The organism is Dactylosporangium sp. NPDC000244 (genome assembly GCF_040300725.1).
GTDB lineage: Bacteria > Actinomycetota > Actinomycetes > Mycobacteriales > Micromonosporaceae > Dactylosporangium.
This window is the reverse complement of sequence record NZ_JBEPEH010000005.1, coordinates 115,343-173,013: the sequence shown is the minus strand read 5'-3', so window position 1 is coordinate 173,013 and position 57,671 is coordinate 115,343. Positions and strand designations below refer to the sequence as shown.

Here is a 57,671-nt window from a genome sequence, read left to right as displayed (position 1 = left end):
CAGCTCGCGGATGACCGAATCACTGAAACCGGCGCCGCTCAGCTGCTGCACCCGTTGCCAGAACAGCCCGGCGGCGCCAGCGGGGTCCGGCGCGGCCGACGTCCCGCGAGCGGAAGGCGTGCCCGGACCCGGCACCGGCGCGGCCGACGTCCCGCGAGCGGGCGGCGTGCCCGGGCCCGGGGGCGGCTCGGGCACTCGCAGCTGCCAGCCGGGCTCGCGCAGGCTCAGGTAGAGGCGGCGCTGGGCCGGCGGCAGCCGATCGGCCCGCACCTCGGCATCGACGATCCGCCACAGCGCGGCCTGATGCGGCGAGATGGTTCCCAGCCCGAGATGGTCCAGGTGCGCGGCCAGATCCCGGACCAGCCCCGAGCGCTCCGCCGCATCGTCCGCGGCCACGACCCGGGCGACCAAGGCCTGCACGTCGCCGACGCCCCCTCGATCGTGGTCGGACAGCCGCGCCCCGCGACCCGGCGCCGAGCCGGACCGGGTCAGCACAGCCGGCCGCGGCCGGCCGCCGCCGAGCCACCACCGGCTACGACCCAGCCGTCCGGGGGCCTCCCACAGCTCGTGCACGAGCGTGCCGATCAGGTCATCGCTGTCCGCATGCCGATCGGAGAGCACGACCGTCACACCGGGGCCACCCGGCGTCGTCTCGGCCGGGAACAGCGTGCGCGCCCGCAGCCCCGCACCGACCGAGCCGACGGCCACGCGCACCAGCAGCGGCGGCCGGCCGCTCCACCAGTCCACCTCGACCGCGCCCGCCACGACACCCCGCAGCGCCACCGGCGGGCCGCCGTCCGGCCGGAACTGCTCGAGCACGTCGCCGCCCAGACTGACCTGCTCGGCCACCCGCACCCCGCGCACGACCGAATCGCGATAGCCCGCCTCGCCCAGCCGCTGCAGCCGCAGTTGAACCGACCCGGCCAGCGCGGTGGTGTTCGGGTCGGCGAACATGGCCGCGGCGGCGCGCGTGCCGGGCACCACGGTCGCGGTGACCGGCGTTCCGTCCCCTGTTCGCGTGGCAACCGGGTCGGGCGCTGCTTCCGCCCGCGGTGCCGGCTGTGCGGTGCCCGGTGGATGGGCGGTGGCGACCAGCGCCGGCCTCGCGGGTGCGGTGTCGATGGCCGGCTCGGGTAGGGCGTGAGGCGTCCGGTGCTCGGAGGTCCGCGCCTGGGCCGGGCCGAGACCGCCGGGGTCGCCGGTGACGCCCGAGTTGCCGGAACCGCCGGTGACGCCCGTTTGGCCGGCGGAGTTGCCGGGGTCGCCGGTGACGTCCGGGTTGCCAGCGAGAGTTTCGCCGTTCGCCGCGGACGCGGTGGGGCGGCCGGTGAACGTGGCCGGCGGGCGCGGCGGATGGTCCTGCGACACGGCCGGAGTGTCGGTACCGACGGGGATTGCCGCGCCGGCCAGGCCCAGGATTCGGTGCTGGTTGAGGGCCGCGGCGGCGTGCTGCAGCTCGGGCACGAGAGCGAGGAGCCGCTGACCGGCCGCGTCGAGGCGTCCGTTGGCGGTGTCGAGCTCGGCAAGGCGACCCGCGGACGGCTCGGCCTCGTAGCGCTCGGCCGCCGCGCGCTGGTCCGCGACCGCCCGGTCGAACTCCATGACGGTCACCGGGGCCTCGGGGTGGTACGACCTGGTGAACACCGCGTCGGTCGACGAGACGACGAACGTGACGCGGCCCGCCGCACCGTTGCGTCCGGCGCGGTTCGCCGCCTGGACGTCGATGTCGGCGGACACGTGGGAATGGCCGGTGATCACCACCTCCAGGCCGTGCGCGCCCTGCGCGGGGTCGACGCCCCGGCCGGTCATCATGTTGGACACGAGCACGTTGCCCGGATCGCCGGCCCGCTTGATGCGCTCGGCGAACTCGGTCTCCCAGTTCCGGCCCTTCGCGTGCTCGGCCAGCTGCCAGTCGGCGTCGATGAAGTCGGCCTTGACCCCGCGCTGCTCCAGCCGCTCCACGAGCGCGCGGACCTGATAGTTCTCGACGCACTGCACGAGTACGCCACGGGGCCCGTTGAGCAGTTCTTCGACCATCGCGGCCACCCGGTCGAGCTTGGCGCCCTCGCCGCCCGGCACCACCTCGCTGCGGATGTCCAACCGCGGCTCGTAGTAGCGGGGGACCTCCCGGATGTCCGCCGAGAGTCCCCGGGCGGCGAACACCTCGCCGTGACCGCGGGCGGTGCCGGACGCGCCGACCACCGTCTTGTAGTTCTTCTCGAAGAGCTCCCCGGCCGTGATGCGTCTGGGCGACTCCGTGTCGCCACGGATGTCGAGGCCGTGCTTGGCCTCGATCGCCTGGGCCAAGCCCTCGTTCCAGCGGCTCTCCCGGGCCCCGTTCTGCTCGACCGTCGTCGAAAGGTCGGTCATCGGCTCGTGTGAGCCCTCTTTGATGATCACGATGTGCGGGTCGTCGCCGGGGCTCAGGGTGTAGTCCCGGCCCAGCTTGTAGTCCCACTTGGCCCGGGCCGCATTCTCCAGCCGGCGCACGTCGTCCGGCGTGAGGTCCCGGTTCAGGGCCTGTTCCAACCTGTCCCGGCCCGCGTCCGTCAGCCGCAGGCGGTTCGGTGGCCACTCGCCGGCCCGCAGTCCGCGCCCGAAGTCACGCTCGGTCAGCCACGGTGCCCGGCCGCCCACGCCCTCGACGAGGTCGTGGGCCCAGTGCACGAGCGCCCAGACCTCCGGGGTGGCCAGTCCCAAGGCGCCATCACTGATGACGAACTCGTTGTTGCCGTGCACCAGCACGTCGTCGATCTCGTCGAGGATCGCCACGTCCCCGGGGATCGTCTTGTCTCGCAGGTCGGCGAACGCCGCATCGTCCACCTCGCCGACGTAGACCGTCGGGTGGCCGCCGCGGGGCGCCGGGACGTTGCCCTCGGGATTCATCCGGTGTACGTCGAAGCCGAGACCGGACAGCAGATCCAGATACGCGTGGAACTCCCGGGTCGCCAGGGTCTTGCGAGTGGTGAGGACGTGGACGGCCTCCGCCCCGTCCGCCGCCTTGATCGTGGCGTACAGCCGGTAGACCAGCGACTTGCCCTCGCCGGCGGCCATGTTGACGACGTGGCCGTCCCGGAGCGCCTCGACCGCGTCCAGCTGTGTCCACCGCAGATACCGGTCCTCGGCCCGGGCGATCAACGCGTACGCGGCCGCCATGGCGTCGTCCGGACTGCCCCGCCGCACCAGCTTGCCCAGCGTTGCATCGCCCAGGCGGTTCAGCCACGGCAACCGCGCGTCGATCCGGTATCCCAGCCGCGCCCCGTCGTACAGGCGGTGCCGGCCGCTCAGCCACGCGTCGACCTCGCCGGGCCGGGCCCCGGATTCGACCCACCGGCCGTTGTCATCCGGCACGTACGCCCGCGGGTTCTTCGGATCACTGAAGTCGCGATAGACCACCACGGGCCCGTCACCCGCGCCGCCGGCCGTGCCCGCACGGATCGCGTCGGCGTGCTTCTCCCCCACGACGATCTCGGTGCCGTCGGCGAGGCGCAGGCGCACGGGTTCCTCGACGGGCCGCGCGATCGGCCGGCCGGCCTCGCCGTGCGCCAACCACTCCGCGGACAGCTCGCCGTTCTTGGGCAGCCCACGGTCGAAGGCGCGCCCGTCCTCGAAGACCACCAACCGCAGCCGGCCCCGGCCGTCGACCAGCCCGCGCGCCTCCGCCGGCACCGCAACCGGCGGGCCGTCGCCGGATGCCGTCCTCAGCGCGGTCTCGGCCTCGGGCCGATACCAGCCGTCGGGCTCACGGTGCCACTTCGTGTTCTCCACATCCCGGACGAACTTCGGCTCGCGCGGACCATGCGACAAGGGCGGCCGCCAGGCCTTCCGGTCCGCCGCATCTGCGGACCTCGGCTCGTCGCCCCGCACCGCGCGGTCCGCCGCCGGCTCCGGCCGCGCGCCGTTGGCCTCCGCGGACGAGTCCTCACCCACGGCACCGTCACGGTCACCGTCCTCGAGGCGTCGACCGGGCCGCTCCGCGCCGCTCGCCGCCGCGTCCTGCCTTGCGTCCGGACCGGCGTCATGTCGCTCGGGACCTGGTCGCCGTTGTTCGCGGGCAACGTGGCCGCTCGTGCCGTCCGCCGCACGCCCGTCCCGCGGGGACCGCCCCGACGCCGAATCGGCGGCCCGATCACGGACGGGCACCTCGTCCGGCCGCGCCGAACCAGCGGGCCGATCGCCGATGGGCGCCTCGTCCGGCCGCGCCGAGCCGGCGGGCCGGCCGGTCTCGGCTGGCGCCCCCGGCAACAGGTCCGGCCGTTCCGCGCTCGATGCACCCTCCGCCCGCCCGGCCGCTGGTCGCCGCAGCTCGGCCCCGGGCGTCACCGCGGGGCCCGGCCCGCGCCCCGCCGGTCCGCCCCCGGCGTGCGGCCGAACGTCCGCCGGCGCATGGATCGCCGCCACCCCGGACGGCCCGGGAGACCTCGTGTCGTGGCCCGGCATCGCCTCCGTGATCGTGCTGCCCGTCGACGGGCCGCCGTCCATCGCCGCCCTGGGCGGCAACCCGTCCAGGCCGCCACCGATCGGCTCCCTGACCGGCTGGGCCGTATGCCCACCGGACGACCGCACCGCAACCGTCGAAGCCGGCCCGCCGCCATGGCCGACGATGGACTCCCCAACCGGCTGAGCCGTATGGCCGCCGGACGACCGCACCGCAACCGGGGAGGCCGGCCCGCCACCGTGCCCGACATGGCCGGCCTGGGTGACCGGCGTCGCCGCCGGGCCCGAAGAGCCGGTCGGCACCGGCGAATCGGAGTGCGACACCGGCGTTCGAGGCGGCGGTTCCCCCGACTGGCTCGGGTGAACGACGGTCCGTTCGGGGTGCGAGGACGCGGCCGGATGGGCGGCAGACCCCGGAGCGCCGGTGCCGGCGCCGGACGGACCGCCCCCGGATTCGCGCCCACCCAAGGGCCCGCCCGGCGCGTTGCCACCCGTGTCGGGCCTGGCCGGAGAAGTGCCTGGCGGCGAGGCGTCGGGCCGCTGGGGGCGCACCGGGTCGCCGATCGGCGGGTCCACGGAGCCGCCCCGCCGTGAGGCGTCGGCGATGGTGCGGTCCGGGTCGACGCCGACGGGGCGGTCGGGCCGGATGCTGCCCGCACCGCCGAAGCGTTCGGGAAGCGCCTTCCTGGCCACGGACGAGAGAGCCTGCGTCACGGTCGGCACGTTGTGCAGCCCGGCCCCCAGCGCGTCCAGCGCCTCCCCCGCCGCCGTCATGCGTCCGGCCTTGGCCAGGGCCCCGCCGACCCGCGCGACGGTTCCGGTGCCCTTGATGCCCAGGGCGGCGGCGATGCTGACACCGGCGAAGCCCAGGTGGTACCCGATGTCGGCGCCCGGCGTGTCCCAGGCGACCATCGCCTTGCCCGTGTCGGCAAGCGTCCGGCCCAGCTCGCCCCGGTCGAAGGTCGGGATGGCGCCCGACTGGTCCCACATCACACCGGTCGGCATCGGGCCGTACGCGCCCAGGGCGAGCGCGAGCTTCCCGAACCCGTCCCAGGCCATCAGGGCGTTGTAGACGCTGAAACCGCCCTCGCCGTAGCCGGCCAGGCCGGCCAGCGACAGGGCGAACTGGCCGAGCGCGTCCAGGCCGCCGTCGATCATTCCCTCGTGCTTCTCGGGCGGCTCGGCGGTCGGTTCGACCGGGTTGCGGATCTGGTCCGCCGCGTCCGTCACCAGCTTCGCGATCTTGTCGGCGACGCTGTCGGCGAACCGGTCCAGCAGCCAGCCCTTCACCCAGGGCTGGGCGAGCAGCCTGATCCGTTCGAACGTGTGGTTCTGCTCCAGGACGAAGTTGTGGATGTGCTCCTGGATCCGTACGACGAACGTCGCGTACTCCTGGTACGCCGCCGCGATCCCGTCCATGGCCGGGGCGAGCGGCTTGATCCAGTCGTTGAGCACGTTGAGGTTGTGGTGCATGGCCCGGCCGGCGCCGTCGGGCCAGCCCTCGAGCAGCCCGTTCGCGGCGGCCTCGCCGTGGCCGGACGACTGGCGGGCGGCGCCGGCGAGGGTGGTCCACGCGTTGCCCGCGGCCCGGAGGGCGGCCAGATCGGGCGACGGCCAGAGGACGTCCATCTGGCCGCCCCGGCGTGCGCGTATCCGGTCCCACAGGCGGCACGCCGGTTCGGTCGGGTCGGTCATGCGCCGGGGGTCAGCCGACCCGCGGCGGCGGCGTCCCCGTCCCGGTAGATCTGCACCGCGTCGCGGAGGCCGTCCGCATAGCCGGAATAGAGCGGGGGAACCTGCCTCGCGGCGGCCTCGAGCTCACCGGCCGCCTTCACAACCGTGTCGCCGAAGGCCGCGCCCAGCGGGCCGCGACCTCCGATCCCGGGGCCGCCGAGCGTGCCGCTCACCCCACGCAACGCGCCCGCGAGGTCTTCGCCCGCCGCGGCCAGCAGATCGTGCATGGCCGTGGTCACGTCGAGGTCCATGTCGATGAGGCCGTCACCGTTGCGGTCGACCCCGTTCACCGCCGCTCACCGCCCGCGGCCGCCCGGTCGAGCTCGTACAGCAGGGGGTCGAACTGCAGGTCGGTGGACTCGGGGCCGGCCTCGGCGGGCAGCAGCTCGCGCACGATGAGGAACGCCTCCTCGTGCGCGAGCCCGACGGCCCGGTGGATGGTGTCGGTGATCGCCTTGGCCAGCCCGGCCGAGTCGGGCGCGCGGTAGATGCGCGGGTCCAGCCACAGCTCGAGCAGTTCCCGGCCGGCGCCGACCGTCGCGCTGACCATCCCGTCTTCGGACTCGGCGGTGGCCCGCACCTCGGCCATCCGCCGCTGCACGGTCCGGACGTCCTCCGCCAGCCGCGCGTGTTCCTCCGAAATGTCGAAGGAAGAACGTGTGTCCACAGCGCCTCCCGAGATCACGGCGACGGTGCGCCCGGCCAGAAGTGTCGCCCGGTCCGCGGCGTGGCAGCGCCGGCTGGCCTGTTGCGGCCACCACCCGCCCCGGCCCGGCACGGCCGGAGACGATCCGACGGTGGGAGATCGGCGGGCGCTCCTCGCCGGCTTCACCGTCGGCGTCGTCAGCCATCGCCGCCGGCACCCCCTCGCCGACTTGCTGGAGCGGCACGGCGCGCGAGTCGTTTCGGTGCAGGGGGTCCGCGCGGTGCCGCAACCGGACCCGGACGCCGTCCGCCGGGCCACGGCCACGATCGGCGGGCCGTTGGACGAGGCCGCGCTCGGCGGACCGCTGGACGACGTCGTCGCCGCGACCGCCGGGGGCGTGCGGGCCTGGCTGCACGCCGCGCCCGATCCGGATCGGCTCCTGGCCCTGTTCCGCTCGGCCCGGCTGCTGGCCGCCGACGCCCGCACCGCCGACGCCCTGCGGGCAAGCGGCCTGCGCGACATCCAGTCGACGGCGGCCGGCGGCGTCGACGACCTGCTGCGGTACCTGCTGACGCACCAACCCGCCGGCCGGCGCATCGCCGTGCAGCTCGACGAGCCGGGCCGGGCCGAGGCCGGCCAGGCGCTGCGCATCCACGGCGCCGACGTGGTCGAGGTGCCCACGTACGTCACCAGCCCGCCGAACGACGTGGTCGGGGTGCGGCGGATCGTGGAGCTGATGAGCCGCCGCCAGCTCGACGCGGTCGCCTGGCTCGACCCGGACGCGGCCGGTCACGTGCTGCGCTTCGCCGCCGAACACAGACGGCTGCCGGCGGTGCTGGCCCAGCTCGGCCCGCACGTCCCGGCGGTCTGCCGCGGTCCGCTCGCCGCGGCAGTGCTGAGCCGGTACGGCGTCACGGCGAGCATCGCGCCGATGCCCTTCGACGAGGAGACCGCCGCGCTGCTGGGCCGCTCGGTGCTCGAGCGGACCGTCAACGCCACCGTCGACGGCCACGCCCTGGAGGTGCGCGGCTTCGCGGCGCTGTTCGACGGCCGGCTGTACCCCATCCAGCAGGGCCCGATCGACGTGCTGCGCGCCCTGGCCAGGGAGCCGGGCCAGGTGCTCTCCCCGGCGGAGCTGCGCCGGCTCGTGCCCGGCCTGGCCGAGGTCGACGACCACGCGATCGAGATGGCGGTGTCCCGCCTACGCCGCGCACTACCCGGCCTCGACCTGGTGCAGACGGTGATCAAACGCGGCTATCGCCTTGCCGTCTGAGGCAGCCGCACCGTCGACAGCAACGTCAGTAGCAGGCTCGCCTCGAACAGATCCGGGGCGCCCGCCTCAGACACGGTCGCCGTCCGGCGGCTGCACCCGGAACCAGTAGGACCCGTAGCCGGGCAGGGTCAGCAGGTAGGGCGCGACCGTGACGCCGGGGAAGTGCGTGTTGCCGGTCAGCTCGACCGGCACGTGGCCGTGGAACCGGTCGGCCAGCTGCAACTGGACGGGCTGCGGGTGCCGCGACAGGTTGTGCACGCACAGCAGGACCTCGTCGTGGTACTCGCGCAGGAAGGCCAGCACCGCGCCGTTGGAGCCGCTCAGCTCGGTGAAGTCGCCGACCGCGAAGGCCGCGTGCCGCTTGCGGATCGCCAGCATCTTGCGCGTCCAGTGCAGCAGCGACGCCGGCTCCTGCCGTTGCCGCTCGACGTTGACCGACTGGTAGCCGTACACCCAGCCGTTGTTCATCGGCAGGTACAGCTGGCTCGGGTCGCAGCGGGAGAAGCCGCCGTTGCGGTCGACGTTCCACTGCATCGGCGTGCGGACGCCGTCACGGTCGCCCAGGTACACGTTGTCGCCCATGCCGATCTCGTCGCCGTAGTAGATGACCGGCGAGCCGGGCAGCGACAGCAGCAGCGAGGTGAACAGCTCGATCTGGCTCCGGTCGTTGCCGAGCATCGGGGCCAGGCGGCGGCGGATCCCGAGGTTGAGGCGCATGCGCGGGTCGGCGGCGTACTCGGCGTACAGATAGTCGCGCTCTTCGTCGGTGACCATCTCCAGCGTCAGCTCGTCGTGGTTGCGCAGGAAGGTGCCCCACTGGCAGTGTTCGGGGATCTTCGGGGTGTGCGCGAGGATCTCGGAGATCGGCACGCGCGACTCCCGCCGCACCGCCATGAAGATGCGGGGCATGAGGGGGAAGTGGAAGGCCATGTGGCACTCGTTGCCGCCCAGGTCGGCATCGCCGAAGTACTGCACCAGGTCGGTCGGCCACAGGTTCGCCTCGGCCAGCAGCACGGCGCCTGGGTACTCGTCGTCGACGATCTTGCGGATGCGTTTGAGGTACTCGTGCGTCTCGGGCAGGCCGGCGCAGTCGGTGCCCTCACGCTCGAACAGGTACGGCACCGCGTCCAGCCGGAAGCCGTCGATGCCCAGGTCGAGCCAGAAGCGCACGACGTCGAGCATCGCGTCGGCCACGGCCGGGTTGTCGTAGTTGAGGTCGGGCTGGTGGGCGAAGAACCGGTGCCAGAAGAACTGCTGCCGGACCGGGTCGAACGTCCAGTTGGACGGTTCCGTGTCGGCGAAGATGATTCGCGCGTCGGGGTAGCCGGTGTCACTGTCGCGCCACACGTAATAGTCGCCGTACGGCCCGTCCGGGTCCCGCCGCGACTCCTGGAACCACTCGTGGGCGTCCGAGGTGTGGTTGAGCACCAGGTCGGTGATGACCCGGATGCCGCGGGCGTGCGCCTCGTCCAGCAGCGTCACGAAGTCCTCGAGCGTGCCGTACTCCGGGCAGATCGCGTAGTAGTCGCTGATGTCGTACCCGCCGTCGCGGCGCGGGGAGTCATAGAACGGTGGTAACCAGATGCAGTCGACGCCCAGCCACTGCAGATAGTCCAGTTTGGACACCAGCCCGAGCAGATCGCCGACGCCGTCGTTGTTCGCGTCGAAGCAGGCCTGGGTGAGCACTTCGTAGAAGACGGCGCGGCGGTACCAGTCCGGCTCGACCGGTAACCGACGGGCCGATGCCGGCGAGGTGGGGTGTGTCATGTGGGGTTCCGTTTCAGGTGGCGGTTATCGGACGGATCCGGCGAGCACGCTCTGCCGGAAGTACCGCTGGAACGCGAAGAACACGAGCAGCGGCACCGACATCGACGATCGCCCCCGGTGCGACGACGTCGACGTCGGAGGGGAACGAGCGCATCTGCTGCTGCAGCGCCCCGGGCCGGGCGCCGTGGTACCGCGACGGCGGCCGGAAGGTGTCGTGGACGCCGACCACGACCGCGTTGAGCACCCCGCGCTCGGGGCTCTGGTCGTAGAACAGCCGGAACGTGATGCCGGCGGCGACCAGCGCGATCGCCGTCGGCATGAACAGCACGACCCGCACCGCCGTGGCCCGGCGTACCCGCTGGGCGAGCACCGCCACGACCAGCCCGACCGCCGTCACGAGATTCGGGGCGGCCACGATCCAGACCGCGTTGTTGAGCACAGCCCGGCGGATCTGCGGCGTGCCGACGAGGTCGGCGTAGTTGGCCGTGCCGGCCCACCGCTCGCCGGTCGCGTCGTGCAGGCTCAGCCACGCCGTCCAGCCGATCGGGTACACGACCAGCAGGCCGATGATGAGCACGGCCGGCGCGAGGAACCACGCCGCGGTCCAGCGGCGGGCGGATCGGGTCATCATGCCACCCGGTACGCCTGCTCGGCGGCGTCCTCGAGGCGCGCCGCGACCACCGCCGGGTCGGTGTCCGGCGCGGCGAGGTACTCCTGCAGCAGCCGCCACATGCTCGCGCCGTTGCCGCCGCCGAAACTGCGCGGCGCCAGGTCCGACAGGTCGAACCGCAGCGTGCGGGCCCGCGCCAGGGCGCCGGCGATGTCCCGCCTGGCCGCGTCGGGATACGCGGCCGGGTCCAGGTCACGGTTGACGGACAGGAAGCCGCCCCGGGCGGCCATGATGGCGGCCGCCTCCGGCGAGGCCAGGTACGCCAGCAGCGCCATCGTCACCGGGCGGGTGTTGAAGGCCGTCGCGGCGTCGCCGGCGGCCACGACCGCGTCGCCCGAGCCGTCCACCGACGGCCAGCGAAAGTTCCGGGCGCCGTCGCCGACCCGGTAGACGCCCAGCTTGGCGATCTCGGTGCCGACGAAGTCGCCCTCGTACAGCATCGCCGAGGTGGGCCTCGGCCCGAACACGTCGGCGACCGAGCGCGTGAACGTCGTCTGCAGCGCGCCGCCGGGTCCGCCGCGCAGGAATCCCGGCGCCGCCCAGTAGCGGCCCATGAGCCGCAGGGCCGCCACCACCGTGGGGTCGGTCCACGGGATCTGGTGCGCGGCCAGCCGGTCGTACCGTTCCGCGCCGGCGAGCTGCAGATAGACGTTCTCGAACCAGTCGGTGAGCGGCCAGCCGTCGGCCCCGGGCACCGTCATGGCCGGCGTGCCGGAGTCCACAAGCGTCTGCGAGACGGCGGACAACTCGTCAAGCGTCGCCGGCGCGTGCACGCCGGCCGCGGCGAAGGCGTCGGCGCGGTACCAGATGACCGACTTGTTCGCCGCCTTGAAGTACACGCCGTAGAGCTGGCCGTCGAAGCTGCCGAACCGCTGCCACTGCGGCGAGAAGTGCGCCCGGACCGGCTGCGCGACGATTTCCGTGACCGGCATCGCCGCGCCGGTGGCAGCATAGCGGGCGAGCACCCCCGGCTGCGGAATCATCGCCACGTCGGGGGGCGTGCCGCCGGCGATCCGGGCCGACAGCAGCACCTCCAGATCGCTGCCGCCGGAGACGTACCGCACCCGCGCGCCGGTCTGCCGGCCGAACGCCCGGAGCACCTGCTCGAAGTTCGCCTGCTCGGCGTCGGTCCAGGTCGCCGCGACCTCGAGCGTCTGCCCGGCGTAGGGTCCGGGCGCCGCCGCGCCGCCGCAGCCGGCCAGCAGCAGGGCGAGGCACAACCCGGCGATGCCACCGCGCCGTCGGGTCACGAGCCGCACCGGCCGTCGCCGTCGAGCACGAGCATGTTCCGCACGTCGACGGCCAGCATCATCGCCGCCCCGACGACGACCCGCGACCGGTGACCGAGCCAGGCCCACAGGGGTACGGGCGGCCCGCCCGAGCACTCGGCGTCGGCGAGCTCGAGGCCGACGAGCCGGACCGCGCCCGCCGCCCGCACGAGCCGCACGGACGCGTGCAGCACCGGCGCGGCCGGTCCGGCCGCGGCCGGCAACCCCACCACGGCGTCCTGCAGATGCCCGGGGCCCAGCCCCAGCACGATGCGCCGGCCGAGGTGGCGACGCAGCGCCGGTCGCTGCCGCAGCAAGGCCGCCGCCGCAATCTGCTGGCCCCCGACGACGAGGACGGGACACCCGGGCCGCTCGCGCAGCACCGCCGGGACCAGACTCATCGACGGCTCGAGCACTCCCGTGTCCGCCATCGGACCTTCCCTTCACGCGCTGTGGTCAACGGGAATGGTGATGCGCGGCCATGCCCCGCACCAGGCCCTGCCGGCGGCCGTGACCGTGTTGCAAGACCTCTCACAAGATCACCGGACCGCCACGGCAACAACCGGCCATTCCGGCGTCGGTGTAGCGCTCACTACTGAACTCCGCGCTAGCCTGCGCGCTGGGATGCCCGCTGGAAGTCAGGAGTTCACATGGCGCCGCTCGGCGCGCACCGTGCCACCTACGACCCGAAGCCCCAACGATGGGCCGGCTCCGCGTTCGCGGCCGTCGCGCTCACGCTCATGATCGCGCTGGCGGTCGTGAGCGGCAACGTCGCCCTGAACGTGTGCATGGCGCTGCTGTTCGCGGGGTTCGCCGCGATCACGATCGACAAGGCGCTATCGGCGCGGCGCGGCCGAAACGCCAAGCTCGAGCTGTTCGAGCACGGCCTGCTGTTCACCGACGGCGACGGGCCGAGGTCGAGCACTTCCGCGCCGTCTACGACGCCCGGTTCGAGATCGTGCCGCACGGGCAGCGCTCCCTGCATGGTGGCGAACACGTAATGGGCCGGCTGGCGCGAATCGGTGCCCGCGGGCAGCCACGGTCAAAGCGTGGCATGTCCTGGATGGCGACAGATGACGTCAACGCTGACGAGACGACGCATTAGCCCGGCAACGGTTGAGCCCGGCGCGCAGGTCGCGGCGGAGCTTGGCGTCCAGGCCGGGCACGGCCAGCGCGGCAGTCAGATCGTCAGCGGCCTCGCCCCAGCGCTCCAACCGCATCAGCGCGGTGGCGCGGTTGTAGCGAGGCTCGGCCGCGGTCGACAGCACCACCGCACGGTCGAGGTCCGCCACAGCAGCGGCGGCGTCGCCACGTTCGAAGCGTACGGCGGCTCGGTTGGTCCACGCCTCGGCCAGTCCGGGATCGGCGTCGAGGGCCCGCGTCAGCAGATCGTCGGCCTCGTCGAGGGCACCGCGTTCGGAGCGGATCAGACCCAGCGTGCACAGCAGTGCGGGTGCGTCGCGCCGCTCGGCCGGAACTGAGCGTACGCATTCTTCGGCGGCAGCGAGGTCGCCCCGCGCGAGATGGAGGTTGGCCAGCGCTACGCGGGCGTCGAGATGGGCCGGATCGATGGCTAGGACGCGCCGCAGGTCCTCACGTGCCGCCCCGCTCCGTCCGGTCTCCTCATGCAGCGTCGCGCGGTTGTAGTACGCCTCTGGCAGGTGTGGTCCCAGCCGGATCGCCGCCGCGTAGTCGCCTAAGGCGGCGCTCGTACGCCCAGCGGCACGGTGCAAGGCCGCCCGATCGACGTAGTACTCGCAGTTTTCGGGGTCGAATGCGATGACGTCGTCGAGGTCGGCCAGCGCCTCGGCGGCTTTGCCGAGCGCCAAGTGGAGCTGGGCCCGGTTGTGTCGGAGGCGGGCTTGGTCCTGCCGACGCTCATCTGCGCCCAGGACGGTGGACAGCTTCACCAGACCGGAGTTCACCAGTTCCAGCGCTTGGTTCGCCCGGCCCTCGCGGCTGTCCACCAGCGCGATGCCTTGCTCGTAGAAGACGGTCGACACGACGCGCCGGCGTTCGTCGGTGATGCCGTCGGCCAGGTGAAGTGCCCTCTCCAGCCACTGTCTGGCCATGGCCGGGTTCTGCTGCGCCGGGGGAAGGTGGCGGGCGTACAGCATGGCCGTGGAGTATGCGGCCGACATCGTGATCTTCGGATCGTCGGTGACGGCTTGGACTTCGGCGTACAACTGGAGTGCCTCGCCGGCGTGGCCGACCGCGGCGAGGGCGGTGGCCAGTCCCGTGGTGAACGACCACCAGTGGGCAAGGTCGGTCTCGGGTGTGACGGCGGCCCGGCCGCGCCGCGCGGTACGCACGGCGTGGTGGTAGAAGCCGCGCGCCAGACTGTCGCCGAGCATGGCCCGTAGGTGGGTCGGCCGGGATTCGACCTCCGGCTCGGGCGCTCCCCCGTCGTGGAGGTGCAGGGCCATCGGAGTCGACGCGAGCCGCCGCGTCAGCGTCGCGAGGAGTTCCGCGGTCGTCTCGTCGGCCGCGTCGGTGTGGACGAAGTGGACGGTCAGGGGATGGCGTACGGCGCACGCGGCCACGAATTCCGCCGCCCCGAACGAGAGGGCGGCCGTACGCCGAGCGGGGTGGAACCGGATCGGCTGCTCGTCTGCCGCGGCCGTCGTGGCCGGATTCAGGGCCGGGACGATGGAGTGCAGCTCGAGGGCATGGCGGGCGGCCTGCCGGGGATGATCGCGGGCGAGGTCGGCGAGGAATGCGTCGACCCCTGCGTACGGGCCGAGGTCGCGGTGGCAGTCGTAGGGCGGGCGCTGGGAGGCGCCCGCCCGGCCTCGTCTTACCAGCACCATTCCAACCAGAGCCGCCGCGCTCCGGACAACAGGCGCACGGCACTCTTGTGGCGGATCGTCATTTTCCGCACTGTCCACCTCCGTCGGGGATCACAATGAAGTGATCAGCATCATAGAGGTGCGTATCGATTAATGGGAAGAGCGCTCCGCGGGCTCGATGGTTCCACGAGCTTCGTCGAGGACGCCATGTCAATCGCGCGGTATCTCAACGACCGCCAACGCTTCGACCTGGTTACCGACGGCCTCGTACCGCAGGTCGTGCTTCCGGCACCTCCCACGACCGCGGCTGGACGGGGCCGTTCGCCGCCGGCCCCGTCCTGGGGTGGCTCGAGGAGCAGCTCTTGAAAAAACTTTGTCGGCCGGTTGTCGAAGCCGCCCTCTCCCGTTCGAAGTCTGTACGGAAGCGAGCCCCGCGACCCCAGCCAGATACCCGCAGGAGAGTTCCGTGCGCAAGATCATCACCTCGACCTACGCCACCCTCGACGGCTACATCGACAACCCCCACGAGTGGACGTTCCAGTACTCGGATGAGCGCTCCCAGCTGCACGCGTTCACGATGACGCTCAAGGCGGACTCCCTGCTGCTCGGCCGGGTGACCTACGAGGGTATGGCGCAGGCGTGGCCGAGCATGGGCGGCAACCCCTACGCCGACCACGTCAACTCCATCGAGAAGTACGTGGTCGCCAACGGGCCGGTGGACACCGCCGCGTGGGGACCCGCGACGGTCATCGCCGGGGACGATCTCATCGCCGAGGTCACCCAACTCAAGGAGCGGGACGGCGGGGACATCCTCATCTGGGGCAATGGCCGCCTGACCGACGCGCTCGCCGCGGCAGGGCTGCTCGACGAGTACCGGGTCTGGATCTACCCGGTGATCAAGGGGAAGGGCGAGCCCTTGTTCCGGCCGGAGAGCGCCACCGCACTGCAGCTCGTCGACTGCACCACGTTCGACAACGGCGTGGTCGTGGTCACCTACCGCCCGGCCAGCTGATCTGACGAGTCGCACCGGAGCAAGTCGGTGACGCACGAGCCCGCACAACACCGAGGACCGATACCCGAGGAGATCGACATGAACGACGACGTAACGACCTACATCAACCGGGGACTGCCGTGGCAGGTCGAGGTGTGCGAGAAGCTTCGGCAGCTCGTCCGTCGGACGGTCCCGGACGTCGAGGAGCGGTTGGAGTACGGCAAGCCGCACTTCGCCGGCGACGGTCGGCACGTGGCAGCGATCCACGTCGCGCGGGGCAGGATTTCATTCTTGATCTTCAATGCCGGGGGCATCGATCCCGTCAAGGGCGTTCTGCGGTCGTTGGGCAACGGCGAGCGGAAGACCGCCGACATCAGCGAAGGACAGTCCGTCGACTACGAGTTTCTCGCCGACGTCCTGGCCAGGACCAGCGCCGGTTAGTGTTGCCCGGACCAGGCGGAAGCGCGGAGACAGGAGGAGACGACATGCGAGTTCTGGTGATGACGAAGGGCGCCGGCGCCGACGAGGAGAAGGCCACGCCGACGGCGGAGATGTTCGAGCAGATGAAGGTGTACAACGAGCAGCTGGTCAACGCCGGCATCATGCTCGGCGGCGAGGGTCTGCAGCCCAACGCCAAGGGCGCGCAGGTGGTCTTCACCGAGACCGGCACGTCGGTCGTCGACGGGCCGTTCGCGGAGTCGAAGGAGCTCATCGCCGGCTACTGGATCTGGGAGGTCCGCTCGCTGGAGGAGGCTGTCGAGTGGGCCAAGAGGTGTCCGTACGACCCGCGGTACGGCGCGGATCAGGTGCTCGAGATCCGGCCGTTCTATGAAATGGCAGACTTCGATGCCACGCTCGCCGCCGCCGGCGCCGACGAGGAGAGCCCGGCGCCCCGGGAAGAAGGATGACGATGGACGTGCGGCGTACGATCGAGGCGCTCTGGCGGATGGAGGCACCCCGGCTGATCGCCACCCTCGCCCGCCAGATCGGGGACGTGGGGGTCGCCGAGGACCTCGCCTCCGAGGCGTTCGTTGCCGCACTGGAGCAGTGGCCGGCCGAGGGCATCCCGCCCCGGCCCGGCGCCTGGCTGATGGCCACGGCCCGGCACAAGGCGATCGACCGAGCGCGCCGCGAGGAAGCGGGCCGCCGCAAGGCCGCACTGATCGCGGTGGAAGCGCAGCCGTACACGCCCGACGTCGCCGACGACCTGCCCGACCCGATCTCCGACGACGTACTCACGCTGATCTTCATAGCTTGTCATCCGATCCTGCCCCGGGAGGCGCGGGTCGCGCTGACCCTGCGGCTCATCGGCGGTCTCAGCACCGACGAGATCGCCCGGGCGTTCCTCGTTCCCTCGGCGACGCTCGGCCAACGGATCTCGCGGGCCAAACGCACCCTCAGCGAGGCGCAGGTTCCGTTCGAACCACCCGGCGCCGACACGCTGCCGGCCCGGGTCGGTGCCGTACTTGAGGTTGTCTATCTCATCTTCAACGAGGGCTACTCCGCGTCCTCCGGCGACGGCTGGGTCCGCCGCGACCTGGCCCAGGAGGCGATGCGGCTGGGCCGGGTGCTGGCGGGCCTGCTGCCGACGGAGCCGGAGGTGTTCGGGCTGCTGGCGCTGATGGAGCTGCATGCGTCACGATTCGCCGCCCGCGCCGAGCCGGACGGAACACCGGTCCTGCTGGACCACCAGGACCGGTCGCGCTGGGACCGCATCCTCATCGCCCACGGGCTGTCGATGCTCGACCGCGCGGCCAAGCTCGGCCGGCCGCTCGGGCCCTACGCCATCCAGGCAGCGATCGCCGCCCGTCATTCCCGCGCGCGGACCTTCGCCGAGACCGACTGGGCCGCGGTCCTCGCGTTGTACGACGCACTCGCCCAGGTCGCCCCCTCCCCCATCGTCGAGCTGAACCGTGCGGTCGCGCTGCTCTACGCGGACGGGCCGGAGGCGGCCCTCGCGGCGATCGACGCGATCCGGGACGACAAGCGCCTGGCCCGCTACCACCTGCTGGGCGCCGTCCGCGCCGACGTCCTGATCCGCCTGGGTCGGGCGTCCGAGGCCGCAGAAGAGCTCGAACACGCCGCCGACCTCGCGCCGACGCGCCACGAGCGGCAACTGCTCCGCCGGCGGATGGCCGACGCCCTCGCCGGCAAGGCCGCCGACACCGCGCATTGACTCGGCCCGGCCGCGGAGCACCCCTGCGCGCGGCGACGTCAGGCGATTGCGCAGCTGGTCCGGCGACTCGTCCATTGCCTCGGGCCGCTCGGCCGGCGCCGCAACCGGCGCCGCGTTCGAGGACTTCTTGCGAGCCGGGCGTTTTGCCAGCCCGTTGCGGGTGCGTTCCAGCAGGTCGAGCGCGCTCATCGGTGCCGCGACTCCGTCCGTGTGGTCATCTTCGTCCGGCACCGCGACATACTCCACGACCACCGGCGCCCGCGACCCGCCGTTCGGCTCCGCGGCGGCCGGCGCCGGTGTCCGGGCAAAGACACGCCGGAGCGCGGCGCCGACACGCCTGGCGTACTGGTCAGGGCACGGACGGCCGCGGGCTGGCCGCTGAGTCGATGCCGGTGCTGACCGTGGTTGGCGCCGACGGTGGGACCGCTCGTTACCCAGCCAGCTACGCGAACCTCATCGCTCCGCCTGCGACGCGCGGTGGTACGGCCTCCTGACCTGCCATTGCCGACCGCGCACGCAGCTGCCGAGCCCGCATGATCGGGCGACTCTCGGTGCCCGGGCCGGCCGGGTCACACGGCGGCGGCCCGTCGCGCCGTCAGGGCCACCGGCAACCTGGTCGGGCTGACCATCACCCACGGGTTGCGGAACTCGGCGGGCTCGGTGGCGTCGACGGCGATGTCGCCGTACCGGTCCAGCAGGATCTCCATGGCGATCCGCGCCTCCAGCCGGGCCAGCGGGGCGCCGAGGCAGAAGTGCAGCCCGTGGCCGAAGCCGAGGTGAGGGTTGGGCGCCCGGCGCGGGTCGAACCGGGTCGGGTCGGCGAAGACCCGCTCGTCGCGGTTGGCGGCCGCGAGCCAGGTGACGACCACCGCACCGGACGGGACGGCGGTCTCACCCACCATGGCGTCGGTGGTCGCCCGCCGGGCCAGCCGCGGGAAGGGCGTGTACAGCCGCACGACCTCCTCGATCGCCCCCGGCAGCAGCGACCGGTCGGCCCGCACCTCGGCGGCGGCGTCCGGGTGCGCGTCGAGGCACAGCACCGTGTTGCCCAGGGTCGCCGTCGTGGTGATGTGCCCGGCGAGCAGCAGGAGCCCGACGAACCCGACGATCTCCTCGTCCGACAGGCGGGTGCCGTCGGCCTCGGCGAGCACGAGCCGGCTGATCAGGTCCTCGCCCGGGTCGGCCCGGCGGGCGCGGATGTGCGCCAGCAGGTAGGCGTTCATCTCCCGCAGCGCCGGCGCGATCGCCTCCACCGCCTCCTTGCCGGTCAGCGAGGCCAGCGACTCGTCGGGGCCGGCGTCGGAGCGCTCGAACAGGCGATCGGCCCAGGTGCGAAACAGCGGGCGGTCCGCCGCGGGGATGCCGAGCAGCTCGGCGATCACGATCACCGGCAGCGGGTAGGCGAGGTCCTCGATGAGGTCGATGCGCCGCTCGCCGGCCCGCCGGTCCAGCAGCCCGGTCGTCACCTCGGCGATGCGGGGCTCCAGGCCGGCCACCGTCCTCGGGGTGAACGCCTGGCCGACCAGGCGGCGCAGGGCGTCGTGCCGGGGTGGGTCCATCCGCACGAAGTTGCCGCGCTGGAACAGGTCCAGATCCTCCTGCTGGGGAACCAGGTCGCCGAGGTCGGAGGAGAATGTCGCGGTGTCGGCGAGCACCGCGACGATCTCGGGGTGACCGAGTACGGTGCAGCACCGCCGCTCGTCGTCGTAGTACGCCGGACCGCGCCGGCGCGACTGCTCCAGCCACGCGTGCAGGTCGGACAGGGTGAAGGTCGGCATGGCGCATCACACTCTCGCGCGTGTCGGGGTCAGGGGCCGCGTCGCCGCCCGCACGGCCTACCCGGCCGCCCCGGCGCCAAACCAGAGAAGGCCACCCCGAACGGCACCGGGACGGCCTTCGCTTTCGGCTGATCGGCCGCGCAGGTTGGCCATGCCGGCCGCGCTGATCTTCGAGAACCGCAGGGACTGGCCCTGGGTCGGCGTTGCCGCCGGGGGCGTTGTCCTGCTCGTGGTTCGCGTTGTGGTACCCCTTGGCACCGACGCCGCGAGTGCGTTCGCCGATCCCGCGGATCTGGGGGTGGCTGCTGTCGCAGGCACGCATCCGCTCGGGGTAGGTCCCGGTCGTAGTGCGGGACACCGATCTGGCGCTTGAGCGTCGGGGCTCGGGCCGGTACCGGCGCGGGCTGGTCGGTCGGTCCTGGGACTAGGTGGGGCAATCCTGGAGAGCTCTTCGCAGATTCCTGTACTCGCGCCCGGGTGACGCAGGCGGCAACGATTGCAGCGCCGGCATGCTATCGCCGGTTGCGGTCGTAGCTGGCCCAGCCCTGGTCGAGCAGCCGGAATCCGGCGTCGATGGCTGACTCCGGATCGGCCTGTCGGGCCATGAGCGGGATCTGGAGCGCGAAACGCGCGTAGAAGCGGATCTCCTCGCTTGGCTCGGCGAGTCCGAATTCGTCGGTAAGCATTGCGACGAGCGCGTCCTCATGGCGCAGCCACATCTTCTCGGCGTATTCGACCAGGGCTGGGGTGCCTTCCATGAGGACGACGATCCGATTCATGGGCTCGGTGTTCAGTGCGGCGATCTCGGCGAGGTAGTGCGCCTTCAACGCGTCGGAGATCGATGTCCCCGGTGCGCGGCCGCGCACCGCCGCGACGAGCCGGTCATGCCGCTCGCTCTCATCGCTGAAGACCAGCGCCTCCTTGCGAGGGAAATGGGCGAAGACGGTCTTGGGCGTCACATCGGCCTTGTCCGCGATCTCGCGCACGGTCACGGCGTCGAAGCCGTGCTCGAGGAACAGGGCGGTCGCCGCCTCCAGGATCGCCGTCCGTGTCGCCGTCTTCTTGCGCTCGCGTCGCCCCACGGGCGCATCGTTCACCATGCTCAGACTGTAACCGGAGCGATAACTACATTGACAGTATAAGTATACCGGATATATTAAGAGTCCGGATGTAGTCAACGAGCCTCGTGTGGGGCGCCGCCGCCTTGAGGCCCAGGTACTGACGCCCGTTCTATCGCGCGGCGCGCCACTGATGGTCACCGTCCGCCCGGGAACGCTGCCGCGGACACGGCGGAGGTGGCCGACCTCCGGCGGTCTTGTCACGCCAAGCTCACGTCGCACAGCAGAAAGGCAGAGAGGCATGACTGAAGAAAAGGAGCCGCCGCGGAGCCTCGGCACCGGCGGGCACTCGCGTGAGCAGCGTCCGAGCGCAGGAGCGCTGCTGATCGCCGGACCGGTGATCTTCCTGCTCGCGGAGTTCGTTGCCGCTATGGCGTGGACGGATCCCGCCTACAGCTACACCCACCACTTCATCAGCAACCTCGGTGTTCATGGGCCCTCGACATTGTTCGGGCAGTACATGTACTCACCGCTGGCGTGGGTGATGAACACCGGCTTCTTCTTGTTCGGCCTCACAATCCTGGCCGGGACCGTCGCGCTGCGGGATTTGTCGGGGCGGCGCCGCTGGGCCACGCTCGTCCCGGCTGCGATGCTGGCCGTCGGTGGCGTCCTGCTTGCCCTGTATCCCGGATCCGGCGAGGCACTCGACAACGGCACCGGTGAGTACCACAGCACGGGCGCGTTCTGCGGTTTCATCGGCGGCAATGTGTTGGCCATCGTGCTTGGGCGCCGTTGGCAGCGCATCGGCGTCTCCCAGCGCATGGGACGAGCGCTCATCGTGGTGGGTGTGATCGGCCTGCTGTCGATGACCGCCTACCTCGCGCTGATCGTGAGCGCGGGCGACAACCCCATCGGCATCATCGGTCTGGTCGAACGCGGCGCCGTCCATCCGTTCCTGATCGGACTCATCTGCGCCGGAGCAGCGATCAGCAAGCGGCGGGCCGCGAACGCGGCACCGGGCCGCGCGGCAGCGCACACGCAGGCAGGGCCGCGACGCTGCGTGGGGTGGCCAGCGCACGTTGCGGATCGAAGCGGCGGGGCAGCCACTCCCACTCCTGACAGTCCCGGAAGAACGTGCGGACCGCGCTGAGCTGAGTGGCCTTCGAGGCCGGCTCCAGCGGCTTGCCGACGCGGTCACCCATCCCAGTGGTGCGCTGGGCATAGTGACCGACGTTCATCCGGTCCAGTGCCGCGACCCACGCCGCGCAGGTCTGCCGGGTCCACGTCGACGGGTCGGTCTCCTCGGGATGCTCGGCGGCCATGGGTGGCGCTCGTCGACCCGTGGCCGGCCGCCCTGCACAGCCCGGCATGGTCACCGCCTGCCGACCGGCTCGCCATCCGGGCCGGCACCGCGGTCCGCACCCTGCTCACCGACCCCACCTACCGAACCGGCGCGCAACGCGTCGGCGACCAGATCCGCCGCGCCCCGAAAGCCGCCAACGTCTGGTCCACGCTCCGCGACCGGCTCTCGTCCAGGCCGCCGGTGCGCCGCGCGGATCTGGTGAGCCGATACGACCAGGAGGCGCCAGCCACGACGCCTGAACCCCCAGCGCGCGCGTTCTCCTGACGTAGTTCGTCGAGCTCCGGCCACCGCGTCTCCGGGCACCACGGCACCAGGAAACACACGTGAGACGTCTATCGAGCCTTGCCAGCGAAGCCGACCGACAACAACTACGACCACCGGAACCAGGCGCACAGGAGCGGGAGTCCGTCATGTCGTTGAACTTTCGAACCTCGGTCCGCGCGACCATCCTCGATGAGAATGACCGGGTCCTACTATGCCGATTCGTTTTCCCTCGCCCGGCGGTCCCGAACGAGGCACAGGCCGTCTGGCAGGGCGATTGCGTAGTTGACCGGCGAGGCGCTGAGCAGGGAGTTCGTGCTGTGAGAGGGCCCAGCGGAGGCCGAAGAAGCGGGTGAGGCCGCATCGGTGATCGTGGAGTTCTCGACGCTTCACGCCCGTGGCGCAAGATTTTCTCAAGAGATTGTCCACCCTGAATAGATGGTCGGGTGGCGCGCTGAAGATGAGCCTACCCCGGCCAGCTGACCGGGCGGTCACTTCGACATCGGCTTCAGCACCCCCTTCGCACGCGATAACGCGTGCGTCAGAAGCATGTTCACGGGAGGCACCATGCCTGCTGTCCCATCGATCCTGGCCGTGGTGACGGCGCTGTCCGCCACTCTGATCGCGCCGCTCGCGGCGCCCGAAGTCGCGTCGGCGGCGCCGTCCGCGACCCTGAGCGAGCAGGCGGCCCAAGCCCGGGCGGTCGCCTCCGGCAAGCCGGTCGAGGCGACCGCGCTGCGCGACGAGCACCAGCAGGTGCTCGCCAACCCGGACGGCACGTTCACGCTGACCCAGAGCGTCGAGGCGGTGCGGGTACGCCGCGGTACAAGCTGGGTTCCGGTGGACACGACGCTGCGGCGCAACTCCGACGGCACCGTCGCGCCGGCCGCGGCCGTACTTGACATGTCCTTCTCCGGCGGCGGCACCGCTGCGCTGGCCCGGATGCGGCGCAACGGCGGTGAGCTGTCGCTGACCTGGCCCGGGACGCTGCCGGCGCCGATCCTGTCCGGCAACACCGCCACGTACGCCGAGGTCCTGCCGGGCGTCGACCTGACCGTCCGGGCCGTGGCCGAGGGCTTCTCCGAACTGCTCGTGGTCAAGTCGGCGGCGGCCGCGGCCAACCCGGCCCTCGCCTCCCTGAAGCTGGCCACCGCCACCAAGGGCGTGAAGATGACGACGCGCGCGGACGGCAGCCTCGCCGCCGCCGACGCGAGCGGCAACGCGGTGTTCGAGGCTCCGGCGCCGTACATGTGGGACTCCACCGGGCAGGGCTCGGTGGCGGTGCCGGGCGGCGCGGTGCGCCGGATGGGCGTCGAGGTCACCCCGGGGGCGCTCGCGCTGCAGCCCGACCGGCAACTGCTGACCGGCACGGCGACCCGCTACCCGGTCTACATCGACCCGTCCTGGTCGGGGTCGAAGCTCGCCTGGACGCAGGTGTGGAGCAACCTGCCCACCACCTCGTTCTGGAACGGCGCGAACGACGCCGAGGACGAGGCCCGGGTCGGCTACGACGCGACCGACGGCAAGACCACCCGGTCGTTCTTCCGCTTCGACACCTCGGGCGTGAAGGGCAAGCACATCATCAAGGCCACCCTGCAGACGCAGGAGGTGTGGTCGCGGTCGTGCACCGCGCGGGAGGTGCAGGTCTGGGAGACCGGCGGCATCACGTCGGCGACGACCTGGAGCAAGCAGCCGAGCTGGATCAGCAAACTGGCCGCGAAGAGCCTGGCGAAGGGGTGGTCGTCCAGCTGCCCGGCCGGCGGCGTGGAGTTCACCGTGACCCCGCACGTGGTCAAGGCCGCCGCGAACGGCTCGACCTCGATCACCGAGGGCATGAGGGCGTCGGCGACCGCGGAGTCCAACAAGGACACGCTGTCCTGGAAACGGTTCAAGAGCACCCCGTCGATCACCATCGTCTACAACACCGTGCCGGCCGCGCCGACCAACCTCAGCACGGACGGCTCGACCACCTGCACCACCGGCACCGGCCGGCTGGTCATCGGCACCACGACCCCGACGCTGCGGGCCTCGGTCAGCGACGCCGACAACGCCGTGATGGCGCACTTCCAGTGGTGGCTGTCGAACGGCACGGCCGCGGTCGGCGAGTACACGTCGGCGTCGGTGGCCGGCAAGAAGCCGACAGTGGTGGCGAAGGCGATCCCGACCGGGGCGTTCAGCAACGGACAGGTCGGCAAGTGGCGGGTGCGCTCGGAGGACGGCACGGACGTCAGCGCGTGGAGCTCGTGGTGCGAGTTCCAGATCGATGCCACGCGGCCGCCGATCCCGGCCGTCGCCTCCAGCGCGTTCCCGGACAACGCCGAGGGTGACGCCGTGATGGGTGTGGCCTCCTCGGTGACGGTGAGCGCGAACGGCGGCACGGACGTCGTGAAGTACGAGTACGCGGTCAACGGCGACGCGACCGCGCTGAGCAAGACCGCCACCCCGTCGGCGGCCGGCGGATCGGTGACGTTCTCGGTCACCCCGGACCGGTTCGTGAACTGGCTGCAGGTCCGCGCCGTGGACCGCGCCGGCAACAAGTCAGAGGTGGCCACCATCGTCTTCTACGCCGGCTCCCCACCCGCCCCGACCGGCGACTGGGAGCTCAACGAGACCGGCGACGCCACCGCGGCGGTGGACTCCTCGGCCAATGCCCGCGACGCCTCCCTCGGCGGCGGTGCCACCTGGAACGACGGCTTCGACGGCGGCGGACTCGCCCTGGACGGCACCAGCGGGTACGCGGCGACGACCGGCCCGGTGCTCGACACCATGAAGTCGTTCTCGGTGAGCGCCTGGGTCTACACGACCGACCTGTCGCACAACATCGTCGCGATGACCCAGATCGGCGCGCACGCCAGTACGTTCACGCTCTACTACTCCTCCTCGTACAAGAAGTGGATTTTCAATCGGACGACGGTGGACGCGGACACGACGACGTTCGTGCGGGCCATCTCGACCACCGCGCCGGTGGCCAACACGTGGGTGCACCTGGCCGGCGTCTACGACGCCACGGCGGGACAGATCCGGTTGTACGTGAACGGTGTGCTCGAGGCGACCACGGCGTACACGACCCCGTGGGCGGCCACCGGCGTCTTCCAGATCGGGCGGTCGCAGGTGGCCAGCGCCTTCGGCGAGTACTGGCCCGGCCGCATCGACGCGGTCAAGGTGTACGACCGGGTGCTGCTCCCCGGTGAGCTGCAGCAGGTCCCCCGCCTGGCCGGCCAGTGGAAGATGGACGAGACCTCCGGCACCACCGCCGCCGACGCCACCGGCGCCCACCCGGCCACGTGGTCGTCCGCGGGCGTCAGCCGGGTCACCGGCGTCAGCGGCAACGCGGTCGCGGTCAACGGCACGACGGGCGTGCTCACCGCGTCCGGCCCGGCCGCCCGCACCGACGGTAGCTTCTCGGTGAGCGCGTGGGTGCAGCCGTCCGCGCTCACCAAGAACGGCATCGCGGTGAGCCAGCTCGGCACCGCAGTCGGCGCGTTCAACCTCGGCTGGGCGTGGAACTCCGACTATTCCTCGTACCTCTGGTCGGTGCGCACCTCGGCCACGGACGCGTCCGGGTCGTCCCTGCGCGAGGCGAGCGACCTGTTCGACGTGCCGACGGTCGGAGTGTGGACCAACCTCACCGCGGTCTACGACGCCCAGGACCACAAGCTGAGGCTGTACGTGGACGGGCAGGCGGTCGACGAGACCGACCACGCCAGCGCGTGGAACGCGGCCGGCGCCCTGCTGATGGGCCGCGGCCAGGCATCGAACGTGACGTTCTCGCAGTATCTCACCGGCGCCATCGACGACGTCCGGGTCTACTCGGGCGCCCTGAGCGACCAGGCGGTATTCGACATCTACAGCGCCATCGCCGACGCGGAATGAACGGGGTACCGATCATGCGCAAACACCGAACCGTGAGCCGGCGTGTGCTGGCCGGACTGCTGGCGGTGGCCGTGGTGGCCGCCGGCCAGGAGGTGGTGCCCGCCACGCCGGCGCAGGCCGCGCCGGTGCAGTGGAAGACCGCCGCCCGGAACGAACGATCCGTGCCGGGCAAGAACTTCACGCCGAAGGCCGCGAAGCCCGCCGCCGACAAGTCGGTGCTGCGTACCCCGGCGAAGGTGGACTGGCCGGCCGCCGGCGCCGCCGACGTGACCCTGGGCGCCACCCGCGCCCGGGCCGGCGGCCTGCCGGTGTACCTGAGCAAGCCGACCGGCGGGAAGGCGACGGTCGAGGTGCTCGACCGGGCCGCCACCGAGCGGGCCGGCGTCGACGGCCTGCTGTTCCAGGTCAAGGGGGACAGCCCCGGGCAGGCGAAGGTGACCGTGGACTACTCGTCGTTCCGCAACGCGTGGGGCGGCGACTGGGCGTCCCGGCTGCGGCTGGTCCAGCTGCCGGCGTGTGCGCTGAGCACCCCGGCCCGCGCCGAGTGCCAGGCCGGCACGCCGGTCGACACCGACAACGCCACGGCGAAGGGCACGCTGACCGCCGACGTCTCGCTCACCGGCGGCACGGTGACCACGCTCGCGGCGACCGCGGCGCCGGCCGGCAGCGCCGGCGACTACAAGGCGACGAAGCTGTCCGCCTCGTCGTCGTGGGAGGCGGGCGGCTCGTCCGGCGACTTCGCGTGGACGTACCCGATGGACGTGCCCCCGTCGCTGGGCGGCCCGGAGCCGGACGTGGACCTGCGCTACTCCTCGGGCAGCGTGGACGGCCGGACCGCGGCGACCAACAACCAGTCCTCCTGGGTCGGCGAGGGCTGGGACCTGAGCGAGGGCTTCATCGAGCGGCGCTACAAGTCGTGCTCCGACGATGTTTCCACCACGACGAAGCCGTACGACATGTGCTGGGAGACGGACAACGCGTTCCTGGCTGCCGGCGGCGACGCCGTCGAGCTGGTCAAGGACGACAGCACCGGGGTGTGGCGCAAGAAGCAGGACGACGGGTCGCGGATCGAGCACCTGACCGGGGCCACCAACGGCGACAACGACGGCGAGTACTGGCGGGTCACCGCGCCGGACGGGACGCAGTTCTACTACGGGCTCAACCGGCTGCCGGGGTGGGCGAGCGGCAACGAGGTGACCAACTCGGCGTGGACCGCGCCGGTGTTCGGCAACGACTCGGGAGAGCCGTGCCACGCGTCCACCTTCGCGGCCTCGTACTGCACTCAGGCGTACCGCTGGAATCTGGACTATGTCGTGGACCCGGACGGCAACGCGATGTCGTACTTCTACACGACCGAGACGAACTACTACGGGCGCAACCTGACCGCGTCGGCCGGCACCTCATACGTCCGCGCCGGGTACCTGAGCCGAATCGACTACGGGCAGCGCGCGGACACGATGTACTCGGCGGCGGCCCCGATGCGGGTGAACCTCGCGGTCGAGGAGCGGTGCGCGGCCGGTGCCACCTGCGGCACCGGGGCGATCACCAAGGACACCGCGAAGAACTGGCCGGACACCCCGTACGACCAGGCGTGCGCCTCCGGTGCGAGCTGCACCAACCTGTACGCGCCGACGTTCTGGTCGCGCAAGCGGCTGGCGGGCGTCACCACCCAGGTGCTGGTCTCCGGTACCACCTACAAGGACGTCGACGGCTGGGCGCTGGGCTACGAGTTCCGTGACCCCGGCGACGGCACCTCGCCGGCGCTGTGGCTGGCCTCGATCACCCGGACCGGCAAGGTCGGCGGCACCAGCGCGCTGCCGGCGGTCACGTTCGAGGGCACCCAGCTGGAGAACCGGGTGGACGCCGAGGAGGGCATCCCGCCGATGTACAAATGGCGGGTCACCGACATCTACGACGAGTCCGGCGGGCACACCCGGGTCAACTACTCGGCCAAGGAGTGCACGCGGGCGGCCGCACCGACCCCGGACTCCAACACCAAGCGCTGCTTCCCGGCGTACTGGGTGCCGGAGGGTGCCCTCTCCCCGCAGCTGGACTGGTTCCACAAGTACGTGCCGATCCAGGTGCTCGAGGACGACCAGTCCGGGCTGGCCGGGATCGAGGAGACCGACTACGAGTACCTCGGCGGGGCCGCCTGGCACCACGACGACAACGAGCTGACGCCGGCGAAGTACCGCAGCTGGAGCGAGTGGCGGGGGTACGGCCGGGTGCGCGTGACGCACGGTGCGGCCGGCCAGGCACCGTCGCAGACCGAGACGCTGTACTTCCGGGGCATGAACGGGGACAAGCTGACAAGCGGTACGCGCAGCGTGTCGGTCACCGACTCGGAAGGCACCGCGGTCACCGACAGCCCGGCGCTGGCCGGCTTCACCCGCGAGGAGATCAGCTACAGCGGGGCCGGTGGCAGCGTGCTGGACGGGGCGATCGCAGACCCCTGGATCTCGTCGCCGACCTCGACCCACGGCAGCACCAAGGCGTACCTCGTCGGGGTCGCCCGCAAGCGCACCCGGCTGGCGCTCGCGGCGGGCGGCTGGCGGCGCACCGAGGTGCAGACCACCTACGACTCGTACGGGATGCCGGTCCAGGCCAACGACCTGGGCGACACGTCGGTGACCGGGGACGAGGAGTGCAATCGCACCACCTATGCCCGCAACACGTCGGCCTGGCTGACCAGCTACGTGGTCCGGCAGGAGCGGGTGTCGGTGGCGTGCACGACCACGCCTTCGTACCCGTCGAACGTGATCTCCGACGTGCGGACCTTCTACGACGGCGCCACGACCTTCGGGTCGGCACCGACCCGGGGCGAGGAGACCCTGAAACAGGAGCTGGCGTCCTACTCGGGCAGCACGCCGGTGTACGTACAGTCGGAGCGGTCCGTCTACGACCGCTACGGCCGGGTGATCGAGAAGTACGATGCGCTCGACGCCAAGACGAAGACCGACTTCACGCCGGCATCGGGCGGCCCGGTCACGGCGAGTACGGTGACCAACGCGATGGGGCACGTGACGACGACGACCTTCGAGCCGGCCTGGGGCAGCGAGACCGTCATCGTCGACCCGAACAACCGGCGTACCGACCTCACCTACGACCCGCTCGGCCGGCTCAGCGCGGTGTGGCTGGCGGACCGGTCCAAGCTGGGCGGCGCCTCGGCGAGCTACAAGTTCACCTACCTCGTGCAGACGGCCGCGCCGAACGTCGTCACGACCCAGACCATCCGCGACGACGGCACCTACCAGTCGCAGTACGCGTTCTTCGACGGGCAGTTGCGCCAGCGGCAGACCCAGAGCCCGACGGCCGGCGGCGGCCGGATCGTCACCGACGACTTCTACGACTCGCGGGGCCTGCTGGTGAAGCAGAACGGGGCCTACTGGAACGACGGGACCGCGGGCACCACGCTGCTGACCGTCACCGACAACACTGTTCCGGGGCAGACGGTCACCGTCTACGACGGCGACGAGCGGGAAACAACCAAGATCTTCCTCTCGTACGGCACGGAGAAGTGGCGCACCACGACCAGTTACGGCGGGGACCGGACGAGTGTCACGCCGCCGGCCGGCGGGACCGCCACGACCACGATCACGAACGCGGACGGGGAGACCACCGAGCTGCGCCAGTACACGTCGGGCGCGCCCACCGGCAGCTACGACGCGACCAAGTACACCTACACGCCCGGCGGTGACCTGGCGAGCGTGACCGACGCGGCCGAGAACGTCTGGAAGTACACCTACGACCTGCGGGGCCGGAAGGTGACCGACGTCGACCCGGACAAGGGCACCTCGACCTACACCTACGACAACGCCGACCAGCTCCTGACCACGACCGACGCCCAGGGCAACACGCTCGCGTACACCTATGACGCGCTGGGCCGCAAGACGGCGGAGTACAGCGGGTCCACGTCCGGCACCAAGCTGGCCGACTGGACGTACGACACCCTCGCGAAGGGGCAGCCGACCGCGTCGACCCGCTACGTCGGCGGCGCCGCGTACAGCACGACGGTCACCAACTACGACACCAGGTACCGCCCGCTGGGGACCTCGGTGACGATCCCGCCGGCCGAGGGCAGCCTGGCGGGCACCTACAAGTTCAACACCGGGTACACCGACACCGGCCAGACGCAGGTCGTGACCTATCCGGCGATGGGCGGGCTGACCGCGGAGACCCTGCGGTACAGCTACGACTCCGACGGACGGCTGACCACCGCCCAGACCGGGCTGTCCACGCTGCTCACCGCGGCGACCTACTCGGTGTACGACGAGCCGCTGCAGTACACGCTGCAGTCGGTGAGCGGCAAGCAGGTGGCGCAGACCTTCTTCTACGAGGACTCGACCCACCGGCTCACCCGGGCGGTCGTGGACCGCAGCGTGGCGCCGATGCACGTTTCGGACGTCAACTACACGTACGACGCGGCCGGCAACGTCACCCGGATCGCCGACACCCCGGCGGGCGGCGCGGCGGACACCCAGTGCTTCACGTACGACTACCTGCGCCGGCTCACATCGGCGTGGACAGCGACCAACAGGTGCGCGACCTCGCCGAGCGCGGCGTTCCTGGGCGGCCCGGCGCCCTACTGGCAGTCCTGGACGTACGACAAGACCGGCAACCGGTTGACCGAGACCAACTACAACACCACCACGGGTACAGGCACGACCAGTACCTCGACCTATCCGGCGGCCGGGGCGAGCCGGCCGCACGCGCTGTCCACTGTCACCACCTCCGGGACCACGAACAGGTTCACCTACGACGCCGACGGCAACACCACCGGGCGTACCGTGGCCGGCTCGGCACAGATCCTCACCTGGGACGCCGAGGGCAACCTGAGCAAGGTGGTGGAGGGCGGCAAGACCACCGAGTACCTCTACGACGCCGACGGCAACCGCCTGATCCGGCGGGATCCCGAGGCGGTGACCGTCTACTTGGGACCGGCGGAGCTCAAGCTCACCAAGTCGACCAGCGCCCTGGCCGCCACCCGGTACTACACGCTGGGCTCGGTCACGGCGGTGCGCACGACGGCCGGAGGGCTGACGTTCGAGGCGGCCGACCGGATGGGCACGGCGCAACTGTCCATCGACGCCGACGACCTGACCGTCACGCAGCGCCGCTACCTGCCGTTCGGCGAGCTGCGCGGGGCAGCCCCGACCTGGACGACGGACCGTGGCTACGTCGGCGGCAACGTGGACTCGTCGATCGGCCTCACCCAGCTGGGCGCCCGCGAGTACGACGCGGACACCGGGCGCTTCCTCTCGGTCGACCCGATCATCGATCCCAGCGATCCGCAGCAGATGAACGCGTACGCGTACGCGAACAACACTCCCGTGACGATGAACGACGCGGACGGTGAGTGGCGGGTGCTGCCGGGCGGGCACTACTGCGACGGCTGCGGTGGCTACGACAACGCCCCGGCGCCGAAGAAGAAGAAGAAGTCGTCCGGATCGAAGAAGAAGAAGAAGAAGGCGTCCAGCCCGGCCAGTCACCACTACTGCGACGGCTGCGACTACCAGAGGTACCAGGCCAAGAAGGCGCAGACGCACTACTGCGACAGCTGTGACTACGCGAGGCGACAGGCCGCGGCCCGGGCGGCCGCCCGGGAGTACGCGGCGGCGAAGCGGCGGGCCGAGCAGATCGCCAAGGCCAGAGCGGCCGCACTCAAGAAGAAGGTGGACGCGTGGAACCACTGCGCGGCCGCGGACCCGTACATGCGCAAGTGCGGCAAGTACCCGGGTCCCAAGGGCCAGACCATCCAGAGCTATCTGTGGAAACACGTCTTCGTCACGGAGTCGTTCTGCGTCCACAAGGTCTGCTGGAAAGCCAAGTGGCAGAACGGCAAGCTGAGCCTGAGCAACGCCGTCTCCACCAGCGCCGGCCTGGGGTTCAGCTTCCCGACCGTCGGGTACGCGCACAAGTCGAGCGGCCGGCAGGCCGCGTCGGTCTCCGGCTCGGTGGGCCGGTGGGGCGCCGGCGTCGGTCTCAAGCCGAACGGCGCCCCGGACTGGAGCGACTGGGACGTCTCGGTAGGCACCAACCCCGCCGGCGGCTGGCTGGGCACCGAGAACGGACCCGTCAAGGGAGCGGGCGTGAGCTACACCCACTCGCTGTGGAGCACCTGTCTCGTCGGTAGCTGCAAGTGACGTGATCGACGGGCGGCGCCGGCTACGGCCGGTGCCGCCCGCTACCGCGTGGCCGAACCGGTCGTTGAGTTGCTTGAAGCCGTTGAGGTCCATGTATAGGACCACCGGCCCGAATCCGGACGCGCGGAACAGCTCCAGCTCCAGCGCGGCGCTCAGCGCCGTCCGGTTGGCCAGGCCGGTGAGTTGGTCGTGCTGGCGCCCGCAGCCGCGCCAGCTTGACCATCCCGATCACCAGGAAGGGATAGCCGGCCAGCCACAGGAAGTCGGACGGGGAGAGGTCGCCGAGCGGCCCCGCGAGCCGGTCCAGCACGTCGTACAGGACGTCCCCGGTCAGCCAGGCCGTCAGCGCGGCCGCGACGAACCGGTACGCGCCGCGGCTGGGCCCGGAGATGCTCCGCAGGCCCACCCAGGCACACACCACCACGGTTGTGAATCCGATGAGGTACGCGATGTGTGCGGCGGTGGTGCCCGGCACGAATAAGGACACCGCCCCCGCGACCGCGGCGAACACTGGCGCCGCGGCGGCCGGGACAGGTCTCATGCGGCGCCTATCGGCTCACAGCCGCCCGGGGTGAGATCCTCGCCGGTACCATGCGGGATTGGCCTGGTAACAGATCCGTGTACCGATCCGACCGGCGGCCGGGTTAGCCTGACCGTCATGGCGAACGAGCCGAAGACGACCCGCACCGGCGCGAGCGTGGCCGATTTCCTCGGCACGGTGCCCGACCCGCGGCGCCGGGCGGATGCCGAAGAGGTCTGCGCGTTGATGCGAGAGGTGACCGGTCTGGAGCCGGCAATGTGGGGTCCGAGCATCGTCGGCTTCGGCCAGTACCACTACCGGTACGCCTCGGGCCGCGAGGCCGACTGGCCGGCGGTGAGCCTGTCCCCCCGCAAACAGGCGCTGACGCTCTACATCTCCGACGGGTATGACCAGCACGCGGAGCTGATGGCCCGGCTGGGTCCGCACACAACCGGCAGGTCGTGCCTGTACATCAAACGACTCGCCGATGTCGACCTGGATGTGCTCCGCATGCTGATCAAGGACGGGTTCGAGCACCTCAACGGCCGCACCGTCACATCGTGACCGACTGACGTCTCCAGCCCCTCCGCCCGGCGGGTCCGCACCGAGACGGTCACGAGGCGCATCAGTTGACGGTCGCGCATCCGGTGAGTGCGCGAACAGGGGCCGACGTGCCGACCTCGTGATCAACCGGCCCGTCCTGTCCGCACGACCCGGGCGGCGTCCGGCCGCCGAAGCGCGCCGGGGGTAGCGGGCCGCCCGGGGTCGATTCGGCGGCTCAGGCGGCGGACAGCTGCCAGCCCTCGACCGACGTCGGCGCAGCAGTGGTGCCGCGCTGCGTTCCCTCGTCGTAGCAGCGGCCCTGCCACCAGTACCAGAGGATGGTCTGCGCGTCATAGACCACGTAGTAGCCCTGCACGCCGTACTGCCCCAGCACCGAGCTGTGCGGCGCCACCGTCGCGGTGGTATTGACTCCGACGGACGTCGTGCGGGACGCCGTGATCGTGACGTTCACGGTCTGCTGGAGTTTCTCGGTCAGTTTCGCCGAGGTACCGGCCATGACGCTGACGGTCACCGTGGTTGACTGCATCGCGGTGAACGTGGCGGTGACCGGGCTGTCCAGGTTGTTGGTCACGATCCGCGAGTCGCCGACGAAGAAGGTCGGCGTCGCCGACACGACACTGAACCGGACCTTGCGATACGGCACGAGAATGATGCCATCCGACCCTGCGGTGCCGTTGACCTGGGCTTGCGGCGCCGCGCTCGCGGTAGGCGGAGCCGAGGCCGTCCCAGGCCAGGCCCTCGCCGTGCCGGTCGCCGGCCTCGCGGAGCATGTCGATCGCCCGGCGGCAGTAGGACACCGCCGTCTCGTGGGCGCCGAGCTGCACGTGGCTGCGCCCCATCTGGTCGAGTGTCCGGGCCTGGCCGGTGCGGTGCCCCGCCGCCCGGTACAACTCGTACGCCCGCTGCTTGTGCGTGAGTGCTTCGGTGTGGTCGCCGCGGCGGCCGTGCAGCCAGCCGAGGTGGCCGTGGACGCGGGCGGGTCCGGCGTGATCGGTGAGACCGGCGTAGGCGTCGAGGGCGTACCGGTAGTGGCGCTCGGCGTCATCGTACCGGCCCAGTCGCGCCAGCGCGTTGCCGAGCGTGCGGTGGGCGTGCGCCTCGCCGGTGCGGTCGCCGAGCCGGGCCGCCGCGGCCAGAGCCGTCCGCTGCACGGCGATCTGGTCGTGCCACCGGCCGTCGCGGGCGAGGAATCCGGCGACGAGCCACGCGAGCCGCTGCACGTGGCGGTCGAACCCGGACCGTTCAGCCCGGAACAGCGCGGCGAGGAGGTTGCCGAGCTCGGCGCGCAGCCACTGCCTCGCGTGTGCCCCGTCGATGAACCCGTCGCACCCGGCTACCTGCGCCGGCGCGGTGTCGAGCGGCTCCTGCAACGGGTCGGTCAGGCGGCATGCGGCGTCCGCGGTGCGCACGTAGTAGTCCAGCACCCGCTCCAGCGCCGAGCGTCGCCACTCGACGGGATCGGTCCGGTTGGTCAGCTCACCCGCGTACGCGCGCAGCAGATCGTGCGGTGCGTACCGGCCGGCGACCGGCTCGGCGAGCAGGTTCATCCGCGTCAGCTCGCCCAGCAGCGCCCGCACCCGGTCCGCCCCGACGCCGGTGAGGGCGGCGGCCGCCGGCTCGGTGACGTCCCGGCCCGGGTGCACGGCCAGCAGGCGGAACAGCCGAGCGGCGGGCTCGGTCAACGCACCGTACGACGACGAGAAGACAGTCCGCACATCGGTTGCCGGATCGCCGCTGGCGAACGGGTCGAGGGCCGTGGCCGGTGCGGCCCCGTCCGGTGCCGGCGTCAGGGCGGCCGCCAGCTCGCCGGCCACGGTGGACAGTGCGCGCCCCGGCCGGGCCGCGGCGCGGGTGGCGACGATGGCCAGCGCCAGCGGGAGCCCGGCGCAGCGGGCCACAAGGTCGTCGACGGCCCGCGTCTGCGCCGCGACCCGCCGCGACCCGAGCCGCCAGGCCAGGGCCTGTCGGGCCTCGCCGGCACTCATCAGGCCGACCGGCAACGATCGGGCACCGTCGGCGATCGCCAGGCCGGGCAGGTCGGTCCGGGTGGTCACCACGACGACGCCGCCGGGCGTACCGGGCAGCAGTGGCCGGACCTGCCCGGCATCGCGGGCGTTGTCGAGGACCACCAGGATCCGGCGGCCGGCGAACAGGCTGCGGTACAGCGCGGCGGCCGCGTCCACCCCGGCCGGGATTCGGTCGGCGGGCACCTGGAGCGACTCCAGCACACTGCGCAGCGCGGCGGCCGGATTCAGGCCGGGGCCCTCCGGGTCGTACCCGTGCAGGTTCACGAACAGCTGGCCGTCGGGGAACCGCTCGGCGACACGATGCCCCCAGTGCACCGCAAGGGAGGTTTTCCCGACTCCGGCCGTCCCGGTGAGACAGACCACGACAGGCTCCGGCACCGGGCGCTCGGCATCCGCGGGCAGCAGCCGGGCCAGCTGGTTCAGGTGCCACGCGCGGCCCACGAAACCCGGCACGTCGGCCGGTAGCTGCCGGGGTGCGCGCCAGCCGGTCGCCGGTTCGGCGCTGTGGGTGTCCGCCAGGATCGCCTCGTGTACGGCTTGCAGCTGCGCCGACGGTTCGAGGCCCAACTCCCCGAGCAGGACCCGGCGGGCGCGTTCGAAGGCGGTCAGCGCCTCGCCGCGCCGGCCGCCTCGGTGCAGGGCCCGGATCAGCACGGTCCACAGCTGCTCGCGGAGCGGGTGCTCCTCGACCAGTTGCCGGAGTGCGTCGACGACCTCGGCCGACCGGCCGAGGCCGAGGTACAGCTCCGACCACTCCTCGGTGACCGCGAGCCGCAGTTCGACCAGCCGGCGGGCGTGCGTCGCCACCGTGAGGGTGGCCGGCACGTCGGCCAGGGGTGCGCCGTGCCACAGCGCCAGAGCCTCGGCCAGCCGGGCCGCCGCGGTCGGACGCTCGCCCGCCGCGAACGCGCGCCGTCCGTCCGCCACCAGCCGCTCGAACACCCGGGCGTCGACGTCCCCGGCCGCGACGGCCAGCTCGTACCCGCCGGTGCGGGTGCGTAACGGCCCGTGCCGGCCGCCGCCCAGCTGGCGGCGCAGCCGCATCACGTAGCCGCGCAGCACGCTGTCCGAGGCGCGTGGCGGGCGGGCTCCCCAGATCTCGTCGATCAGCCGGCAGGTGGCGACGACACCACCCTCGTTGAGCAGCAGCAGCGCCAGCACCACCCGTTGCTGCGCGGCGTCAACCGGCACCCACGCCGTGCCGTCCCACAGCCGCAGCGGTCCGAGCAGCCGGAACCGGACCCGACTCGGTTCGCTGTCGCCGCCCGCCAGCATTCCGTGGCTACCGATCGGCCAGGATCAACACAACGGCAGAATACGGACGACATCAACACGAGTCAATTGAACAGCCGGCCGACGCCATACGCCCGAACGTTTGACCGCTGTCGTTGCGACGGACGGCTTGGACACGTTTGTGTGTGGTGGCGTCGGCACCGAGGCCGAGTTTGGCGAAGATGCGATTGATGTGCTCGGCGACGGCCGGCTCGCTGCGGCGGCGGGAGGGCGGCCGGCGTTTTCCTCAGCGTCGCGGGCGCGGCGCCGATGGGGTGTGGTGGGAGTGGCCGTGGTGCCCTGACACTTGGGAGTCGATGTGGTGGAGCGGATGGTCGGTTCGCTCGGTGTCCGTAAGGCCATCATGGTCACCGTGGCCGTCACCGGCCTGGTCGCCCTGGTCATCGGGGTGCTCGGACTGGTGCAGACGCGCTCGGTGGCCGCGCAGAGCGACGAGATGTACCGGCGTGCCGTGGCGCCCGCCGAGACGCTGGGCAAGCTCCACGAGCTGGTGTGGAAGTTCCGGTACAGCGCCCTGGCCACGACCACGTCGGCCGGCGACCAGGCGCGCCAGACGTTCGCCGCGATGCAGGACCAGACCCTGAAGGACCTCAACGCCGGCGCCGAGGCGTACGGCCGGTTCGACCTGACCGCCGAGCAGCGCGGCGCCTTTGCGTCGTTCCAGCAGAGCTGGCAGGAGTTCCTCACCCTGCGCGACCAGGCACAGCAGCTGAGCGCTCAGGGCCGCACGGCCGAGCTCGATGCCATGCGCGTGCAGAAGCTCAACCCGGCCGCGGACCGCACGATCGCCGCGCTGGACAACCTGACCGCCATCTCCGTGCGGATCGGCGAGGCGCGCCTCGCGGCAGCCCGGGACACGTACTCGCAGGCCCGGCTGAGCCTGACCATCGTGCTCGTCGCCGGCCTGCTGGTGGCGCTGATCCTCGCCGGGCTCGTCGCCGGGGCGATCATCCGCCCGCTGCAGCGACTGCGGCAGGCCCTGCAGGCGCTCGCCGGCGGTGACCTGACCCAGACCGTCGACGTGACGACCCGCAACGAACTGGGCGAGATGGCGGCGTCGGTCAACGCCGCGACGGCCCATATGCGCGCCGCGGTCGGCACCCTGGCCGGCAGCAGCACCGGCCTGTCCGGGCGCGCCGCCCAGCTCGAGCAGACCAGCCAGGACCTGGAGCGCAGCGCACAGCGCACCTCCGAGCGGGTGGCGTCGATCGGCCAGGACCTCGGCAGCGTGTCCAGCAGCGTGCACTCGGTCGCCGGCGGCGCCGGCGAGATGGGCCAGTCGATCCGGCAGATCTCGGCGAGCGCGAGCGAGGCGGCCACGGTCGCCCGCGACGGCGTCGAGGTCGCCGCCGCGACCGAGGACATCATGAAGCGCCTCGGCATGTCGTCGGCCGAGATCGGCAATGTGGTCAAGGTGATCACCGCGATCGCCGAGCAGACCAACCTGCTGGCGCTCAACGCGACGATCGAAGCGGCGCGGGCGGGCGAGAGCGGCAAGGGGTTCGCGGTCGTCGCGGGCGAGGTCAAGGACCTGGCGCAGGAGACGGCGAAGGCGACCGAGGAGATCGGCCGGCGGGTGCAGGCGATCCAGGCCGACACCGGCAGCGCGGTGGAGTCGATCGCGAGCGTCAGCGAGGTCATCCGGCGTATCAACGAGTACCAGACGACTATCGCGGCCGCGGTCGAGGAGCAGAGCGCAACGGCCGGCGGCATGGCCGGCGACCTCAACGTCGCGGCCGGCGGCGCCGAGCGCATCGGCGGCGGCATGAGCGAGGTCGTGCAGGCGGCGGACAGCACCCGCGACGGCGCGGCCACCGCCCGCGCCGCGGCGGCGGAACTCAGCGTGATGTCGGCCGAGCTACGCACCGCGGTGAGCGCCTTCCGGTACTGATCCGGGAATCTCAAGAAGCGCCATCAACATCGCCACGGCAGCAGTCGGGGCACCCAATCTCCTTGCGGTGGGCTTTATTGGCGGGGTAGCCGGCCGCCCCACGCATCAGGCGCTGGTGGGACGACGAAGCGCTCCCTGCCGCCCGAACGGGGTGGAAGTGGGTCACGCGGCAGCATGAAGTTGTTGCCCCTGGCGTTCCAAGTGCGGCGGTGTCTGAGGCCTTCTGCGGGGAGGTTTGACGCCGCGCTCGCAGGCGAACCGATCCCCGGCCCCGGAGTCGCGGAAGAATGACCGCACCGCCCCGTGCAAAGGCCCGGCGCGGAGGTCTGCGAACAACAGTCCGCCCATGACGTCAATGCCGAGCGGCAGCCACGACGGCAGCCAGGCCAGCCGCTGTGGCGACCCGGCAGGCCCCCGATCCCAGATCTGCACCGCGTCCGGCGACGGCAACACATCGCGCAGCACCTCACTGCGCACCCGAGACAGCATTGCCCCATGGTCGTACGCATCCTGCGGCCGCCCGGTGCGGCCGGTTCGGCCCGAGCGCCGGAGCGCGCGAAATGGGCGGCCTGAATGGACTTGTATACGCCGGACGGCGAGCCCACCGCCGGCAGCCCGGCACAGATCGCGGCGGCTTCACGCAGGAGCTCTCCGGCCTCCCGTGGGTGAGCGGCGACGGTGAACCAAAGCGCGGAGCCGGCCATCCAGATCGCCAGGGTGGGCCGTATCGCCGGCTGCTCTGCGGCCATCTGACGCAGCCGCGCGAGGGCCTCCCGGTCGGCATCCAGGCTCGCCCCGCTCCGTCCGGCCCGGCCGAGATAGACCGCCAGGCCCAGCAGCGCCCACAGCGCGCCGCTGTCCCCCGCCCCGCGGTCCTGATACAGCGCGACGACCTCCGTCTGGACGGTCACCGCCTCCGCGAACCGGCCGGCCTCGGCCAGCCCGTGCGCCAGGCCCAGCAGCGCCCGCTCGGCGTCGTCGTGCTGCAGTGCGCGGGCATCACCGTCGAATGATCATCGGCGACTCGGCGCTGACAGCTTCTGTTCGCGGACCAACGAGTCGACGGCCTCTCGCGTCGAGCGAAGTGCCTGCATCGTAGCGTTGATCTCTTGGATGCTCTTGACCGCCTCGCCGGTCCGGATGCGGATCTCCTTGATCTGCACCTCGATCTGTTCGGTAGCCTGACCGGTCTCGGTCGACAGTTCCTTGACCTCACCGGCGACGACGGCGAATCCCTTGCCCGCGTTTCCGGCCCGCGCCGCCTCAATGGTGGCATTGAGTGCCAGCAGATTCGTCTGGGCCGCGATGCTCGTGATCAGCTTGCCCACGTTGCCGATCTCGATGCTGCTGGCGTCCAGCTTGCTGATCGTCGCCGCCGCCTCATCCGCCCGGGCGGCGGCTGCACTCACAGCCTGCCCGAGGTCGTGACTGACCTGGTCGAGTTTCGCCGCGGACGCGGTCAACTGGTCAAGCTGGTCCTCGGCCGTGGCCATGAGATTCTTTTCGCGGTCGATGTCGAAGAGCGCACCGGCGACACGCAACGGCACACCGTTGCGGTCGCGCTTCGTCGCCCCGGTCGCGCGAAACCAGCGATAGCTGCCATCCTTCAGAGCCAACCGGTACTCGATGTCGTACGGGATCCGTCCGGTTCGATCGTTGAGGTGGTTCATGAACGCTGCGACCACACGGTCCACGTCCTCGGGGTGCAGGCGGGACGACCAGCTCGACAGGATGTTCGGAAAGTCCCGGTCGTCGGTAAAACCGAGCATATGGCGAAAATCCTGAGACCAGTTGAAGACGTTGTTCGGGTTCACCGGATCATCGGCGACAACGTCCATGTCCCACAGGCCGATCCCGGCCGCATCGGTCATCAGTTCGAACCGCTCGAGCGCTGCCGCTTGCCGCTCACGTAGCGATTCAACCTCCGCCCTGAGCGCGTCACGTTCGGAAGATGCCGCGACCTGCTGCGTGCCGTCCACCGTTGAAGGTTGGACTGCGGCCGAACCGTCACGTCCCCGTCGCCAGACCATACGCGTTCCCCCAGCTCGCGGAACCTCTCTGCTCCTCAATCGGCTGCCCAACGCCAACCTGAGGGTTTTGCCACAGGCGGCCCGAGCCGGGCCGGACTCGGCGAACCGATCCACTCAGGCGGTGACACCGCCATCAGCGAGCAGCGTGCTGCCGGTCATGAGGGTCGACAGGTCCGACGCGCAGAACAGCACGACGCGCGCGGTGTCGTCGGGAACACCGGCACGGCCGATCGGGCTGAGCCGCATGGGATCGGTCGGCGGAACATCGCCGCACAGCTCTGCTGCGGCCGCGGCCGCGATCATGCTGCCTTCCGTGGGGACGTAGCTCGGCGCGACGCCGAGGACGCGGATGCCCAGCGGAGCGAGCTCGAGGCCCATCTCCCGCGTGACCCCACGGACGGCGTGCTTCGAGCCGACGGTCGCGAGACGCTCAGCTGCCATTGAGCGGAACGCTGAACAGCAGTGTCGTGCCACCGCCGGGCGGGCTGATGACCTCCATCGTGCCGCGGAGTGCCTCAACGCGGTCTTGCAGGCCGATCAGCCCTGACCCTTTGCTGGTGCTTGCACCGCCGACGCCGTTGTCTCGAATTGTGAGCCCGAGGGTTGTGTCACCGGCTTCGGCCTCGACGCACACCAGCGTCGCCCGGGCGTGTTTGGCGGCGTTGGTGAGTGCCTCGGAGACGATGTAGTACGCGGTGACCTCGACTCGTTCAGGCAGCCGCCGGTCGATGTCCACCGTGAGTTCGACGGGGACCGTGCTGCGGCGGGCAAGGGTCTTGAGCGCCGGGCCCAGCCCACCCTTGGACAGGATCGCGGGATGGATTCCCCGAGACAGTTCCCGCAAGTCCTCGCAGACGCCGATGAGACCGCCCACGGCTGATGACAGTTCCTCCTTGACCGTGTCCAGTCCAGGTGGAATCGACGCCTCGACGGTGCGCAGTTGGAGGGCCAGCGAGATGAGGCGTTGCTGCGTGCCGTCATGCAGGTCGCGTTCGAGCTGGCGACGGGTGTTGTCCGCGGCGGTGACGATACGGGTGCGGGAGGCGGTGAGTTGCGTATGGCTGTGGGCGTTGGCGATCGCGGTGGCCAGCAACTCGATGAACTCGACCAGGCGTGCCTCGGTGGCCTGCGGTATCGGTGTGGTCGACGTGGTCGTGACGACAGCCGCGCCCCAGAGCCGGCCTTCGACGATCACCGGTACGCCGACCCCCGAGCGGATGCCCAGACCGCGCAACATCTCGGCGGTGGCGCCTTCGGCATGGTCGTATGTTGCGCGCGCCGAGCGGCCCGTGCGCTTGATGATCCCGGACAGGCAGTCTCCCTCAAGCTGGATGCACGTCCCGGCCGGCGTCTCCGCAATGCCGGGCTCGTTCCGGCCCGAGACGAGCGTGCCGGTACCGTCCGGCTCGTAGCAGACGAGGCCGGTGTTCTGGGGTCCGCAGATCCTGCACAGCTCCGCGGTGACGGCGTCGAAGACCTCGGCCGGTGCGGAATCGTGTGCGACCAGGGTCGCCACCCGGCGCAATGCGGCCTGTTCCGCCGTCAGCCTGCTGGCCTCTTCACGACTTGCCTGCAGCGAGTTGATACGGCCGCATGTCGCACTCAGCAGCGACTCCAGCGACGGTACGACCCGTTGCCGCAGGCGTTCCAACGTCCGTGCGGGCAGCCCGGCCGGGACCAGCAGGGTGCCCAGGCGGGTCGCACCATCCCACAACGCCACCGCATCCCGCCGCTCGTCTCCGGCAACTGCCCCGAGCTCGATGGCTGCGGACGGCAGCGCGAACACCTCGGCCATTCGCTGTGATGCCGGACCGAGGACCGAACGCAGATCGCCGGCACGCACCATCTGGCCCGCGAGGTCGGCGACGAGTTCGGCCTCCTGACGCCGCTGCGATGCCTCGGCGGCGCGGAATCGGGACAGGTCCGCGAGGAAGCCGGCCAGGAGCCCGGCCGCGATGAACGCCACGACGATCTGCAGGTCCCGCTGTGCGGTGTGGCTGAACTCCCGGTAGGCAGGAGCGTCGAAATAGATGAATGCGGCGGCGCTGGCCGCCGAGGCCACCACGGCCAGTCTGGCGCCCCACACGGTTGCCACGACCAGGACGCCACACAGATAGACAATGCTTCGCACGCCTTCGTGCAGATCCTGGAAGGGGAACATCACGGCGGTCACCGCGCCGATGAGCACCGCGGCAACCAGAAACCCGAGCGCGAGGGGTGGCGGCTTCGGACGAAGCACCAATGTCGTCAGACGCGCCCGCATCAGCGACGCCCTCCACCCCTTGCAGCACAATGCGGCGGATGCATCCAGACGATGACCGGGACAACCCATCCTCGGGTTCGCGGTTGGGTTGGCGTGGCCATCCCGTCGGTCATCCAATGGTAGCCCGCAAGCGGCGACAGGGTTGGTGACGAAATGGCAGGCGGACCCCGCCCGGAAGCTCGGCGCGGCGCCATTCAGCAATGGCAGCATCCGCGGCGCCCAGGTGCGCGACGTGTACTTCGAGGCCGCCGGCGTCATCATCACCCTGATCCTCTTCGGCCGGCTGCTCGAGGCCCGCGCGAAGGCCGGCACGGGCGGGGCCATCCGCACCCTAGTCGGCCTGCGAGCACGCATCGCCCGCGTGGTCGATCACCGGCAAGGGCGTGCGGGCCACCGTCGACGGGCGGGAACTCCTGGTCGGCACCGCCCGGCTGCTGTCGGACGCCGGTCTCCACGTCACCTCCGCCGAGGAGGTCTCCGCCCAGTTCGCGCGAGAGGGCAAGACACCGATCCTGGCCGCGGTCGACGGCGTACCGGCCGGCGTCCTCGCGGTCGCCGACACCATCAAGCCCCGACTCGATCCCGGCCCTGACAGTGCTGCACCGGCTGCAGGCATCACGCCAGGGTGGTGCGACAGGGACTTTCGGCCCCGCCACGATGACATTCCGCCATACCCGCCGGCGATACACAGCGGGAAGGTTGAAGTGTCCCCGCGCGAACGGAACCGATCACGGCTCTGGCGTCGGGTAGCACGACCTGGAAAGGAGCGTCGTGATGATGTACTGGGGCACCGGCATGGGCGCGTGGACCATGGCGTTCATGACCCTGGGAAACCTGTTGTTCTGGGCGCTGGTGATCGTCGGCATCGTGATGTTGGTACGCCGTTTCGACCGGCGCACGCCGCCGAACCACGCCACACGCTCCGGCCCGGACAGCGGCCCACTTGCGCACCAGATCCTCGACGAGCGGTTCGCCCGGGGCGAAATCGACGAGGACGAGTACGTGCGTCGCCGTCGGATGCTCGACGGGCAACCCACCGCCGACCCGTCCCGGCAGTGAGTAGCTGGTGTTCACGATGCCGGAGGCGAGGCCGCCCTCCTCGGGTCGGCGGCACCGATCGCGGCCCCCAGCGACGGGATGAACGCCAGGACATGCCCAGCGCGGCGACGAGGGACGCGGGCAGTACGTCGACGGCGAAGCTGTCGGCGGGGCGGACGAAGGCCAGCCAGCCCGGCCGGTCGCGTGCCCGTCGACTACCTCGGCGGCGCCGGCGGCACGGCCGCGAAGAAAAGCGTGCGAGCTCATCGGCAAGCCCTACATCCGGGGCGCGCCGGCACCAAGGGCTACGACCGCTCCGGCCTCAAGCTGCGGCAGCAGTGGAGGACACCAAACCGGTCGCCAAGGCCAACCTGCGCCCCGGCGACCTCGTGTTCTTTTACAGCGACCCGCACCACATGGGCATGTACGCCGGCGGCGGATGAATGGTGCACGCCCCGACCACCGGCGCCTACGTCCGCATGGCCAAACTCGGCGGACGTCCCGTCACCGGCTATCGCCGGCCCGGCTGATCGCACGTGAACCGCTTCGGCGGCGTCCGAGATCGACCGTTCGGCCGGCCCAGGGCGTGACGCCGCGCGGCTTGTAGACCGACAGCACCAGCGCGAAGCGCAGCAGTCCGATCGCGGCCGCGGCGTGCACGACCGGCGACGCGCTGCGCAGCTCCGCCAAGCCGACGGCGGGGTCGCGGGCCGGAGGCGATCGTCGTCGCATGGCACGAACGGCGGGTCGGCGAGCACCTCGCCCAGCTCACGCAGGCGGCCTCGACCGTCGCCGAGCCGGACGAGCGGCTGCGGACCGTGCTGACCACCCTCGCCGAGCTGACCGGCGGCCGGCACCAGCCCGGCACCGCGCCGGTCGGCCACGGCCCAGACCTCGCCGTCCCATTGCATCGCGCCGAACACCTGCACCGAGCCCGGCATCAGCTGCACACGCTGCTCACTGACGTCATCCGCGCCGCGGCCGACGGCGGCGCCGTCCGAACCGAAGTCCCCGCCGCCGAGCTCGCCGCGTTCTGCCTGCACGCCCTCGGCGCCGCCGCCGACCTGCCCGCCACCCGCTCGGCCCGCGGCCGGCTCGTCACCGTGGCCCTCGCCGCGCTGCAGCCCGGATGACAGGCAGACCCGGCGCCACTCGCGCCCGGCTCGCCGCAGGCAGCACGCGGCCGGTACCGTGAACCGCGTGGCGCATGCGGTCAACGGGGGGCTCGGGCGGACGGCCCGGATCGCGCTGTTGCTGGCCACCCTGCTCGGCCTGACCGCCATGCACACGCTCGGGCATGCCGGACCGCATCTGCCCGACGGTCATCAGCACGTGCCGGCCGCCGAACATGTCGCGACGATGCCAGTTCTGTCCGCAGTGAACACGGCCGCCCTGGACGCCCTCACGGGCTGCGCCGGCGACGGCTGCGCCATGCTGCTGACCGGATCTGGGCACGATCACGGCGGCATGGACGGCTGGGCCATCTGCCTGGCCGTCCTGGTCGCCTTCGCCGTCATCGTTCTGGTCGCCATGCTGCTCACCCGCCGGCGCGCGAACGCCAGCCCGGCACGCCCCCGCGCCACGCGGCGTGCCGGCCCGCGAGCTCCGCCACCCCGGCCGTTCGGCCTCACCCTCGCCACGGTGTCGGTCCTGCGCACATAGGACGCCCCGCACGACGCCGGCCCCGCGCCGGTGCCGTGCTGCCGCGTCCCGCGCAAGTACCATTCGACACCGAAAGGCCACCACCAATGAAGCGCACGCTCGTGCGCCGTGCCGTCCTGGCCGGCGCCGCCCTCACCACCGCCCTGCTGCTGGCCGCCTGCGGGGGCAGCGGAGGCCACGACCAGATGCCGGGCATGCACCCGGCCGGTACCACTGCGGCCGGCGGCAGCGCATCCGGCGCCGCCGCATCCAACGACGCCGACGTGATGTTCGCCCAGATGATGATCCCGCACCACCAGCAGGCCGTGGCGATGGCCGCGCTCGCCGACACCCGCGCCACCGACCCCGAGGTCAAGACCCTCGCCGGACAGATCAAAGCCGCGCAGGACCCGGAAATCCAGACCATGCAGGGCTGGCTGACCGCCTGGGGCAAGCCCGCACCGGCGATGAGCGACGGCATGGGCACGAGCATGGGTGGCATGGACCACGGCATGCCGGGGATGATGTCCGACGCCGACATGACCAAGCTCAAGACGGCCACGGGCAAGGACTTCGACAAGCAGTTCTGCACCATGATGATCGCCCACCATCAGGGCGCGATCACCATGGCCAAAGACGAACTGGCCAACGGCGCCAACAGCAACGCGAAGGCACTCGCCCAGAAGATCATCACCGCGCAACAGGCCGAGATCGACACGATGAACAAGATCGTCGCCCGGCTGTAACGAGGATGGCGGGTGCTCGGGCGCCCAGCGCGCCTGGGCACCCGAGCACCCAGCCCATTCGCCGCCGCCGTCGACCCCGAGGGTCGAGCCAGGCGACGCAGTCACCAACACCCGGCCCGGGCGATGCGAGCCCGGCTCTAGGTAACCGTCGTAACCGTCGTTCAACCCGGCTTGTCCGCCGCCAAGGCCAGCGCGGCACCGCTCAGGCAGTGCCGGCCCCATTGTCGTCCACGACCACCGCGATCAGCCCAGCGATCGGCGGGATGGCCGGGGCGGAGCGGGTGGCGATCATGTTGACGCCCGGAGATGCCCGTGCTGACCGCGGTTGGCGCCAACGGCAATTCTTGCACGTCATGCGCCTCTCCTTCTGGAAGGCGTACGGATGGCCGCCTGGGCTGAGTGCGGGCGGCGCAGCCCGTCCAGCACGAGGGAGATGACACCGTCGGCCTCGGCTCGCCAGCCGGGGCGATCATGGGCCGCACCGATGCCATGCAGCGCCATCATCACGGCACCCGCACCCACGTCGTCGCGAACGGTGCCGTCCCGCACGGCGGCGGCCACCAGGTCGGTGACAGCCTGCTCCAGCGGCCGGCTGCCCTCGGCGAGGACACCCGAGCGATCGGCCATGAGGGTGGCCAGCGTCCGGGCCAGGCCCTCGTGGGCAACCATGTGGTCGACCATGCCGCGCAGGAAGGTCGCCAAAGCCTCCGCCGCGGGCAGCGTGGCTTGTAGCTGGCGGGCGCGGTCGCACAGCGCGGCGACTTCCCCGTGGTAGACCGCCTCGGCCAGTGCCTCCCTGGTGGGGAAGTGGCGGTACAGCGTGCCGGTGCCCACCCCGGCCAGGCGGGCGAAGTCGTCGAAGCGCAGGTCGAAGAAGTCGCCGGCGTCGAAGATCTCCCGGGCCTTGGCGAGCAGGGCCTCGCGTTTGCGTCGGGCGTCGGCCCGCAGCGGCTTGTCGGCGGTCATGCGCTACCTCGCGTTGACAAGTGGAGATGACCTCCATATTTTTGGAAAGTGGAGATGACCTCCAAATCGAGCCTACCCCACGAGGTGCACCGTGAAGATCCTGATGTTCGGCCGAGGCGTGATCGCCACCATCTACGGCTGGGCCTTGGAACGGGCCGGACATGACGTCGAGTTCTACGTCCGCCCGGGCCGCGCGGCGACGTACGGGGAGACGACAGATCTCGACCTGCTGGATACACGGCGCCGGGTGTGGGGGCAGCGTGTCATCGAGAAGTGGCCGGTGCGCTACCGCGAGGAGCTGCGGTCAGACCACGATTTCGACCTGATCGTGCTCAGCGTGGGGCACCACCGCCTCTCGGAGGCGGCGGCCTTCCTGGCGCCGCGCGTCGGTCAGGCCGCGGTGCTGGTCTTCGGCAACATCTGGACCGAGCCGCAGGCTGCTATCGGCGCCCTTCCCGTCGACCAGGTCGCTTGGGGCTTTCCCCAGGCCGGTGGCGGCTTCGGCGAGGACGGCGTGCTCCGCGGGGCGCTGTTGCCGGTAGTCATCTTCGGCACCCTCGGCCAGCCCCCGACCGACCGGGAGCGGGCCGTACGCAGGGTGTTTCGCGAGGCCGGGTTCCGGCCGCGGGAGCGACCCGACTTCCGCGGCTGGCTGTGGATACATTTCGTGTCGGACGCGGGCCTGCAGTCGCAGGGCGTGCGGCTGGGGTCGTTGGCCAAGCTGGCCGGGTCGACGGGCGCGTTCCGCGAGGCGCTGCTGGCCGGCCGTGAACTTCTACCGCTTCTCGAAGCGCGAGGCCTTGACCTGCGACGTCACCGGGGCGGCGGGCTGCTGTTCCGTACGCCCACCTGGCTGATGGCCCCCGTGCTCGCCTGGCTGACCGCTCATGTCGCGCCGGTGCGCAGGAACTTTGCGACGCACTCCGACCCCGAGGCTCAGGAGCCGCGGGAGATCTGCCGGGACGTGCTGGCGGAAGCGCGACGGCTCGGCGTCGCGGTACCGCGACTGGAAGCGGCGGAACCGCACTTCGCCCGTGAAAAGACGGATCGAGTCTGAACCCACCGATGTCGTCGGTCCCGGTGGTCGATTACGGTTCCTTCGTCCGTCGCATCCGGAGCCAAACCCGGTCGCGCCGGTCGACCAACTGCCGTTCACGCACGGCTTTTCGCCGTCCAGCCAACTGGCCACGGAGCCCGGCGTCCCGCCTCGGCAGGTAGTGCCAGCACGGCGGGACCGTCCACCGCCCAGTCCACCGATGTCCTTGAATCCAGGTCGACCGGTGTCCGGGTTGCTGCGGCAAGACACTTCCGAGTGGCCGTGCGTCCGGCGCCGTGGCTACGGGCGGGCCGATCGTGAGGAGGCGCGGACTACGAGCCGGGGAGCGAGGAGCCGGCCGTGGACCGCGTGTCGGTCCGGTTTGGCAACAGTGTCCATGAGCAGCTCCATGATGGCGCGCGCAGCCTCGGTGACCGGCTGGCCGATGCTGGTGAGGCCGAACGCGAGCGCTGTCGGGGTGTCGTCGAAGCCGACGATCGCCAGGTCGGCTCCGGGGCGCAGGCCGCGCGTCGTGGCCTCGTGGTGGATGCCGACGGCGATGGTATCGGTGGCGGCGACGATGGCGGTTGGGGGGTGCGGGTCGTCGAGGAGCCGGCCGGCCGCCTGGCTACCGGCGGGCATCGTGTCCTCAGCGCGGGCGTCGAGGTCGGTCGGCAGGCCGTGGCGGGTCATGGCGTCGTGCCAGCCGCGGGCGCGGCGCACTCCGACGGAGAAGTCCTCCGGCCATCCGATGTAGCCGATGCGGCGGTGGCCGCGCTCGACCAGGTGGTCGACGGCGTCGGAGACGCCGGTCTCGTCGTCGACGTCGACCCAGGAGTACTCGCCGGTGCCGGACACGGTCCGGCCGAAGGACACGAACGGCACCCGGCCGGCGAGCAGGAGGCCGGGCCGCGGGTCCTGGGCACGGACGTCGTAGAGGACGACACCGTCGGCGGCGCCGGCCCGGATCAGCGTGCGGGCGGCCTCCGCCTCGGCGGCGGCGTCGTCGGCGGTGAAGAGCTGGATGTGGTACCCGCTGGGCCGCCCGGCCTCGGCGAGCGCGTGCAGGAACCGGTCGTGGATCGAGCCGACGACCTCGGTGGAGGTCGGCTCGATCCGCAGCCCGATGACGTGGGAGGTGCTGGCGCGCAGGGCGCGGGCCGCATGGTTGGGGTGGTAGCCGAGCTGCTCGATCGCGGCCTCCACCTTGCGCCGGGTCTTGGGCAGCACGCGCTCCGGGCGGCGCAGCACGTTGGACACGGTCTGGGCGGAGACGTTCGCCACCGCCGCGACGTCGGCCAGCGTGACTGGCTGATCGTTGACTGGCACTGTGACGTTTCCTCCGAGACCGGCGTGGTCCCGCCAGTTTAGTGCCACCAGGCGGTGGCGCCGGGCGGCAGGCACACCGCGCCGGTCGGCCGGGCCGCGGCGAGCACGGTGCTGGCGAGCAGCAGGGCGCCGGGCGGGACGACGTCGACGTCGCGGTCCGTGAGGTTCGTCGTGCACGTGAGCGCCGCGCGGGTGAAGGCCAGCACGCCGTCCGGGGCGTCCTGCCAGTGCAGCGGACCGGTCATGCGGCGGCGGATGTGCAGCGCGCGCCGGTACATGGTGAGCGTCGAGTCGGGCGTCCGCTGCGCCTGGACGCTCAGCGGCCGCCAGTCCGGGGGGATCGGCAACCAGGTCGCGGCCGATGCACTGAACCCGAACGCGGGTGCCTCGCCGGTCCAGGGCATTGGCACCCGGCAGCCGTCCCGGCCGGGTTCGCGGCCCTGGGACCGCCGCCAGGTGGGGTCCTGCCGGGCGCCGTCGGGCAGGTCGAGGACCTCGGGCAGGCCGAGCTCCTCGCCCTGGTAGAGGTAGGCGGAGCCGGGCAGCGCGAGCATGAGCAATGTGGCGCCGCGGGCCCGGTCGAGCGAGCCGAGCCGGGTGACGTGGCGTTGCACGTCGTGGTTGGACAGCACCCAGGTGGGCGCGGGGTTGGTGCGCATGGTCTGGTCGATGACGGCCCGGACCGCTTCGGCCCGCCAGGGGCTGAGCAGGAACGGGAAGTTGAACGCCTGGTGCAGCTCGTCCGGGCGGGTGTAGTTGGCGAGGCGGTCGGCGGTGGGCGCCCAGGCCTCGGCGATCCCGATGCGTTCGCCGGGGTAGGAGTCGAGGATCTTGCGCCAGTCGCGGTACACCTCGTGGACGTCGTCCTGGTCGAAGTACGGCAGGATGCCGCCGCGGTGGTCCTGGCCGGCGTGACCGGCGTCGGGCAGGCCGGGGGCCTTGACGAGCCCGTGGGCGACGTCGATGCGGACGCCGTCGACGCCGCGGTCGAGCCAGAACCGAAGGACCGCGGCGTATTCCTGCCGCACGGCCGGGTCGTCCCAGTCGAGGTCGGGCTGGGACGCGTCGAACAGGTGCAGGTACCAGTCGTCGCTGTGCGGGTCCTTGCTCCAGGCGGGGCCGCCGAACACCGACTCCCAGTCGTTGGGCGGCCCATCGCCGCGGCCGGGCCGGAAGATGTACCGCTCGCGGCGGTGCGGTGAGGAGAACCACGGGTGCGTGTCGGAGGTGTGGTTGGGCACCAGGTCGACGATGAGCCGCAGGCCGAGCGCGTGGGCGTCGGCCAGCAGCGCGTCGAAGTCGGCGAGCGTGCCGAACATCGGGTCGACGTCGCGGTGGTCGGTGATGTCGTAGCCGCCGTCGCGCATCGGCGATCGGTAGAACGGGGTGAGCCACACGCCGTCGACGCCGAGCTCGCGCAGGTACGGCAGCCGGCTCCGGACGCCGCCGAGGTCGCCCACGCCGTCGCCGTTGGTGTCGGCGAAGCTGCGGACGTAGATCTGGTAGATGACGGCGGACTGCCACCACGGGTTCATTTGACGCCTCCCGCGGTGAGGCCGTCGACGATGCGGCGCTGGCAGATGAGCACGAGCACGACCAGCGGGACGGTGACGACGGTGCCGGCCGCCATCTGGGTGCCGAACGGCTGATCGAAGCCGTACTGGCCGGTGAACAGCGACAGGATGACGTTCGCGGTCATGGTGTCCTTGCGGTTGACGACGCTGGCGGCCACCATGAACTCGTTCCAGGAGGCGATGAAGGCCAGGATCGCCGTGGTGAACACGCCCGGTGCGGCGAGCGGGAGCATGATGCGGTAGAACGCTTCCAGGGGTCCGCAGCCGTCGACCTGGGCAGCCTGCTCGAGCTCGACCGGCAGCTGCCGGAAGTATGCGGTCAGCGCCCACACTGCCAGCGGCAGGGCGAAGCTGATCGTGGGCAGGACCATCGCCTGGTACGTGTTGATCCAGTCGAGTTTGATGATGACCTCGAGCATCGGGACCAGGATGGTGATGCCGGGAAACATCGCGGTGGCGATGATGAAGCCCAGGATGACGCCTTTGAACGGGAACTCCAGCCGGGCGATGGCGTAGGCCATCAGCGCCGCGACGGCCACCACGACGACGGTGGTGACGCCGGCCACGATGAGGCTGTTGAGCAGTGCCTTGGCGAACCCGTTGGCCGGGTCGAAGGCCGCGCGGTAGTTGTCCAGCGACGGCGGCAGGGGCAGCGGGTCGTTGGAGAACTGGTCGGCCGGGCGGCGCAGGCTGGAGATGACCATCCAGGCGAATGGCAGCAGGCAGTAGGCGATCAGGCCGCCGGTGGCGGCGAACTGCGGTATCCGTTTCACGAGGCACCCCGGTTGGTGACGTCCGCGCCGAAGATCCGGACGAAGACGAACGCGATGGTCATGACGTAGAGGAACAGGACGGTCGCGTAGGCGGCGGCGGGCCCGAATCGCAGGTTGGTCATCTCGTCGTAGGCAAGCATCGACAGGGTCTCCACCGAGCCCTTGTGCGGCCCGACCAGCACATAGGGCAGGTCGAACATGCGCAGCACGTCCAGCAGCCGGAACAGCACCGCGACGACGAGGACCGGGCGGACCAGCGGCAGGGTGATCCGCCAGAAGGTCGAGACCGCAGAGCTGCCGTCGACGCGCGCCGCCTCGTAGACCTCCCGGTGAATGGCCTGCAGGCCGGCCAGGGTGAGCAGGCCGATGAACGGCGCAGTCTTCCACGTGTCGGCCACGACGACGGCAGTCCAGGAGGAGATGCCGTCGCCGGTCCACACGACGTCGGCGGACAGGACCGCGTTCGCCACCCCGGAGGGTGCGAAGATCCACCGCCACAGCAGGGCGGACACGACGGTCGGGATCGCCCAGGGCACCAGGATCGACGAGCGGACCAGGCCCCGGCCGCGCAGGCCGCGGTGCATGATCAGCGCCATCGCGACGCCGATGACGACCTCGAGGGCGACCGAGACCACGGTGAACGTGGTGGTGTTCCACAGCGCGGTGACGAACCGGCCGTTGGTGATCGCGTAGTTGGCCAGGCCGGTGGTCGTGCCGGTGACCTTGAAGCCGGTCTGCGGGTCGATGTGGTCGCTGGACACCTGGAACGACATGCGCACGGCGGCGAGGATCGGGTAGCCGACGACGAGCGCCAGCACCAGCAGTGCCGGTGAGACGAGCAGCGCGGCGAGGCGCCGGGTCCGCGCCCGGTGCCGCCGGCCGATGGTCGGCGGCACCGGGCGGGACAGTGACAGGGTCGACGTCACTTGGTGGCAACCGCCTTGTCGAGGCCGGCCTGCATGTCGGCCAGGGCGGTGTCGACGGGCTTGGTACCGGTGATGGCGGCGTAGGCGTTCTCCTGGATCACCGCGGTGACATCGCCGTAGGCGACGACCTTGGGCCGGGGCGCGGCATTGAGGATCGACTGCCGCAGCGTGTCCAGATACGGGTACTTCTGCTGCAGCCCGGTGTCCTGGTAGAGGGAGGCGTAGGCGGGCGCGTTCGACGTCGCCTCCAGGTTCTTGCGGGCGTTGTCCTCGCCGGCGAAGAAGCTGATGAAGTCCAGCGCGGTCGCCTTGTGCTTGCCGAAGGCGCTGATGGCCAGGTCAAGGCCGCCGAGGCTCGACTTGCCCGGGCCGCTCAGGCCCGGCAGCGGGGCCACGGCGAACTTGCCGGCGACCTTGCTGGAGCCGTCGGTCTTGTTGGCCAGGTCCCACTCGTACGGCCACTGCCGGTGGAAGATGAGCTTCCCGGCCTGGAACTCCCGCCGGCCGTCCTCCTCCTTGAACGAGATCGCCGACTTGGCGATCGTGCCGTCCTTGAACGAGTCGGCGAGAAACCCGAGGCCCTGCTTGGCCTCGCTGGTGTTGACCGTCGGCTTGCCGTTGGCGTCGACGATCGCGCCGCCCGCCGAGTCGACCGCCTCGGCGAAGTTGACGGTGAGGCCCTCGTACTTGTCGAACTGTCCCGCGTAGCAGGACAGGTCCTTGCCCTCCGGTAGCGCCTTGACCTTGGCGCAGGCGTCCTTCAGCTGCGCCCACGTCGTCGGCGCCGCGGCGCCCGCGGCGTCGAGGAGGTCCTTGCGGTAGAACAGCAGGCCGCCGTTGGTCGTGTAGGGCACGGCGTAGAGCTTGTTGAAGTACTTGGCGGTATCCACGACCGCGGGAATCATCTTGTCGACGGGCACCTTGCCGGCGGGCAACTCGTCGATCCACCGGTTGGCGGCGAACTCGGCCACCCACACCACGTCCAGGTTGACCACCGTGTACGCGTCCGACTTGGTCCGGGCGTTCTGGATGAACTGCTGGCGCTGCTGGTCGGCACTTTCCGGCAGCTCGACCAGGGTCACCTTCTCGTTCGGGTGCTCGGCGTTCCACCGGTCCAGCTGCGCCTGCATCGTACCGGTCGTGTCCTTGCCGGTGGCCAGGGTGATCGGGCCACGGTCGGCCGCCGCCGGTGGGGCTTCATTGCCGCCCTCCGCGCTGCAGCCACCGATGCCCAGCACTCCTATGGCGACGACGGCGACCGCCCGGCGATTCGCGTATCGATGCATCCTGCACTCCTTCAACGGTTGGTTTTAACGCTAAAACCGTGTACGTGCCTCGCCCGCCTGTCAATCCAGTGTTACCAACATGTGATCCGCCCGCACATGGCATGAATCCACAGCAGGCGAGGGTTGACAGCGCAACGCGGCGGCAATCACGATGACGTCCATCCGTAACATCGAGCGCTTTAACGCTAAACTGCCAGCCGACCGCGGCGGCCCGCCGGAGAGGACGTCAAGATGAGGAAGCATCGATCACGAGGCTGGCTGGCGGTGGTGCTGTCCGCAGCGCTCGCCGCCGTCGGCCTCGGCGTGCAGATCGCGCGCTCGACTCCGGCCGTGGCCAGCACCACCCAGGTCGACAGCGGAGTCATCGGCTGGGACGGCGACCTGGACGCCGCCATCGCACACCGCGACGGCAGCTTCGACATCCGGGCCGGCAAGAACATCACCGTCGGCTTCGGGATCTACAACAACCCCTCCCGCCTCCAGTGGTTCAACGCCGGGGGCTACTACCCGGCGCTGACCACGCAGTTCGAGCGGGACAACTGCACGGTCACCATCACCAACTTCGCAGACGAGGTGACCATCGGCGGCAACCGCTTCGTCGCCGCCTACTCCCGGGTAACGGTCGCCAACCACGACTCGGTCCCACACACGGAGAACCCCGCCCCGTCCTCGTCGCTGCTGGCCCTGAACAGCCCGTCGACGACCGTCGCGGCCGGACGGACCGTCAACTTCGACTACGTGATCGCGATCGACAAGTTCGGCGGCAGCTACGCCTGGCCCTCAAACGCCGCGCTGACCGGGGCCGGCGGGTACGACACGCACTACGCCCACATGACGTCCTACTGGGACGGCAAACTCGCGCAGATCGCCCAGATATCGGCGCCGGATCCGCAGATCGCCAACGCCTACAAGGCCGGCTATATCTACACCAACATCATCAAGGACGGGAACAACCTCAACGTCGGCGAGAACGGCTACGACCGGCTGTACGACCACGACCTCGTCGGGATCATGACCAACCTGTTCGACCAGGGCGACCTTTCCAACGCCACGAGCTACCTGCAGACCCTGCTCTACAACGAGTACCCCGACGCGCTGTACAAGTACAGCTGGCCCTGGGCCGTCTACCTGGAGAAGACCGGCAACACAGCCTTCGTCCAGCAGAGCTTCGCCAAAATCCAGCAGAACGCGCACGCCATCGCCGCCAACGCCACCGGCCCCGGCGGCATCATGAAGCTCTCCAACGCCATCGACTCCGACGGCTACTGGACCCTCGACAACGAATCCGCGCTGATGGGCCTGCTGACCTACAAGTACATCGCTACCAGGCTGGGCAACACCACCGAGGCCAACTGGGCGGCGAGCCAGTACCAGACGCTGCTGGCCGCCGTGAACGCCAAGCTCAACGCCACCATCTCCGCCAACCACCTGTCCTACCTGCCCTGCGCGATGGACGTCCCCAACTCCGCCAACGCCTGCGGCCAGCCGGGCAACGCCAACTGGGCCTCGACGTTCCTGTTCGGTCGCTGGTCCTGGGACGGCCAACTGTGGGGCGGCAGCCCGGGCGGGCCCATGACGAGCATGATCGACGCGACCTACGACTACGGGTTCACCTACAACTCCGGACTGCCGGCGCACACCTACGGCGGCTACAACGGCTACAGCACCGCCTACAACGCCGGCTACGGTTCGGCCGGACTGAGCTCGACCCGCTACCGGGCCGAGGGGATCTACGACTACCTCTTCATGATCCAAAATGCGCAGAGCGCGCCGTACTCCTGGTGGGAGGGCATCCCGTCGGCCGCCACCACCAACTGGTCGCCCGGAACGCACGCCACATCCGGCACCGGCTCCGGCCCGCACATGTGGGGCCAGGCCAACAACTCCAAGGTGCTCCTGGACTCGCTGATCGCCGAGAAGTCCAACGGATCGGTCATCGTCGGCCGCGGCGTGCCCACCGAGTGGCTGCGAAGCGGCCAGTCGGTGAGCGTCAGCAACTACCCGATCGCCGGCGGCCGCGCCGGCGCGACGATCAGCGCCTCAGGGTCCAGCGTCACCCTGACCATGTCCGGAAAGGCCCCCTCCGGCGGTATCCAGTTCAGCGTGCCGGAGTTCATCGGCAACATCGCCTCCGCCAGCGCCGGCACCGTCGACAACGCCAACGGCGTCGTCGCCCTGCCCGCCGGCACCACCTCCGTCACCGTCACACTGAACACGGCGCCGGCCTACACCCAGCTCGGCGGAGTCGACCTGCAGGGATACTGCCAGTCGATCGGTCACGCGGGGGCCGGCCTCGACGGCACGACGAGCAGCGACTGGCGCTGCGTCACCTACACCGGTTCGCACATCTCCATCAACATGGACGACGCGTGCCAGCGGCAGTACCCCCACAACGCGGCCGCCTTCAGCGCGAGCTCGGGCTCCGGGCCCTACACCTGGGGCTGCCAGGCCACGTCGCCGAAGGCCCACACCGGCCTGATCACCGGCTACCAGGGCCTGTGCGTAGACGTCCGCAACGGCACCAACGCCGACAGTACCCCGGTACAGGTCTACACCTGCAACGGCACACTGTCCCAGCAGTGGGCGGTCATCACGGACGGCACCTTGCACGCCATGGGCAAGTGCCTGGATGTCAGCGGGGGCTCCACGGCCAACGGCACCCCGGTACAGCTGTACACCTGCAACCAGACCGGTGCCCAGCAATGGCGGGGACAGTCCGACGGTTCGCTGGTCAACCCGCAATCCGGCAGATGCCTGGACGACAACGGGGGCGGCGGTTCCGGCACCCAGCTGCAGATCAGGGACTGCAACGGCGGCGCGACCCAGAAGTGGAACCTGCCGTGACATCCGGCTGAGCCGGCCAACAGACCGGCAATGGTCGTAACCGCTGGGGTCCCGCCCATGTGGGACCCCAGCGTCCCTGCCGCTGCCGAGTCCGCCGGCCCGATCGCGTGCCGGACGAGTTCGAGCGCCATGCGCATTGCCGATCTTCAATGCACGTGCCATCGTTGATCGTCGAACTCCATCTCCTGTCCTCCGACGCGCTCTGGGAAGGCATCCCGTCCCAGTCCGACCCGTCAGGCAACGCCTGGCAATCCGACCACGCCGCCGTCCTCACGGTCTTCACAGTCGGCTGACCCAACCAGGGGTTTCCAGCACCCCCTCACCCCGAAGGAGACCTCATATGGGACGGCTTAGCCGCAGAAGCTTCGTCACGCTGTCCGCAAGCGCCGCCGCAGGCGCAGTGGTGGCACCGGGAATAGAAACCGGCCCTCCAGTCAGGGCCGCCGCGGCGACCACGGGCACGATCACCGATGTGCGGCACGTGGTGATCCTGATGCAGGAGAACCGCAGCTTCGACCACTATTTCGGGACCCTGAAGGGAGTACGCGGCTTCGGCGACCGCACCGCCGTCACGACCAGCACCGGCAGCTCGATCTTCCGCCAGCCCAACGGCACCGGGTGGCAGTACCCGTGGAAGATGAGCAGCACCCTTCCCGCTGGCGGCGCGGACCCCGACGACATGGCTCAGTGCAACGGG

General features: G+C 71.0%; 45 protein-coding genes and 1 pseudogene (2 of these 46 running past the window's edge). 22 read left to right on the top strand and 24 right to left on the bottom strand.

Annotated elements, in window-relative coordinates:
* The 3 genes in view from ABT369_RS09175 to ABT369_RS09165 are tightly spaced (each overlapping or abutting the next) and all read right to left on the bottom strand, a layout consistent with a single transcriptional unit that may run on beyond the window.
* Positions 1 to 6,132: the 5' portion of a WXG100-like domain-containing protein gene (locus ABT369_RS09175; protein WP_350611198.1), read on the bottom strand. 11,793 nt of this gene lie to the left of the window's left edge; 6,132 of the gene's 17,925 nt are visible here — the first part of the coding sequence; the start codon lies at positions 6,130 to 6,132; its stop codon lies beyond the left edge, outside the window.
* Positions 6,129 to 6,461, bottom strand: a complete 333-nt coding sequence (locus ABT369_RS09170) for a hypothetical protein (RefSeq protein WP_350611197.1) — start codon at positions 6,459 to 6,461, stop codon at positions 6,129 to 6,131. The genes ABT369_RS09175 and ABT369_RS09170 overlap by 4 nt, the downstream gene beginning before the upstream one ends.
* Positions 6,458 to 6,838 carry a YbaB/EbfC family nucleoid-associated protein gene (locus ABT369_RS09165; protein WP_350611196.1) on the bottom strand — a complete coding sequence of 127 codons (381 nt, stop codon included), beginning with the start codon at positions 6,836 to 6,838 and terminating at the stop codon, positions 6,458 to 6,460. Before ABT369_RS09165 ends, ABT369_RS09170 begins: the two co-directional genes overlap by 4 nt.
* Here ABT369_RS09165 and ABT369_RS09160 point away from each other — a divergent pair.
* Complete coding sequence (locus ABT369_RS09160) at positions 6,831 to 8,090, top strand: uroporphyrinogen-III synthase (RefSeq protein WP_350611195.1); 1,260 nt, start codon at positions 6,831 to 6,833, stop codon at positions 8,088 to 8,090. The two genes, ABT369_RS09165 and ABT369_RS09160, sit on opposite strands and share 8 nt — an antisense overlap.
* Positions 8,091 to 8,156: 66 nt before the next feature.
* Here the strand turns inward: ABT369_RS09160 and treS are convergent, their stop codons facing one another.
* From treS to ABT369_RS09140, 4 genes are read right to left on the bottom strand one after another with little or no spacing between them, the layout of a single operon-like run.
* Positions 8,157 to 9,857 carry a maltose alpha-D-glucosyltransferase gene (treS, locus tag ABT369_RS09155; protein WP_350611194.1) on the bottom strand — a complete coding sequence of 567 codons (1,701 nt, stop codon included), beginning with the start codon at positions 9,855 to 9,857 and terminating at the stop codon, positions 8,157 to 8,159.
* Positions 9,858 to 9,870: 13 nt separating this feature from the next.
* Positions 9,871 to 10,485, bottom strand: coding sequence for a carbohydrate ABC transporter permease (locus ABT369_RS09150; RefSeq protein WP_350611193.1), 615 nt, complete (start codon positions 10,483 to 10,485; stop codon positions 9,871 to 9,873).
* The gene (locus ABT369_RS09145) at positions 10,485 to 11,777 is read right to left on the bottom strand and encodes an ABC transporter substrate-binding protein (RefSeq protein WP_350611192.1); all 1,293 of its coding nucleotides are present in this window, start codon (positions 11,775 to 11,777) and stop codon (positions 10,485 to 10,487) included. The genes ABT369_RS09150 and ABT369_RS09145 overlap by 1 nt, the downstream gene beginning before the upstream one ends.
* On the bottom strand, positions 11,774 to 12,226 hold the full coding sequence (locus tag ABT369_RS09140; protein WP_350611191.1) for a P-loop NTPase family protein: 453 nt from the start codon (positions 12,224 to 12,226) through the stop codon (positions 11,774 to 11,776). Before ABT369_RS09140 ends, ABT369_RS09145 begins: the two co-directional genes overlap by 4 nt.
* A 219-nt stretch (positions 12,227 to 12,445) precedes the next feature.
* Here ABT369_RS09140 and ABT369_RS09135 point away from each other — a divergent pair, with 219 nt between their 5' ends.
* A complete protein-coding gene (locus ABT369_RS09135) occupies positions 12,446 to 12,796 on the top strand; it encodes a hypothetical protein (protein ID WP_350611190.1) in 351 nt (116 codons plus the stop codon).
* A 78-nt stretch (positions 12,797 to 12,874) separates the two neighbouring features.
* On the opposite strand, the gene ABT369_RS09130 is transcribed toward ABT369_RS09135, so the two are convergent.
* The gene (locus ABT369_RS09130; protein WP_350611189.1) at positions 12,875 to 14,605 is read right to left on the bottom strand and encodes a tetratricopeptide repeat protein; all 1,731 of its coding nucleotides are present in this window, start codon (positions 14,603 to 14,605) and stop codon (positions 12,875 to 12,877) included.
* Between the two features lie 445 nt (positions 14,606 to 15,050).
* Here ABT369_RS09130 and ABT369_RS09125 point away from each other — a divergent pair, with 445 nt between their 5' ends.
* The 4 genes from ABT369_RS09125 (at position 15,051) to ABT369_RS09110 (ending at position 17,751) form a co-directional block, all read left to right on the top strand.
* On the top strand, positions 15,051 to 15,596 hold the full coding sequence (locus tag ABT369_RS09125) for a dihydrofolate reductase family protein (RefSeq protein ID WP_350611188.1): 546 nt from the start codon (positions 15,051 to 15,053) through the stop codon (positions 15,594 to 15,596).
* Positions 15,597 to 15,674: 78 nt separating this feature from the next.
* The gene (locus tag ABT369_RS09120; protein WP_350611187.1) at positions 15,675 to 16,016 is read left to right on the top strand and encodes a DUF1801 domain-containing protein; all 342 of its coding nucleotides are present in this window, start codon (positions 15,675 to 15,677) and stop codon (positions 16,014 to 16,016) included.
* A 44-nt stretch (positions 16,017 to 16,060) separates the two neighbouring features.
* On the top strand, positions 16,061 to 16,483 hold the full coding sequence (locus ABT369_RS09115; RefSeq protein ID WP_350611186.1) for a YciI family protein: 423 nt from the start codon (positions 16,061 to 16,063) through the stop codon (positions 16,481 to 16,483).
* A 2-nt stretch (positions 16,484 to 16,485) separates the two neighbouring features.
* Positions 16,486 to 17,751: an RNA polymerase sigma factor gene (locus ABT369_RS09110; protein ID WP_350611185.1), complete on the top strand. Its 1,266-nt coding sequence runs from the start codon at positions 16,486 to 16,488 to the stop codon at positions 17,749 to 17,751.
* Positions 17,752 to 18,320: 569 nt separating this feature from the next.
* Here the strand turns inward: ABT369_RS09110 and ABT369_RS09105 are convergent.
* Together ABT369_RS09105 and ABT369_RS09100 are read right to left on the bottom strand one after the other, a co-directional pair.
* Positions 18,321 to 19,529: a cytochrome P450 gene (locus ABT369_RS09105; RefSeq protein WP_350611184.1), complete on the bottom strand. Its 1,209-nt coding sequence runs from the start codon at positions 19,527 to 19,529 to the stop codon at positions 18,321 to 18,323.
* A gap of 512 nt (positions 19,530 to 20,041) precedes the next feature.
* Entirely contained in the window at positions 20,042 to 20,629 is a 588-nt protein-coding gene (locus ABT369_RS09100; RefSeq protein ID WP_350611183.1) for a TetR/AcrR family transcriptional regulator, read from the bottom strand.
* A 259-nt stretch (positions 20,630 to 20,888) separates the two neighbouring features.
* On the opposite strand from ABT369_RS09100, the gene ABT369_RS09095 reads away from it, so the two are divergent.
* The 4 genes from ABT369_RS09095 (at position 20,889) to ABT369_RS09080 (ending at position 32,227) form a co-directional block, all read left to right on the top strand.
* A complete protein-coding gene (locus tag ABT369_RS09095; protein ID WP_350611182.1) occupies positions 20,889 to 21,737 on the top strand; it encodes a DUF998 domain-containing protein in 849 nt (282 codons plus the stop codon).
* A 174-nt stretch (positions 21,738 to 21,911) separates the two neighbouring features.
* Positions 21,912 to 22,214 carry a hypothetical protein gene (locus ABT369_RS09090; RefSeq protein WP_350611181.1) on the top strand — a complete coding sequence of 101 codons (303 nt, stop codon included), beginning with the start codon at positions 21,912 to 21,914 and terminating at the stop codon, positions 22,212 to 22,214.
* A gap of 564 nt (positions 22,215 to 22,778) precedes the next feature.
* Positions 22,779 to 26,084, top strand: a complete 3,306-nt coding sequence (locus tag ABT369_RS09085) for a LamG-like jellyroll fold domain-containing protein (protein WP_350611180.1) — start codon at positions 22,779 to 22,781, stop codon at positions 26,082 to 26,084.
* 32 nt (positions 26,085 to 26,116) lie between these two features.
* Entirely contained in the window at positions 26,117 to 32,227 is a 6,111-nt protein-coding gene (locus ABT369_RS09080; protein ID WP_350611179.1) for an RHS repeat-associated core domain-containing protein, read from the top strand.
* 51 nt (positions 32,228 to 32,278) lie between these two features.
* Here ABT369_RS09080 and ABT369_RS09075 read toward each other — a convergent pair.
* Positions 32,279 to 32,410: pseudogene (locus ABT369_RS09075) on the bottom strand (diguanylate cyclase domain-containing protein); the annotation flags it as partial.
* A gap of 475 nt (positions 32,411 to 32,885) precedes the next feature.
* On the opposite strand from ABT369_RS09075, the gene ABT369_RS09070 reads away from it, so the two are divergent.
* Complete coding sequence (locus tag ABT369_RS09070; protein ID WP_350611178.1) at positions 32,886 to 33,311, top strand: DUF1801 domain-containing protein; 426 nt, start codon at positions 32,886 to 32,888, stop codon at positions 33,309 to 33,311.
* Positions 33,312 to 33,525: 214 nt separating this feature from the next.
* Here the strand turns inward: ABT369_RS09070 and ABT369_RS09065 are convergent, their stop codons facing one another.
* Both ABT369_RS09065 and ABT369_RS09060 read right to left on the bottom strand, forming a co-directional pair.
* The gene (locus ABT369_RS09065; RefSeq protein ID WP_350611177.1) at positions 33,526 to 33,666 is read right to left on the bottom strand and encodes a hypothetical protein; all 141 of its coding nucleotides are present in this window, start codon (positions 33,664 to 33,666) and stop codon (positions 33,526 to 33,528) included.
* Entirely contained in the window at positions 33,641 to 36,613 is a 2,973-nt protein-coding gene (locus ABT369_RS09060; RefSeq protein ID WP_350611176.1) for an AfsR/SARP family transcriptional regulator, read from the bottom strand. Before ABT369_RS09060 ends, ABT369_RS09065 begins: the two co-directional genes overlap by 26 nt.
* Before the next feature lie 328 nt (positions 36,614 to 36,941).
* Here ABT369_RS09060 and ABT369_RS09055 point away from each other — a divergent pair, with 328 nt between their 5' ends.
* Positions 36,942 to 38,522 carry a methyl-accepting chemotaxis protein gene (locus ABT369_RS09055; RefSeq protein WP_350611175.1) on the top strand — a complete coding sequence of 527 codons (1,581 nt, stop codon included), beginning with the start codon at positions 36,942 to 36,944 and terminating at the stop codon, positions 38,520 to 38,522.
* Between the two features lie 162 nt (positions 38,523 to 38,684).
* Here ABT369_RS09055 and ABT369_RS09050 read toward each other — a convergent pair whose 3' ends face one another.
* Positions 38,685 to 39,011 (bottom strand): hypothetical protein, encoded by a 327-nt coding sequence (locus ABT369_RS09050; protein WP_350611174.1) that lies wholly within the window; start codon positions 39,009 to 39,011, stop codon positions 38,685 to 38,687.
* A gap of 176 nt (positions 39,012 to 39,187) precedes the next feature.
* Here ABT369_RS09050 and ABT369_RS09045 point away from each other — a divergent pair, with 176 nt between their 5' ends.
* Positions 39,188 to 39,535 carry a hypothetical protein gene (locus ABT369_RS09045; RefSeq protein WP_350611173.1) on the top strand — a complete coding sequence of 116 codons (348 nt, stop codon included), beginning with the start codon at positions 39,188 to 39,190 and terminating at the stop codon, positions 39,533 to 39,535.
* On the opposite strand, the gene ABT369_RS09040 is transcribed toward ABT369_RS09045, so the two are convergent.
* The 3 genes from ABT369_RS09040 to ABT369_RS09030 form a co-directional block, all read right to left on the bottom strand.
* On the bottom strand, positions 39,536 to 40,501 hold the full coding sequence (locus tag ABT369_RS09040; RefSeq protein WP_350611172.1) for a methyl-accepting chemotaxis protein: 966 nt from the start codon (positions 40,499 to 40,501) through the stop codon (positions 39,536 to 39,538).
* A 165-nt stretch (positions 40,502 to 40,666) separates the two neighbouring features.
* On the bottom strand, positions 40,667 to 40,993 hold the full coding sequence (locus tag ABT369_RS09035; RefSeq protein WP_350611171.1) for an SDR family oxidoreductase: 327 nt from the start codon (positions 40,991 to 40,993) through the stop codon (positions 40,667 to 40,669).
* Positions 40,983 to 43,076 (bottom strand): GAF domain-containing sensor histidine kinase, encoded by a 2,094-nt coding sequence (locus tag ABT369_RS09030; protein ID WP_350611170.1) that lies wholly within the window; start codon positions 43,074 to 43,076, stop codon positions 40,983 to 40,985. The genes ABT369_RS09035 and ABT369_RS09030 overlap by 11 nt, the downstream gene beginning before the upstream one ends.
* A 513-nt stretch (positions 43,077 to 43,589) precedes the next feature.
* On the opposite strand from ABT369_RS09030, the gene ABT369_RS09025 reads away from it, so the two are divergent.
* Together ABT369_RS09025 and ABT369_RS09020 are read left to right on the top strand one after the other, a co-directional pair.
* Entirely contained in the window at positions 43,590 to 43,874 is a 285-nt protein-coding gene (locus ABT369_RS09025) for an SHOCT domain-containing protein (protein WP_350611169.1), read from the top strand.
* Between the two features lie 317 nt (positions 43,875 to 44,191).
* Complete coding sequence (locus ABT369_RS09020) at positions 44,192 to 44,296, top strand: NlpC/P60 family protein (protein WP_350611168.1); 105 nt, start codon at positions 44,192 to 44,194, stop codon at positions 44,294 to 44,296.
* 61 nt (positions 44,297 to 44,357) lie between these two features.
* Here the strand turns inward: ABT369_RS09020 and ABT369_RS09015 are convergent, their stop codons facing one another.
* Positions 44,358 to 44,543 (bottom strand): hypothetical protein, encoded by a 186-nt coding sequence (locus tag ABT369_RS09015; protein WP_350611167.1) that lies wholly within the window; start codon positions 44,541 to 44,543, stop codon positions 44,358 to 44,360.
* Positions 44,544 to 44,671: 128 nt separating this feature from the next.
* Here ABT369_RS09015 and ABT369_RS09010 point away from each other — a divergent pair, with 128 nt between their 5' ends.
* The 3 genes from ABT369_RS09010 to ABT369_RS09000 all read left to right on the top strand — a co-directional run bounded on the left by ABT369_RS09010 (position 44,672) and on the right by ABT369_RS09000 (position 46,240).
* The gene (locus ABT369_RS09010) at positions 44,672 to 44,986 is read left to right on the top strand and encodes an SbtR family transcriptional regulator (RefSeq protein WP_350611166.1); all 315 of its coding nucleotides are present in this window, start codon (positions 44,672 to 44,674) and stop codon (positions 44,984 to 44,986) included.
* 67 nt (positions 44,987 to 45,053) lie between these two features.
* Positions 45,054 to 45,515, top strand: a complete 462-nt coding sequence (locus ABT369_RS09005; RefSeq protein WP_350611165.1) for a DUF6153 family protein — start codon at positions 45,054 to 45,056, stop codon at positions 45,513 to 45,515.
* A gap of 86 nt (positions 45,516 to 45,601) precedes the next feature.
* Positions 45,602 to 46,240, top strand: coding sequence for a DUF305 domain-containing protein (locus tag ABT369_RS09000; RefSeq protein WP_350611346.1), 639 nt, complete (start codon positions 45,602 to 45,604; stop codon positions 46,238 to 46,240).
* A 351-nt stretch (positions 46,241 to 46,591) separates the two neighbouring features.
* Here ABT369_RS09000 and ABT369_RS08995 read toward each other — a convergent pair whose 3' ends face one another.
* Complete coding sequence (locus ABT369_RS08995; protein ID WP_350611164.1) at positions 46,592 to 47,206, bottom strand: TetR/AcrR family transcriptional regulator; 615 nt, start codon at positions 47,204 to 47,206, stop codon at positions 46,592 to 46,594.
* Positions 47,207 to 47,297: 91 nt separating this feature from the next.
* On the opposite strand from ABT369_RS08995, the gene ABT369_RS08990 reads away from it, so the two are divergent.
* Entirely contained in the window at positions 47,298 to 48,263 is a 966-nt protein-coding gene (locus ABT369_RS08990; protein WP_350611163.1) for a ketopantoate reductase family protein, read from the top strand.
* Between the two features lie 279 nt (positions 48,264 to 48,542).
* Here ABT369_RS08990 and ABT369_RS08985 read toward each other — a convergent pair whose 3' ends face one another.
* The 5 genes from ABT369_RS08985 to ABT369_RS08965 are packed head-to-tail and all read right to left on the bottom strand — an operon-like array spanning position 48,543 to position 54,130.
* Complete coding sequence (locus tag ABT369_RS08985) at positions 48,543 to 49,571, bottom strand: LacI family DNA-binding transcriptional regulator (RefSeq protein WP_350611162.1); 1,029 nt, start codon at positions 49,569 to 49,571, stop codon at positions 48,543 to 48,545.
* A 38-nt stretch (positions 49,572 to 49,609) separates the two neighbouring features.
* The gene (locus tag ABT369_RS08980) at positions 49,610 to 51,106 is read right to left on the bottom strand and encodes a glycoside hydrolase family 13 protein (RefSeq protein WP_350611161.1); all 1,497 of its coding nucleotides are present in this window, start codon (positions 51,104 to 51,106) and stop codon (positions 49,610 to 49,612) included.
* On the bottom strand, positions 51,103 to 51,918 hold the full coding sequence (locus ABT369_RS08975) for a carbohydrate ABC transporter permease (protein ID WP_350611160.1): 816 nt from the start codon (positions 51,916 to 51,918) through the stop codon (positions 51,103 to 51,105). Before ABT369_RS08975 ends, ABT369_RS08980 begins: the two co-directional genes overlap by 4 nt.
* Complete coding sequence (locus ABT369_RS08970; RefSeq protein ID WP_350611159.1) at positions 51,915 to 52,844, bottom strand: carbohydrate ABC transporter permease; 930 nt, start codon at positions 52,842 to 52,844, stop codon at positions 51,915 to 51,917. Before ABT369_RS08970 ends, ABT369_RS08975 begins: the two co-directional genes overlap by 4 nt.
* Positions 52,841 to 54,130, bottom strand: coding sequence for an ABC transporter substrate-binding protein (locus ABT369_RS08965; RefSeq protein WP_350611158.1), 1,290 nt, complete (start codon positions 54,128 to 54,130; stop codon positions 52,841 to 52,843). The genes ABT369_RS08970 and ABT369_RS08965 overlap by 4 nt, the downstream gene beginning before the upstream one ends.
* A 231-nt stretch (positions 54,131 to 54,361) precedes the next feature.
* Here ABT369_RS08965 and ABT369_RS08960 point away from each other — a divergent pair, with 231 nt between their 5' ends.
* The 3 genes from ABT369_RS08960 to ABT369_RS08950 all read left to right on the top strand — a co-directional run.
* Positions 54,362 to 56,974: a ricin-type beta-trefoil lectin domain protein gene (locus ABT369_RS08960; protein WP_350611157.1), complete on the top strand. Its 2,613-nt coding sequence runs from the start codon at positions 54,362 to 54,364 to the stop codon at positions 56,972 to 56,974.
* Positions 56,975 to 57,129: 155 nt separating this feature from the next.
* Positions 57,130 to 57,267: a hypothetical protein gene (locus ABT369_RS08955; protein WP_350611156.1), complete on the top strand. Its 138-nt coding sequence runs from the start codon at positions 57,130 to 57,132 to the stop codon at positions 57,265 to 57,267.
* A gap of 47 nt (positions 57,268 to 57,314) precedes the next feature.
* Positions 57,315 to 57,671, top strand: partial view of a phosphocholine-specific phospholipase C gene (locus ABT369_RS08950; RefSeq protein WP_350611155.1) — the beginning only. Its footprint extends 1,671 nt past the window's final position; the window shows 357 of its 2,028 coding nt (coding positions 1-357); the start codon lies at positions 57,315 to 57,317; its stop codon lies off the right edge, out of view.

Excerpts from the sequence above, each read along its gene's own strand:
- ABT369_RS08980 (WP_350611161.1), bottom strand. The coding sequence starts at position 51,106 with ATGAACCCGTGGTGGCAGTCCGCCGTCATCTACCAGATCTACGTCCGC.
- ABT369_RS09025 (WP_350611169.1), top strand. The coding sequence starts at position 43,590 with ATGATGTACTGGGGCACCGGCATGGGCGCGTGGACCATGGCGTTCATG.
- ABT369_RS09050 (WP_350611174.1), bottom strand. The coding sequence starts at position 39,011 with ATGCTGTCTCGGGTGCGCAGTGAGGTGCTGCGCGATGTGTTGCCGTCG.
- ABT369_RS09110 (WP_350611185.1), top strand. The coding sequence starts at position 16,486 with ATGGACGTGCGGCGTACGATCGAGGCGCTCTGGCGGATGGAGGCACCC.
- ABT369_RS09000 (WP_350611346.1), top strand. The coding sequence starts at position 45,602 with ATGAAGCGCACGCTCGTGCGCCGTGCCGTCCTGGCCGGCGCCGCCCTC.
- ABT369_RS09135 (WP_350611190.1), top strand. The coding sequence starts at position 12,446 with ATGGCGCCGCTCGGCGCGCACCGTGCCACCTACGACCCGAAGCCCCAA.
- ABT369_RS09105 (WP_350611184.1), bottom strand. The coding sequence starts at position 19,529 with ATGCCGACCTTCACCCTGTCCGACCTGCACGCGTGGCTGGAGCAGTCG.
- ABT369_RS08960 (WP_350611157.1), top strand. The coding sequence starts at position 54,362 with ATGAGGAAGCATCGATCACGAGGCTGGCTGGCGGTGGTGCTGTCCGCA.
- ABT369_RS09060 (WP_350611176.1), bottom strand. The coding sequence starts at position 36,613 with ATGCTGGCGGGCGGCGACAGCGAACCGAGTCGGGTCCGGTTCCGGCTG.
- ABT369_RS09085 (WP_350611180.1), top strand. The coding sequence starts at position 22,779 with ATGCCTGCTGTCCCATCGATCCTGGCCGTGGTGACGGCGCTGTCCGCC.
- ABT369_RS09100 (WP_350611183.1), bottom strand. The coding sequence starts at position 20,629 with ATGGTGAACGATGCGCCCGTGGGGCGACGCGAGCGCAAGAAGACGGCG.
- ABT369_RS09150 (WP_350611193.1), bottom strand. The coding sequence starts at position 10,485 with ATGACCCGATCCGCCCGCCGCTGGACCGCGGCGTGGTTCCTCGCGCCG.
- ABT369_RS09130 (WP_350611189.1), bottom strand. The coding sequence starts at position 14,605 with ATGGTGCTGGTAAGACGAGGCCGGGCGGGCGCCTCCCAGCGCCCGCCC.
- ABT369_RS09095 (WP_350611182.1), top strand. The coding sequence starts at position 20,889 with ATGACTGAAGAAAAGGAGCCGCCGCGGAGCCTCGGCACCGGCGGGCAC.
- ABT369_RS08965 (WP_350611158.1), bottom strand. The coding sequence starts at position 54,130 with ATGCATCGATACGCGAATCGCCGGGCGGTCGCCGTCGTCGCCATAGGA.
- ABT369_RS09070 (WP_350611178.1), top strand. The coding sequence starts at position 32,886 with ATGGCGAACGAGCCGAAGACGACCCGCACCGGCGCGAGCGTGGCCGAT.
- ABT369_RS09140 (WP_350611191.1), bottom strand. The coding sequence starts at position 12,226 with ATGGCGGACACGGGAGTGCTCGAGCCGTCGATGAGTCTGGTCCCGGCG.
- ABT369_RS09030 (WP_350611170.1), bottom strand. The coding sequence starts at position 43,076 with ATGATGACGCCGGCGGCCTCGAAGTACACGTCGCGCACCTGGGCGCCG.
- ABT369_RS09120 (WP_350611187.1), top strand. The coding sequence starts at position 15,675 with ATGAACGACGACGTAACGACCTACATCAACCGGGGACTGCCGTGGCAG.
- ABT369_RS09035 (WP_350611171.1), bottom strand. The coding sequence starts at position 40,993 with ATGGCAGCTGAGCGTCTCGCGACCGTCGGCTCGAAGCACGCCGTCCGT.
- ABT369_RS08995 (WP_350611164.1), bottom strand. The coding sequence starts at position 47,206 with ATGACCGCCGACAAGCCGCTGCGGGCCGACGCCCGACGCAAACGCGAG.
- ABT369_RS09055 (WP_350611175.1), top strand. The coding sequence starts at position 36,942 with ATGGTCGGTTCGCTCGGTGTCCGTAAGGCCATCATGGTCACCGTGGCC.
- treS (WP_350611194.1), bottom strand. The coding sequence starts at position 9,857 with ATGACACACCCCACCTCGCCGGCATCGGCCCGTCGGTTACCGGTCGAG.
- ABT369_RS09115 (WP_350611186.1), top strand. The coding sequence starts at position 16,061 with ATGCGAGTTCTGGTGATGACGAAGGGCGCCGGCGCCGACGAGGAGAAG.